Origin of the sequence: Actinacidiphila oryziradicis (assembly GCF_005047355.1) — a bacterium.
Classification (GTDB): Bacteria; Actinomycetota; Actinomycetes; order Streptomycetales; family Streptomycetaceae; genus Actinacidiphila; species Actinacidiphila oryziradicis.
Genome location: NZ_SUMC01000044.1, coordinates 1 through 56,054 on the forward strand (window position 1 = coordinate 1; position 56,054 = coordinate 56,054).

The window sequence follows — 56,054 nt, forward strand, 5'->3', positions numbered from 1 at the left end:
GTACTTCGACCAGACCTACCAAGCCATCGCCGGCCTGGTCTCCGACCGCGCGGCCATGCGGTAATCAACCACCAGCCAACCCGCCAGGCCAGCACAGCCCGACCTCAATCGAGCACCACGTCGTAAGCGCGAATCCGACAGTGTTCTTGCGTTTGCCACCGATGCGGTCGGCGCGGTTCATCCCCTCGCGGACATAGTGGGTGACGTCCTCGTAGAGGTCGTACTCGAGTGCCGTGAGTTCGTAGGGGACTGTCTCCGCAATGCGCTCGGGGAAGAGCTTCCTGCCCTCGAAGGTGAGCAGGTCTTCCTTGATCATGCGCCGCATGATCCCGCTGACGTCGGCGCTCCTCTTCTGCCTGCCCTCGAACCGGTCACGGTCCAGCAGGGTGAGGAAGAGCTGGAAGTCCTCCTCCTTTCCTGAGTGCGGGGTCGCTGTCATCAGGAGCAGGTGGCGAGTGATCTCGCCGAGCATCTCGCCAAGCTGGAACCGTTTCGTCTTCTCCACCTTGCCACCGAAGTAGTGGCCACCCATGCGGTGCGCCTCGTCAACGACGATCAGGTCCCACTCCGTCTCCTGGAGCTGCGCCTTCAGGTGCTCGTTACGAGAGAGCTGGTCCATGCGGGCGATCAGCAGCGGATAGGTCTCGAAGACGTTGAGATTGAACTGGGAGTCGATGAGCTGGTTCGTGAGCAGGTCGAAGCGGAGGCCGAACTTGAAGAAGAGCTCGTCCTGCCACTGATCGACCAGGCCTCCCGGAGCCACGATGAGGCACCTCTTGACGTCATCGCGCAGCAGGAGCTCTTTGACGTAGAGCCCAGCCATGATTGTCTTTCCTGCGCCCGGATCGTCGGCGAGCAGGAAGCGCAGCGGCGTACGGGGCATGAGCTCGCCGTACACGGCGCGGATCTGATGCGGGAGCGGCTGAACGTCACTGGTCGCCACCGCGAGCATCGGGTCGAATAGACCGGCCAGTGAGATCCGCTGAGCCTCGGCGACCAGCTTGAAGTCACTTGCGTTCGCGTCGAAGGCGCGGCTGCCGCTGCGGGCAACGCTCAGCTTGTCCTCGTCCTTTCGGAAGACGACCCGCTGGTCAAGGCCGCCCGCGGCGGTCTTGTAGGTCAGCTCGAGTGCGTTCGCACCGTGCCACTGAGCGGCGATGACCGTGACGACCTCCGCCGGCATGAGTCCGTCGATCCGCAGACCCGGCTTGAGCTCCTCGAGCAGCACGTACAGAACCTCCTGGTTGGCAGCCTGCGAACGCTACTCGGACGTTCCGGCGGATTTGTGGTCCAGTCGACTTCGTCAACCGGGGTCGCTAATCTTCGCAGAGGTAATTCGAGTCGGCGGGGGCAATGGAGCGAGAAGAACGTCAGCACCTTCGTGGTGTGGTGGAAGAAGTCAGCGGGTGGCGCAAGCTCGCGGCGAGGATCGTTGAGGAACGTGAACCCGTCGAGGCAGCGGCGGAAGACGCCGCCAGGCACCTCCTCGGCCGAGTGGCTTCCCTCGGGACTGGAGCCACCACCGCATGGCGCGTATTGCAGGTCTCGCCGTCCGATGTCGACCTGGTGGCCTCCCTGGCCCGCCGTCAGGCTCTTCCGGCGCTCACAGCTAATGCCCAGCAGGGCATCCACCAGTTGACCAACGACGTCGGCCAGGCGCTGACGGCCGTCCGGGCGCTGTTCGGCGCCCGCCGGATATTGTCGGGCAAGAGCCGCAAGGACGAAGCAGGGCAAGCTGCGGCATACCTGATATCCCTCCACGAGCGGGCTACGAGCACCCCACTCGTTACCGAGTTGGAAAGTCTGGCAGCCTGGGACAGGAAGGCCGTCCCCGCAATCGGGCTCTCGGCCATCCTCGATGACACGGTCGGCTTCGCCCACCTCCTCGGTGGCCGAGCCGAACTCGTCGGGCGGAATGAACTGGACGTCCCCAAGACCGCGATCAGCGCAATCGATCAGGCCCTGCAGCGCGAGTACGAGTTCAGAACGGCAGTCAATGCCGCCGGCAATGCAGTCCGACAGGACGAGGCTCGCAAGCTGGTCGCCGAAATGCCCGTCGAGCGGCTCAAGGACGCAACCAGCGGCCAACTACGCATCACGGCGCTGATCGATGCCGAGATCAGGAACGTGCAGCAGGTCCTCGACCAGAAATCACGGATTCGATCGCTCCCCGGAGTCGGTGAGACGACGGGCAACCGGATGGTCGGCGCCGCACGGACCATCTGGCAGACCACGCTGGACGAGATGCCGGTCCGGATCGACATCAAGAACCGATCCCGCGCCACCACGAAGCTCCTCACTACGATGCGCGCTTGGGACGCGGCACGCTCGATCCACAACGCGACAGCCGACCTCGCTGCCGCCGACGCGGTTCGGCCGCTCCTCCAAAGCCTTGATTCCAAGACCTCCCACGTGGTTCTCGTCCCCCAGGCTCGGACCGTCGCCGAGTTGCGTACCGCGCTGGCGGCCGTCGAGCGCCGCGGGGCGCTGCTCAACGGCGGGGACGACGCCGCAGGCGGTGATCCTTGGGAGGATTTCATCGCCCGCCCGGCCGACTACTACGCGATGCTCGCGGAGCTCGGATTCCTGGCCGACGACGCCGAGAAGAGCCACGGCGACCTACCGACCGAAATCGTCGAGGCGGTAAGGGAACTCAAGCTCGACACCAGCCATCTGAAGGCGTCCCTTCGTGGATACCAGTCATTCGGTGCCCGCTTCGCGATCGTGCAACGGAAGGTCATCATCGGCGACGAGATGGGTCTGGGAAAGACGGTCGAGTCACTCGCCGTACTCGCCCACTTGCGCGCCAAGGGCTCCTCCCACTTCTTGGTCGTGTGCCCAGCCGCTGTCGTGACCAACTGGGTGCGCGAAGTCCAGGCCAAGTCCGATCTGCGCGCGTATCGCCTGCACGGGCCCGGTCGCGACGACGCGCTGAAGTCCTGGATCCGCAACGGTGGAGTCGCGGTCACCACCTACGACATCCTCGGTTGGCTGGAAGGCCGGATCCCCGAACGCGCCGAACTTGCGTGTCTGGTGTTCGACGAAGCGCACTACATCAAGAATCCGGAGGCCCAGCGAACCCGGCGCTCCACGGCCCTGATCAAGAGCTCGGAGCGAGCGATCCTACTGACCGGCACCCCGCTGGAGAACCGGATCGAGGAATTCCGCAATCTCGTCGGCTACCTCCGGCCAGACCTGTCGATCAGTGCCTCGGAAATCGCTCCTCGCCAGTTCCGGAAGCAGGTGGCACCGGCATACCTGCGGCGCAATCAGGAAGACGTCCTCACCGAGCTCCCGGAGCGGTTCGAAGTCGACGAGTGGATGCCGATGTCCAGCGCCGACGAGCAGCACTACCGAGCAGCTGTCATCGAAGGCAACTTCATGGCCATGCGCCAGGCCGCGCTACGCGCCGGCGCCAAGTCCGAGAAGATGCAGCGCCTCATCGACATCGTCCAGGAGGCAGAGGACAACGAGCGCAAGGTGCTGGTCTTCTCGTACTTCCGTGACGTCCTCGATGAAGTGGCGTCCGTCCTTCCGGGGAAGGTGTTCGGGCCCCTTACCGGCTCCGTTCCCGCCGCGAAGCGACAGAGCATGGTTGATGAGTTCTCCCAAGCCCGCCACGGGGCAGTCCTCGTCGCGCAGATCGTGGCAGGCGGCGTCGGCCTGAACATTCAGTCGGCATCGGTCGTCGTGATCTGCGAGCCCCAGCTTAAGCCGACGACCGAATGGCAAGCCATCGGTCGCTCCCACAGGATGGGGCAGCTGGAGTCGGTACAAGTACATCGCCTGCTCTCCGAAGAAGGCGTCGACCAGCGCATCATTGAGATCCTGGCGCGCAAGAACCAACTCTTCGCGGAGTTTGCCCGCGTCTCCGAAACCGCCGACAGCGCCCCGGAAGCGCTCGATATCACGGACGCTGAGCTGGCACGGGAGATCGTGGCGGCCGAGCGCGAGCGCCTACTCCTGGGCGGCTGACGGACGCGAGACACGTAGCCGACCGCAGTCGGCCGATCCAGGCGCCCCCATCTCTCTGACCGCCGCCAGAGCCACACTCCTCAACTCCTACTCGGAAGGGCGCCATGAGCTGGGACGTGCTCCTCTTCCGCCTGCCCGACGGCGTCGCCTCGGGGCACGAGATCCCCGCCGACCAAACCCCGGACCCGCTCGGCCGGCGACACGACATACTCGCGGCTGTCACCCAGGCCGTTCCCGAAGCTTCCGTAAGCGTCATGTCCGACAGGCGGATATCGGGGTAGTCGGCGGTCAGCAGGCTCACGAGCTCGCCGCGAGGCTGTACCACCGGCGTGGGAGTCGGGCGACGGGTGATTTTCTGGGCACGGGAGGAGTCGATCAACTCCCGGAGCTCAGTCGCGAGCCGGGTGCGGCTCTGGCGTGCAGACTTCGCTGCAAGCTGGAGGGCGATGCTGTAAAAGCGGTCGTTGTCACCCTCGGCATGGGCGCTGAGTAGAGCTATTAGATGGTCGGCGCTCGCCGTCATCGTCCACGCCTCCCTCAGCGACTCGTCCCGCCAACCTAGCAAGGGCCTAGGACAAGCACGCTCCCAGGACTTCCCCCGCTTCCCGGAGACGTGCATCATCGTAGTTCTTCCCCGTCGGCCGAGGTTCTCTCTTCGGTGCGAAGAGGTGACGGATTCCCCGCCGGATTGGCGAGGAGGTCAGAGAGCTACTCCGTCCCGCACAGCAGTGAGCGGAAGGTCTCGTCCGCTCCACTGTTTGAGGGCCTCGGCGAGCTGGGTGATCTCGTCGGTCCAGTCGGCGCAGGCTACGTACTCGGGGGCTGGGCCGTGCAGCAGGGAGTGGTAGCCGTCGAGGGTGTCGGTGCCGTCGTCGAGGTCGTCATAGGCGGCCCCGCGGACGACCTTGGCAGCCTGGTCGAGGATCTCCTGGGTGGTGCGGTAACTGAGCGTCAGCTTCGAGGCGCGGCCGCGGATGTGGACGCCGACGGTGGAGAGGGTGACCTGCCGGTCGTAGATCCGCTGGTGGGTGTCGCTGGCGATGAACAGGTCGTCCGGGCCGGACGCGACCATGGCGCGCAGCATCTTCCAGTGGGCGGGGCTGAGGTCCTGGGCCTCGTCGACGACGATGTGGCGGTAGCGATGACGCAGGTAGCGCACCGCGGAGCTGTTGTCGTCGAGGTGGGTCAGGTCGCCGCCGCCGATGTCCGCCTTGTGCTCGGCCCGGGTCTGGATCTTGCGAGCGCGTTCCATCTCGTAGCGGGCCGCGCGTTCGGCGGCCTGGGCCCAGGTCTCACGGCCCATGCCGTTGAGGCGCAGGGTGAACTGGTCGAGCAGCTTCCAGATGGCGGCGCGTTCGGGCCGGTTGAGGGCGCGGCCCATGCCTGCGCGGCGGGCCTTGAAGTAGTCCTGGCGGGTGGCGAGGGACTGGCCGAGGACGATCTGTTCCCATTCGTCGAAGAGGAACTCGGCGTCCCAGCGCTGCTCGTCGTGTTCGAAGAGGACTTCGCGCAGCACGTCCAGGGCCCGGTCGTCGTTGATCAGGCTGCGCTGTGCTCCGGGCGCGGTGTTCTCGTTGAGGACGCTCTGGGCGAGCTGGTCGATGTGCTTGATGTCGACACGGCCCAGCAGCGCCGGGTCCATGAGCGAGGTGAGCCGGGAGCGCAGGTCCGCGGTGAGGTTCTTGGTGTACGTGGTCAGCAGGATCGGCTTGCCGTGGCCGGGCGGCAGAGCCGCGGCGAGGCGTGCGACGCGGTGCAGGGCGACGATGGTCTTGCCGGTGCCGGGGCCGCCGCTGACCCGAGCGGGGCCGCTGTAGTTCCGTTCGACGATCTTGCGCTGGGTGGGGTGCAGGTAGACCTTCCAGGCACGGAAGTCGCCCTCGGCCAGGACATTGCGGATGTCGTCGTCGACCGTGGTGACCGCGGTACGGGTGAGGGCCGCCGCCATGTCGTTCTCGAAGCCCGGTTCGAGTTCGGTGGAGGCGGGCTCGGTGATCTCACGCTCGACCTCGTCCACGGACATGCCGGAGCCGAGTCCGGTGAGGACCTCGGCGGTCAGGCGCGGTGCACCGGCGATGAGCTGGTCGAGTTCCTCGTCGGTCGTGACGGTGAGGGCGACATCGATGAGGGCGTCGGTGACACCGAGCCGACGCAGGTTCTCGGGAGTGCAGCCGGCCAGGAGCGGTTCGGCGGGGGCGGCCGGTCGCTCCGTCACGACGGGGGCGGGCGTGGGCTCGGCCGGTGCGTCGTGATCGTCCGGGGCCGGGGTGAGCTGGAGTCCCGCGCGCTGGAGGACACTCTGGCCGACGACGCCGAGATCGACGAACTCGATCTCGCCGGTGACCCGGTTGATGGCGACGCTCAGTTGGTGGTAGACGTCCTTGCGGTGGCGGACCGCGACGATCAGCCACTGCTGCACGCCGTCGGCGCCGACACCGGCCCGGGCAAGGAGCGCCCGGTACGAACGGTCGATCTTGGCGCGGAAAACCCGGCCGTCACCCTTGAGGGGCTTGAGGTCGAGGCTCGGGTGGTCGGGGTCGAGACGGAACTGGTGGCGCAACCGGGCCACCGAACTCGGAATGGCCATGAACACGCAGCCGAGTCTTTGGGTTCCCGACATGGCCGGGTAACCCTCGCGTCATGTCCCCGCCAGGAGGCGACGACACGGTGCGGGTGCTATATCCCTCCTTGAAGGAGTCTGACGCACATGCGTAAACCCGTGATGCTGGCGGCAGCCGCTGCGATGCTCACGCTGGGCACCGTGTCCCCCGCGATGGCCGAACCCGGCAACGGCCACGTTTTCACGCTGGCCGTCTACGGAGATGCCCCGTATGGGACGTCACCCACCGACACCGCTGAGTTCCAGGCGACACCCGCCTTCATCGATTCGATCAACAATGACCCACAGGTCAGCCTCGTCGCCCACGTCGGCGACATCCACTCGGGCAAGCAGTACTGCACGCAAGCCTATGACCAGTCGGTCTACAACCTCTGGACCAGATACCAGAAGCCTTTGGTCTACACCCCCGGCGACAACGAGTGGACGGACTGTCACAAGCCCGCTGAGGGCGGCGGCACTTACAGCCCATCGACGCAGCAGATCAACTTTTCCCTCGATCCGGTCACGCATCAGCCGGTCGATTACGCCAGCGGTAATCCCACCGCCAACCTCGACCTGGTCCGCTCGACCTTCTTCTCCAAGCCCGGCAGCACGCTCGGCAACGGGAAGCAACACGTGCTCTCCCAGGCGCAGGTCTATGACCGGGCGCACCCCACCGATTCGAAGTACGTCGAGAACGTGATGTGGCAGCAAAAGGGCATCCAGTTCGTGACGCTCAACATTCCGGGCGGCTCGAACAACGACGCCGATGTCTGGTACGGCGCTCCCTCGCAGAGCGCCGCACAGGCGAAGGAGGTCGCCCAGCGCACGGCCGCCGATCTGCGCTGGCTCGACCGGGCGTTCGCCCAGGCTCAGGAAGACCACAACACCAAGGGTGTGGTGATCCTGACGCAGGCTGACATGTGGGACTTGGACTCGAATACTGCGGCGCACCTGACTGGGTACAACCCGTTCGTGGCGAGCATCGCGTCCCACACGACTCAGTTCGGGAAGCCGGTCTTGTTGTTCAACGGCGACTCGCACAAGTACAAGTCCGACAATCCGCTGTCTCCGTCGGCCCCGTGTGTTGGCGAGGTCGCCGGTGGTGGCGAAGGCGCGTGCGCCTCGGTCGCGTCCGCACATCCTGGATACGACGTGCCGAACTTCCACCGGGTGGTAGTGCACGGCAGCACCTTCCCGCTCGAGTGGCTGAAGCTGACCATCGACACGAACGCGAATGCTCCGGCGAGTGCCAACGCATTCGGCCCGTTCAGCTGGCAGCGGATGACCCAGTCCTGACTCCGCGTTGTGACGTACCCGGGGAGTCGCCTTCTGGCGATCCTGTCAGCGGCCCACGGCCGGTGGGATGTGCACTTCCTGCGCGCCGCAGACCGTCCGTTAGGACCGGCTAAGAAGTCAAGGAAACGCACCTTTGAACCGCTGAACCGCCACTGTCGCTGACCTGGTCACAGACGCTCGCATCTGCAAGTCGCGCCCTGCCCCAAGACGATCACCACGAGACGCAACCGTGCCCCTCGGCCGCTCCGGCCGAGGGGCACGACAAGCAGCCTCACGGTTACGCCCTCCAGGCGCATAACCTCAGGTCAACGCACCCGTCCCCGCGGTTTCAAGGGCACCGGCGGGAGTTCGGGGGCGGGCAGTCGGCCTCCGTCGTACCCCTTCACTTCACCGAAGCGGGACCCCTCCATCCAGTCCCTCCTGGCCTCTTCGATGTCCTGTTGGGAACGCCCGACAAAGTTCCACCACATCTCAAACAGTTTGAGCGTTTCCGCAGGTCAGACCCCTAAGTACCCCTTGGGGGTCAGCAAACGGTCAGCATCGGAATCGGATGGTCCCCTCGGAACCTTCGCGTCGCAGCACGCTTCTGCGCGTGCGGCACGGGTGGCGGTGGTGCGGCGGGATCCGGTGAGGCAGGCGCGGCCGGCGTCAGTGAGGGTGACGGGCTGTCCGGCGTACAGCGGATGGGACTCGTCGCGGGTGACCAGGGACCGTTCCGCCAGGCGCTGGTGGGCGGGCCAGGGCACCCGGGTGCCGGAGGTGGTCACGACCGAGACGCGGTGGGTGAGCAGGTTCTCGCGCAGCACGGCGCCCTGGGCGATGGCGACCAAGGCCGCGAAGTCGGGGGCCGGCAGGTCCGGCGCCCGGGCCGGATCGCGCATCCGGACTGCTTCCTCCAGCGGTTCCAGGACCGCCAGGACCGCGCCCTCGCGTGCGTGGCGCTTGCCGGCGGCTTCCCGCAGCTGGTCGACGGTGCGGTCGATGCGGTCGAAGAGCGCGTCGTCGACCTCGTACTCGCCCGAGGAGAGCCGTTGAAGCAGAGTGCGGTAGAAGGTGACGGCGGTCTCCGCGTTGGCGAGCTTGCGGTGCGCATCGACGAGCCGGGCGGTCGGCTCGTCCAGGAGGTGCTGGTCCCGGTGTGGCCATAGGACATCGGTGCTGAGGCCGGTTGCTTCCTCGATGCGCAGATCGAGGGAGGTCAGGGTCTTGTTCACCGCGGTGGACGCGGCAGGTTGAGGCATGTGGGGGCCTCTTGGTCACGGTGGCAGCAAAGCAGGCGTCGCGAGGGCGAGAGCCGGTGAAGGGGGAGGCGGACGTCGAGGTGGCTGCCGTCCCGGCGCTCCCGGGTGGCACCGAGGCTGCGGAGCACCGCGAGCATGGCGGCGTTGGTTGCCTGGGTGTAAACGGCCAGGGTGTAAGCACCCGCGGCGCGGGCCTGGCAGGCAGCCCGGTGGGCCAGAGCGGTGCCAATCCCGGATCCGTGGTGTGCGTCGGCGACTTGCAGGCCGAGGTCGACGCATCCCGGCTCATGGCGGAGGGGGCCGAGGGAGGTCAGGGCGATCACCTCACCATTGCCGGCCGCGGTGGTGATCCAGCAGGTGGCGGCCGACCGCAGCCGGTCCCAGTCACGGCGGCCGATCACGGTGCGGCCCCAGCGGCGGTGGAGGTTCTCCGTTGAGCAGCGTTGGTGGAAGGCGTCAACGAGCGGCCAGTCACCAGGCCGTGCCTCTCGGGTGGCGAGGGCGGGTGCGGTCAACGGCGGTGCGCCCGCCGGGCGGCCGCCAGGGCGGTGCGCCGGTAGGCCTTGCGCCGGCGGCCGTCGGGCAGGGTCACGTCGCGGGAGTGCACCTGGTACGGAGCGAGCAGGCCCGCCAGCCGGCGCTGGGTGAGTTCGGCGAACTCTTCAGCGGTCCCCGGCCGGCCCGGGCAGCTGGCACAGAGCGTGAACAAGGTCTTCGGAGGACAGCGCGTCCGGGTCGTCGAAGCGCTGGAAGACGCGCACGCAGTCCTCCACAATTCCGCCCGGTACCGGGCGGGCACCGGTGCTGCCCGGTGCGAAAGTGCCGCAGCGCTGCGGCCGGTCGGCCTGGCAGCAGCAGGCGGTGCTGGGCAGGTCGGTGAGGGTCCGGGGCTCCGCGAGTCGCTCGGCGAGGAGGTCCAGCACCCGGCCGAGCCGGGCGAGCGGGCATTGCGCGGCGGGCAGCGGCGCCGTCGTTTCCGTCGTGCGAGTGTAGAACTTGGCGGCCGCGTTGGCCGAGCAGAACGACGTGTCGCCCGTCGCCTGCGCGGACAGGGACTTGGCGGTGCGCGGCGGCTTGACGGGGCCGATACAGATCTGGGTGTCGGCTGTCCCCTTCTGCGGGGCGCAGCTCTGTCCGGCCCTACGTGCCTCCTGCACAGTCGCGGCGGCCTTCACGGGTGCCTTGGCCGCGCCGAAGATGGAGCCCGAGAGGGTCTCGATCGGCTCCTGCGCGGCCGGTTCCCGTGCGTTGGCATCAGCGTCCGGCATGTGGATCTCGGGGATGAGGTCGTAGTCGCCGGGCACGAACGCCACCGCGTCGAACGCGATGTCCTCGTCACCGGTGCCGTCCGAGGCGATGGTGTTCAGGCGCACCTCGGCGGCGTTGTCGAAGCGGAACGCGCCGAGGGAGACCCACCGGTTGGCGCTGCCATCCTGGTCGACCGTGCGGAGTTCGGTTCCGTGCGGGGTGTCGATCTCGTAGGTGGCGTAGCTGGTCTGTGCGCGGTGGTCCGGGATGTGGACCATGACCTTGGCCTCGCCCTTGAGCGGGTCGTTCAGCCGCCAGGCACCCTCGATCTTCAGCCGCTCGCCCTTGTCGTCGGCGATACGGGTGTGTCCGAAGTAGAAGTGTCCGCCGAAACCTGCGCCGAGTTGGTGGAGGTCGACCTTGGCGGGATAGACGTCCTCGACTCCGTTGTTGCCGAAGGTGAAGGAGAAGGTGCCGGAGTTGGTCCAGGAGTTGGTACAGCCGGGCCGGACGACTGGGGTGCCGGCCGGTACGTCGTCGACGATGAGGGCGCCCGCGGGCAGTCCGCTGGTGGTGCAGTTGGGCGGATACGCGGATCCGTCAGCTTCCTCAGGGTAGGTGCTGTTGAAGCGGACGAGTTCGTTTCCGCAGGTCAGGCTGCACGCAGTCTTCCACGTAACCGGCTTGTGCCACCAGCATTGGAAGTCCGCGACGCCGCACGGGCCGCTGGTGGTGGTGTCGTTAGAGGCGCCGTCGCTGATCCTGCTCGGGTCGCAGCCGTTGGAGGCGTCACAGAACAGGTTCTCGTCGGGCTTGAGGTGCGCGCGGTTGTACAGTGCGCTGCCTGCTACTGCGACCCCGCTGGTGGTGCCGTTCCAGCTCGCGGGGCGGAAGGCTGGCACCAGCGTGCCTGGTGACTCCAGGAAGGCGGGCGGGTGGGCGGCGAAGCCGAGGACCTTCTCCTCGTAGGGCCAGTTCTGCGGGCGGGCGGCCGCGCTGGCGTCCTCACCGCCGGCGGCGTTTTCCATGAAGGGCAGGCGCCCGGCGTCCCATTCGGGGTTGGCGGGGTTGTTGGCCCAGCCCACTCCCCAGGGGGATCCGTCGCCGAGGTCGGGATGGAAGCCGGAGTTGTAGGCCCACAGGGCGTAGAACCAGTTTTCGGGCTTGAGGGGGTCGCCGTTGTTGGCGATCAGGCCGGCGGCGTGGGTCTCGTTCCACTTGGAGACCAGGATCTGCAGGCCGGCGGCGATGTTCGCGGTGTAGTCCAGGGCGGCGGCACGCTGGGTCTGGTAGTCCCAAGCGGTGCCGCCGTGTCCGTCCTCCCGGCCGGCCAGCCGCATGTGGTCGGTGACCTGGGTGATGCCGTAGCCGCAGTCCGCTTTGGCGAAGTTGACGTCCCAGTCGTTGGAGGTGTCGCCGTCGTACAGGTCGATGCCGTAGTAGTTGCCGATCAGCGGGCTGGCCGTGACGCCGGGCACGGCTTCGCGGCCGGCCTGCCACATGTTCGACTCCTGCGTAGCGACGCCGAGCATTACCTGCGCGGGGACCCGGCTGCCGCCGTCCAGCGGCGGGTTGAGGAAGAGGGTCTGCGGTGAGTACGCCGGCATGCCGAGGTTCTTCCAGTTCGCCGGGCGCGAGATGTAAGTGTTGAGGTAGCCGGTGATGGCCTGGTCCACGGCCCACTCCACCTGGCGGGGCTTGGGTTGCATCGCCTGGTTGCGAGGGTCGTTGCGCGGGACGGAGCAGGTGCGCTCGTCCTCGACCGGGTCGGTCGGGGAATTAGCGGCCGCCACGGTCGCGGTGCGGTCGGTCGCGGTGCTGCCGTTGTGCGAGGTGAGCCTGGGTGAGGGCGCCCGTCCCTGGGCGGCGTGCTTGCCCTGCCGGGCGGCGGGGTCGACGGTGAAGGTTGCCTTCTTGCCGGTAGCCGGCATGGTCAAGCCGAAGGTCACCGGCCGTGCGGTGGTCGCGTCCTGGGGCTGGAGGGTGGATCCCTTGCCGTCCGCCCAGGCCGTCCCTGCCAGTACTGCCTCGCCCCGGGTGGAGACGGTCGCGTCCTTGGGGGACTTGGCCAGCCGCTGTACGCGGCGAGCGACAAGCCGCATCACAGCGGAGGCATGTGGATGAAGTTCCACGTGATCGATCTTGCCGCCCATCACAGTCCGGACGTACTGGAACCCGTAGGACGGCTTCCCCTTCGGTGGTCCAGCGGCCCTTGTCTTGACGGTCGCGCTCCTGTTGCGGCGCTGAATCGCCCGCAGTTCCATCTGCGCGCCCCAGGCCTCCATGGTGAAGCGGTTCTCGTCGGTGGGGTCGTCCAAGTCCCATGGGCCGTCGTGACCGTATGTGACGAGCAGCTTCTTCTCGTCACGCATTGTAGCCGGTGTTCAGGCAGTCCACGACGTTGCGGCCCAAGCGGTCCACAGCGGCGGCGACGAGGCCGTCGTACGGACCCCGCTCGTCCCGGAGCCAGGGGCCGAGCTTGGGCCGGGTCATCGGGTCTGTGGCGCCCGACACCTCCCAGTCGTCAGCCCAGCCGATGATGTGGCCGCCGACGGATGCGGCGGCCGTCAGGACGTCTTCGCGCTGGCGCTCCGGGGAGCTTGTGGCTGCCTTCATACGCGACAGCCGCCGCACGCCGAGCAGGCACTTTCCGCATCCGTCGTAGGGTCGTTCGATCATGTCCAGGTCCGTACCGCGCAAGGCTTCTCCGTTTCGAGGACGCAGGGTACGGAGATCTGGCGGCCACACCTAGGACGATCTTGCTCAGCCCAGGAAGCTCAGTCGAACCTGACGGTTGACATTAGAGATGTTGGTGTCGACCAGCACGACCGACTGCCAGGTGCCGAGCGCCAGCTCGCCGTCGATGACCGGCAAGGTCGCGTGCGGCGGCACGATGGCGGGCAGGACGTGGTCGCGGCCGTGGCCGGGGCTGCCGTGGCGGTGACGCCAGCGGTTGTCGGCGGGCAGCAGGTCGTGGAGCGCGGTGAGCAGGTCGGCGTCGCTGCCCGCGCCGGTCTCGATGACCGCGACGCCGGCGGTCGCGTGCGGGACGAAGACGTTGAGCAGTCCGTCACGCCCGTCGGCGGTGTCGTCCAGGAAGGCGGCGATGTCGGTGGTGAGATCGTGGACCGTCTCGGCGGAGCCGGTCGTGATGTCGATGGTGCGGGTGGTGAATGAGTCGGCCATGGGTCAATGATCGCCCAGCCACCCGGGATTCCTCGTCCGGCAGACGAGACGGCGTTGACGCTGCACGGAATACACGGTTACTTTCATCGGTATGTTGCGTCCCGTTCTGCTCACCACGCGCGGTCACATCGACCTGCTGCGGGTGGCTTCCGCCGCGTGTCCTTGCGGCTGCTGACGCCTTCTCACCGCTCTCTGCTGTTTTCTCCGGCCTCCTAGCGCCGCGCGCTCACCGAGGCATTCCCCGCTCGCCGCCGCCCCCCGAGGTGGAGCCTCCGCATGACCTTAAGCAAAGCCCCACCGGACATATCCGGCATTACGGATCACTCCCCCGGCCCTGAGCTCGAACCTCTCATCTCCGTCACCGCTAGCCGGCGTACCGTCCCCCGCTGGCTGCGCCGGACAGCCGTGCCCGTCCTGCTGCTCGTGCTCTGGCAGGTGACGAGCGCCACCGGCGTGCTGTCGCCGGACACCCTCGCCTCCCCCGGCACCGTCGCCCGCGCCGCCTCCGACCTGATCTCCAGCGGAGAGCTCGGGACGGCGATGTCCGTGTCGCTGCGACGGGTAGCCTTCGGCCTGCTTGTCGGAGGGCTGGCCGGCACCGGTCTCGCGCTGGTCGCGGGGCTGTCCCGGCTAGGCGAGGACACGGTCGACGCGACGGTGCAGATGATGCGGACCGTCCCGTTCGTGGGACTGATCCCGCTGCTCATCATCTGGCTGGGTATTGGCGAGGCCCCAAAGATCACCCTGATCGCACTCGGCGTCACCTTTCCGCTGTATCTCAATGTCTACGCGGGCATCCGGGGCGTGGACGAGCGGCTGATCGAGGCCGGCTCGTCGCTCAGCCTTTCGCGCTGGGGGCTGATCCGGCATGTGATCCTGCCGGGCGCACTGCCCAACTTCATGACGGGCCTGCGCTTCTCCCTCGCCACCGCGTGGCTGGCGCTGATCTTCGGCGAGCAGGTCAACGCCGACGCCGGGCTCGGGTACCTGCTGAACCGGGCCCGGGACTACCTCCGTACCGACCAGATCATCGTCTGTCTGGTGGTGTACGCCCTCCTCGGCCTCGTCGTCGATGCCCTTGTCCGTACCCTCGAAAGGCTGCTGCTCCAATGGCGACCGACCTTCACGGGCAGTTGAGTCCCGCCGCGGTCCGGGTCGAGGCTCTGACCCGGGCCTTCAACGGCCGGCCGGTGATCGACAAGCTGGATCTGACCCTCCGGCCAGGGGAGTTCACCGCGCTGCTCGGCCGCAGCGGCTGCGGCAAGAGCACACTGCTGCGCGTGCTCGCCGGGCTGGACCGGGAGATCGAAGGCACTGTGCTGGTGCCGAAGAAACGTGCCGTCGCCTTCCAGTCTCCTCGGCTGATGCCCTGGAAGCGGGTATGGCGCAATGTCCTGCTCGGCCTGCCGGATAGTCCGGGACGGGCCGTGGCTGAGACCGCGTTGGAGGAGGTCGGCCTCGGCGACCGGTCCGATGCCTGGCCGAAGACCCTCTCAGGTGGTGAGGCACAGCGGGCGTCGCTGGCCCGGGCGCTGGTGCGCGAGCCCGATCTGCTGTTGCTGGACGAGCCGTTCGGGGCGCTGGACGCGCTGACCCGGATCAAGGCGCAGCAGCTGGTCGCCGAGCTGTGGCAGCGGCGTGGCTGCGCGGTGCTGCTGGTTACGCACGACGTGGAGGAGGCGCTGCTGCTCGCCGACCGGGCGCTCGTGATGCGTGACGGTGTCATCGCTTATGAGACCCCGGTGGATCTGCCGCGCCCGCGCGATGTCGGTGACCCGCCGTTCACCGCGCTGCGCACCCGGCTGCTGTCCGAACTCGGCGTCGATGTCCCCATGACCGCCAAGGCCGTCTGAACCGCCCGCACCGGAAGGACCCTTGATACGCCATGAGAACCGCACGAATCGTCCCCGCGCTCCTGCTCCCCTTCGCGCTGCTGATCGCGGCCTGCGGCGGTACGTCGTCGGCGGGCAGCTCCGCCGCGGGCAGTGGTACCGACGGAAAGGGCAGCGTCACGCTCAATGTCGGCGACCAGAAGGGCGGCTCGGAAGCTGTCCTGCGGGCGGCCGGCGAGCTGGACAACCTGACGTACAGGATCAAGTGGTCGACGTTCACCTCCGGGCCCCCACTGCTGGAGGCGGTCAACGCCAAGGCTGTGGACATCGGCGGAGTCGGGAACACCCCGCCGGTCTTCGCCGCGGGCTCCAAGTCGAAGATCACAGTGGTGGGCGCCCAGCACGGTTCGTCGGACGGCGAGGCGATCGTCGTACCGAAGGGCTCGAAGCTGACGAAGGCCGCCGACCTCAAGGGCCGGACCGTCGCCGTCGCACAGGGCAGTTCGGCCCACTTCCAGCTGGTCGCCTCGCTCCAGGCAGCCGGGCTGTCCATCTCGGATGTGAAGGTCAGCTATCTCCAGCCGGCCGACGCGCTGGCCGCGTTCAGCGCCGGCAAGGTGGACGCCTGGGCGATCTGGGACCCGTACACCTCGCAGGTGACGCAGACCCTCAAGGCTCGGAAGCTGACCACCGGCAGCGGGGTGGTAAACGGGCTGAGCTTCCAGGTCGCCTCACCCTCCGCGCTGGCCGACAAGGCGAAGTCAGCGGCGATAGCCGACTACCTCAAGCGGCTGAGCCGGGCGCAGAACTGGGTCTACAAGCACCCCGAGGCCTGGGCGAAGGTCTGGGCGAAGGAGACCGGTCTGCCGTACGAGGTGGCGCTGGCCTCGGTGAAGCAGAGCAACGGCACCCGGGTGCCGGTGGCTGTCGACGACGCGGCCATCGCCTCGGAGCAGAAGATCGCCGACACCTTCGAGAAGCTGAAGCTGATTCCGGGCCATGTCGACTTCAAAAGCTACGCGGACAAACGCTTCGACGGCGGCCTGCCGCCGTCGACCACCACGCCCAGAAAGTACTGAGAGGGCCAAGCCATGACCGTACACCTGCACTGGTTCCTGCCCACGGGCGGTGACGGCCGCACCCTCGTCGACCGGCACGCCTACACCGACGGCGGGATCAAGCGATCGCGCATCACCCCGGTCTCCGGGGTACGACCGCCCGACATCGACTATCTGGCGCAGATCGCCAGGGCCGCGGACCAGCTCGGCTTCGAGGCCGTGCTGACGCCCACCGGGACCTGGTGCGAGGACGCCTGGCTCACCACGGTGGCGCTCTCGCAGCACACCCAGCGGCTGAAGTTCCTGGTCGCCTTCCGGCCGGGGTTCATCTCGCCGGTGCTGGCGGCGCAGATGGCGGCGACGTACCAGCGGATCACGCGGGGGCGGCTGTTGCTGAACGTGGTGACGGGCGGGGACCCGACGGAGCAGAAGCGTTTCGGCGATCATCTGGGCCACGATGAGCGCTACGCCCGCACCGATGAGTTCCTGTCGGTGGTGCGCGGGGTGTGGGGCGGCAAGCCGTTTGACTTCGCCGGCGCCCACTACCAGGTGGAGGGCGGGCTGGTCGCGTTGCCGCCGGACCCACAGCCGGAGATCTTCTTCGGCGGCTCGTCACCAGCCGCGGGGCCGGTCGCGGCCCGGAACGCGGATGTCTATCTGACCTGGGGCGAGCCGCCCGAGCAGGTCAAGCAGAAGATCGACTGGATCCGGGGGCTCGCCGAGGCGGAGGGCCGGACCGTACGGTTCGGCATCCGCCTCCACACCATCTCGCGGGACTCCTCGAAGGAGGCCTGGGCGACCGCGAACCGGCTGCTCGACGACCTGGACGAGGAGACGGTGGCCGGGGCGCAGCAGGCCCTGGGCCGCAGTGAGTCGGTGGGGCAGCAGCGGATGCTCGCGCTCCACGGTGGCTCGCGCGACAAGCTCCAGATCTACCCCGGGTTGTGGGCCGGGGTCGGCCTGGTGCGCGGCGGCGCGGGCACGGCACTGGTCGGCAGCCACGCCGAGGTCGCCGACCTGGTCGAGGAGTACCACTCGCTCGGCATCGAGCACTTCGTGCTGTCCGGCTATCCCCACCTGGAGGAGGCGTACTGGTTCGGCGAGGGCGTCATGCCCGAGCTGGCGGCGCGCGGCCTCCTTCCTCCTGACAGCCGTGCGGCGTCCGTGCCGGCCGGCGCACCGCTGCTGCTCTCCAGGGGGCGGTGAGCAGCGGCGGTGATACGTGGGGCCGTCCGTCCGCCTGGTCCGGCGGGCGGACGGACGGACATGTTCTTCCAGCTCGCCGGGAAGACCCGCGGACCGTCCTCGGTTGGTAGAAGCGTGAACTACTTGAGCGGTACGGCCGAGACCGGCATCGTCGTGATCGGCGCCGGCCAGGCCGGGCTCTCCGGGGCCTACTTCCTGCGGCGCGCCGGGCTGGCGCCGGACGAGGACTTCGTGGTCCTCGACCACTCCCCCGGCCCTGGCGGCGCCTGGCAGTACCGCTGGCCGTCCCTCACCTACGGCAGGGCGCACCGCGTGCACGACCTGCCGGGGCTGCCGCTGGCGGACGCCGACCCGGACCGGCCGTCGGCCGAAGTGGTCGCCGAGTACTTCGAACGCTACGAGCGTGTCTTCGGCCTGCGCGTCCACCGGCCGGTCGATGTGTCGGCGGTGCGCGAAGCACCCGGCGGCCGGCTGCTCGTCGAGACCGACAGGGGAGCCTGGTCGACGCGGGCGCTGATCAACGCCACCGGCACCTGGGACCGGCCCTTCGTGCCGCACTACCCCGGGCAGGAATCGTTCCGCGGAAGGCAGCTGCACACCGCCGAATACCGTGGCCGGGAGGAGTTCGCGGGACAGCATGTGATCGTGGTCGGCGGCGGCACCTCGGCGGTGCAGCTTCTGATGGAAATCGCGGAGGTCGCCGACACGACCTGGGTGACGCGCCGCCCGCCGCTCTTCCACGCCGGGCCGTTCGGCGAGGAGCAGGGGCGGGCCGCCGTGGCACTCGTCGAGGAGAGGGTACGCAGCGGTCTGCCGCCGCAGAGCGTGGTGAGCGTCACCGGGCTGGCGGCGACGGAGGCGGTCCAGGACGCGCGGGCCCGGGGGCTCCTGGTGCGGCTCCCGATGTTCGACCGCGTCACGCCGGACGGGGTGGCTTGGGACGACGGCCGCGTTGTCCGCGCCGACGCCATCCTCTGGGCGACGGGTTTCCGTGCCGCGCTCGACCATCTCGCCCCGCTGCGGCTGCGGGAGCCCGGCGGCGGGATCCGGCTCGACGGGCTGACCCGGGTCGCGAAGGATCCCCGGATCCATCTCGTCGGGTACGGGCCTTCGGCCAGCACGATTGGGGCGAACCGTGCGGGTCGCAGTGCGGTTCGGGAGGTCCGTGAGCTGCTGCGGGCGCCGGTGGTTGCGGTCGGCTGACCGTGCGGGCCGGTGGTCGGTGTTGTCCCCACCCTCCCCCAGCTACGCTGGGAGGCGCCCCCATCTCGCTTCGCTCGCCCTGCGGAACGCCTGCCCAAAACCTCTAGCGGACCCGGCGGGTTGAGCCGCGTACCACCAGTTCCGGCTGAAGGACGATCCGCTGGTGCTCGTGCGCATCCGCGTTGTCGCCGGTCTCCTCGATGAGCAGATCGGCGGCGGCCCGGCCCAACCGGTACGCGGGCTGGCGCACCGATGTCAGGGGCACCGCCGCGGCCGCCGCGAACTCGATGTCGTCATAGCCGACCAGCGCCACCTCCTCGGGCACCCGCACCCCGGCGGCGTAGAGCGCCTGGAGCACCCCGAGCGCCAGCAGATCGTTCGCGCAGAAGACGGCTGTCGGCCGGTCCGTCATGCCCAGCAGCCGGGCCCCCGCGTCCCGGCCGGAGGCGACGTCGAGCCGTTCGGTCTCGATGTGGGACAGGGCCTCGGGCGGCAGCCCGGCGGCGGTGAGGGCGTCGAGGGCTCCGGTGCGGCGGTCCTGGCACTGGGTGAGGTGCATGGGACCGCTGACGTAGACGATGTGCTCGTGGCCCTGCTCGATGAGGTGGTCGGCGGCGAGCCTGCCGCCCGCGATGTCGTCCACGGACACCGAGCAGGCCTGGGAGCTGGGCACATCGCGGTCGGCGAAGACATAGGGGATGCCATGCCGGCTGAAGGACTCCAGATTGCGGCCGGTGGTGTCCGCCGGGGTGACCAGTACGCCACGGACCCGCTGTTCGGCGAAGAGGCCCAGGTAGTCCGCCTCTTCGGCGGGGCTCTCCGCGCTGTTGCAGAGCATCACGCCGAGCCCGGCCTCGCGGGCGGCGCGCTCGGCGCCGGAGGCGACCTCGACGAAGAAGGGGTTGGCCATGTCGAGAACGAGCAGCGCGATGATCCGGCTGCGGCCGGCCCTCAGTTGGCGCGCTGATTCGCTGCGTACGTAACCGAGCCGCTCGATCACCTCGAGCACACGGGTGCGTGTGTCCTCGGAGACCATGTCCGGCCGGTTGATCACGTTGGACACTGTGCCGACCGAGACCCCTGCCTGCCGTGCGACATCCTTGATGCCCGTCATGCGCGCCACGAGATGTGATCCACCGCCTTACGCGGCTCGTTGCGGCCGCTGCATCATGCTACGCATACACAGGGTGAACAGCCCCACTCGCGTCAGCCTCGGTGACCTGGGAGCGAGGACGCCCGTACGACCAGTTCCGGCTGGAACACGATCTTCTGGTGGACGTGGGCGGCAGCCCCCTCGCCGGCACCGTCGTCCGTCTCCTCGATGAGCAGCTCCGCCGCTGTCCGCCCGATCCGGTACGCGGGTTGGCGGACGGAGCTGAGCGGCACCGCGGCCGCGGCGGCGAAGTCGATGTCGTCGTAGCCGACCAGCGCCACCTCCTCGGGCACCCGCACCCCGGCGGCGTAGAGCGCCTGGAGCACCCCGAGCGCCAGCAGATCGTTCGCGCAGAAAACGGCCGTCGGCCGGTCCGTCATGCCCAGCAGCCGGGCCCCCGCGTCCCGGCCTGCGGCGACGTCGAAACGGCCGGCTTCGAGGACGGTCAGCCGGCCCGGGGGGAGCCCGGCCTCGGTGAGGGCGGCGAGCGCTCCGGCGTGCCGGTCCCGGGACTGGGTGAGGTGGGGGGGACCGCTGACGTACACCACCCGGGGGTGACCGGCGGCGAGCAGGTGACGGACCGCCATTCGGCCGCCGGCGATGTCATCGACGGAGACGGAGCAGGCCTGGGTGCTGGGCAGCTCACGGTCGGCGAAGACGAACGGTATGCCGCGGCGGCGGATCGCGTGGAGATTGCTCGCCGTGCTGTCGGTCGGAGTGACCAGCACGCCGCGGACCTGCTGCTCGGCGAACATGACGAAGTAGTCGGCCTCCTCCTCCGGGTTCTCGGCGCTGTTGCAGACCATCACCGCGAGGCCCGCCGCGCGGGCCGCGCGCTGTGCGCCGCGCGCCATCTCGACGAAGAAGGGGTTGGCGATGTCGAGGACGAGCAGCGCGATGATCCGGCTGTGGCCGGCCCGCAGCTGTCGGGCCGACTCGCTGCGTACGTAGCCGAGCCGCTCGATCACCGCGAGCACCCGCAGCCGGGTGCGCTCGGAGACCGAGTCGGGCCGGTTGAGCACGTTCGACACGGTGCCGAGCGAAACGCCCGCCTGCTCGGCGACGTCCTTGATGCCGATCGCGCCCCGTTTGGGGTTGTTCCCGCTCAGTTGCCGACCTCGACGAGTTCCAGGCCCGTGAGCTCCGCCACCGCGCGGAGTTCGGGGATGATGTGGCCGGTGCCGAGCGCCCAGTGGTGGGCGACGCCGCTGCCGCTCCAGGCGTCGGTCCACTCGCCCGGGTCGATGCCGAAATTCACCCGGGAGGTGGTGTTGCCGATCTTCAGGAGCGGTCCGCCGACGACCTCGCCCTGCGAGGCGATCAGCTTGTAACGGCCGTCCCGGGTCTGCCCGAGCCCGATCACCGTGACCGGCCCGTGCCTGACGTCGAATTCGACGGAGACGCCCCAGCCGCGCTTGCCGTGGTAGACGCCGAGGCCGCGCAGCAGCGGGCGGCGCTCGCTGATGCCGAGGTGAGCGGGGCCGTCATGGCCCATCTCGACCACGCCGTCACGGAAGTTGAGCGCCTGTAGCTCGGTGAAGGAGCCGCCGGCGCCGAGCCGGTCGGTGATGAGCATCGCGAGCGAGGTCCGCAGTTCGTACTCACCCACTGCCGGGATGCCGCGGGCGGTGAGCAGCGAGGCGCCCAGGATCATGCCGGCGCCGAGCCGCTCGTGGGTCTCGCCGTCGAGGCCGCGGTGGTAGTAGGCGAGCGAGTCGAGGTCGAAGTCGGTGGCGAGCCGGTCGAGGCCGACCGAGACCTTCGCCGCCCACTCCAGGTCGCCCTGGACGACGGAGTCGTCGAGTTCGAAGGTCTTCCTGGTGTCGGCGAGCTTCTGGGCGACCTCGTCGTCGGTGACCTTCTCCACCCTTACCCGCAGGTCGTCGAATTCCAGCACTTCGACATGGCCGCCGAGGTTGCCGGTCACCATGGTGAGGTCGGTGGAGACGTCGTACATGCCCGGGTAGAGGTGGCCCATCAGGCCGTGCCTGCCGTTGCGGAGCACGGACCGCACCCCGGCGGCGCGGATCCAGCGGCCGATACGGGTCCAGGCCCGCTCGTCCTCCAGGTAGCCGGAGACGGAACGGAAGGGGATGCCGCTGCGCTCGAAGGTGTTGGCCATCTCGGGCAGCGGGCAGGCACCGCAGTAGGCGAGCCACTGGCCGGTGTCGAAACTGGCGTGGTCCATCGCCTCGGTGGGCTGCAGATTGATCAGCAGCACGGGCGCGCCGGAGCGCTGGGCGATCGGAACCAGCATGGTGGCGGTCATATACGTGGTGAGGAAGCCGACGATGAGGTCGCAGTCGGCCGCGCGCAGCTTCTCGGCGGCGGCGGCGCCTTCCTGCGCGTCGGAGATGAAACCGACGTCCACGACTTCGGCGTCGAACTCCCGCATCCGCGCCGTGACGCGGGCCGCCGAGCGCTGGAGCTGCGGCAGGAGCTCGGGGAACTGGGGCCAGTAGGCCCCGAGTCCCCCCGCCACAAGGCCGATCTTCGGCTTGCGTGCGGTGGCGGGGGTACGGGTCATTGCGGGGTCCTCCACTCAGACGGGAAGTTGGAAGTCGATGACGTGCAGGGGGGAAGGCGTGGTCGTCCCGGAGGAGGTCTCCTGGTACATGAAGGAGAGCACACCGTCGATGGAGACGCGGCTGTGGTCGACGACGACCTCGCCGAACGCGTTCAGGGTGCTGGTGCCGTCGTAGAGCACGGTCCAGTCGGTCCAGGACGAGCTTGCGGAGGCCGCGACGATCCGGCCGTACGGCATGACGACGTAGGCGTTGTCGTAGGCGTCGAGGACCAGTTGGGAGCGCTGGCTGGAGTTCATGGCGACCGGGACCTCGGTCTTGTGCCAGGTGCCGGCGGAGTCCTTCCAGACGTGGAAGGGGCGGGCATACGCGGTGCGGCCCGCGACGTAGTCGGTGACGCACTGGGTGAAGCGGCCGGGGACGTAGGAGATCAGGGCGTGCGGCAGGTTGCCGGAGTCGACCGCCTGGCTCTCCTGGTTCATCAGGGCGTGGTCGGGGTTGAGCGAGTCGACGACCAGGCCGGTGGAGGTGACCGAGACCAGAGTGGAGCCGGTGGTGCCGACGGAGGTGCCTGCGGAGTTCTTCCAGGTGCGGCCGTAGTCGGTGCTGTGGACGTAGACGGTGTCATGGTTGGTGAGGCCGCCGCTGTTGCACATCACCGCGCCGGCGTTCTCCCGCCAGGTGCCGAAGATGTGCAGCGTGCCGTCGCTGCCGTAGTCCAGGCCGTGGAGGTAGAGGTTGCGGGCGGCGCTGGAGCCGTGGGTGTCGGTGTAGGTGCCGGTGGCGCTGGTCCAGTTGCCGAGGTTGGCCCAGGAGCTGCCGTCGTACTCGGCGAGGGCGGCCTGGCCGTTGCCGGAGACGCCGGTGCGGTAGCTGAGCTGGAGTCTGCCCGCCGGGGAGACGATGAACTGGGGGTAGGTGAAGGTCGAGGTGAGCGCGACACCGTCGAGGCTGGTCTGTACGGAGCCGAACTGGGCGGCGGTCCAGGAGTGCGAGGCGGGGTTGCTGACGAGTCCGGCGACGGACTTGACGTAGAAGTAGCCGCTGCTGTGCGAGTCCATCACCAGGTGGAGCCGGCCGTCACTGGGCGATATGCCCGCCGATATCACGTTGTGCGAGTCGTCGGTGCTGAGGGTGTGGCCGACGGTGACCTTCGACCAGGTGGTGCCGCCCAGGGCGCGGCGGGCGACAGTGGCGTTACGGTCGGCGGCGTACCAGACGGCGTACTGGTAGCCGCCAGTGGTGACCAGGCCGTTCTGGAAGGCGTTGTTGTTGACCAGGCCGTTGTACGAGACGAAGTACAGGGCCGTGGAGTCCAGCACGGTGGTGGAGATCTGGGTGGCGGACGGGCCGGTGGCAGCGGTGGCCCGTCCTGCGGCGGCTCCTCCGACGGCGAAGGCGACGGCGCCGCCGATGGCGCCGCGCAGCAGGTTTCGGCGGTTCGGCGAGCCAGGTGAGTTCGGGGAGAGGGACATCGTCGGCTCCTCGGAGATCAGGCTAGGTGGAAGACCTCGGTCAGCGGCCGCATGGCCTCGTCGGGCTTGGCACCGTCCAACGCCTCGAAGAAGCCGGCCATCTCCGTCTGCCAGCGGGCGTTGACATCGGTGGCGGCCATGGCTGCCTGCGCGGCGGCGAAGTCGTGGGTCTCCAGGTAGCCGACCAGCAGCCCGTCCTCGCGCAGGAAGAGGGAGTAGTTGCGCCAGCCGGTCGCGGAGAGTGCTTCGAGCATCTCCGGCCAGACGGCGGCGTGGCGCTCTCGGTACTCCGCGAGCCGGTGCTGACGGACCTTCAGCAGGAAGCAGACACGCTGCATGGGGGGCGTCCTGGTCCTTCCCTCGGCCGGCCCGGGTCCTGCCGCACCGCGTGATGGGTGCCTGGTGCGGCGGGACCGGGCCGGGTGCGGTCAGAAGTTGAAACCGTCGATGTTGGACTTGTCGAAGACGGTGGGCTTGCCGAGGATGACCTCGCCGTTCGCGCCGATCTTGTAGGTGCCGAGCTTGCCGGCCTTGAAGGTCTCGCCCTCGGCGCCGGTGATCTGGCCGGAGGACAGTGCGGCGGCGGCGTACGCGGCCAGATAGCCGAGGTTCTTCGGGTTCCACAGCGAGAACTGCGCGACGGTCCCGTCCTTGACGTACTTGCGCATCTGGTTCGGCGTGCCGAGACCGTTCACCACCACCTTGCCCTTGTAGGACGAGGAGCTGATGTAACGGGCGGCGGCGGCGATGCCCACGGTGGTCGGCGAGATGATGCCCTTGAGGTCGGGGTAGGCCGCGAGCAGGCCCTGGGTCTGCTGGAAGGACTTCTGGTCGTCGTCGTCACCGTAGGCGACCTTGACCAGCGTCATGCCCTTGTACTTGGGCAGCGCCAGTTCCTGCTTCATGAAGCCGATCCAGGTGTTCTGGTTCGTGGCGTTCTGGGTCGCCGAGAGGATGGCGATCTTGCCCTTGTAGTTCAGCTGCTTGCCGAGGTTCTGCACCAGGCTGCGGCCGATCTGCTCGGAGCTGGCCTGGTTGATGAAGAGCTGGCGGCAGTCCTTCGCCGTGTCGGAGTCGTAGGCGACGACCTTGATGCCCTTCTTCATCGCCTCCTTGAGCGGGGCGCACACGGCGTTGGGGTCGTTGGCGGCGAGCAGGATCGCGTTCTGCTGCTGCTGGATGAGGGTGTTGATGTAGGAGACCTGGGAGGAGGCGCTGGAGTCGGAGGGACCGACCTCCTTGGCCGTGCCGCCGAACTCCTTGGCGCCGGCGATGCCGGAGTCGTCGACGATGGTCTCGTAAGGGTTGTTGATCGCCTTCGGGAGGAAGGCGATCTTCAGTCCCGTCTTCAGCGGCGCGTCCGGGTTGGCCGTGGCGGACGAGGTGACGGAGCTGCCGCTGCCGCTGCTGGAGGAGGAGGACTTCTTGGTGGTACCGCCGCAGGCGGTCGCGGTGACGGCGATCACGCAGACGGTGGCGACCGCGGCGAATCCGCGCACTCTGACGGTGGTGCTGATGGACATGGTTGGGCCCTTCTTCATTGAACGGGTTACCAAAAAGGTGGGGTTGCGTGGGGAGTGGTGCGCCGTCAGGCGGCCGCGCGGCGGTGGCGCCGTTCCAGAACCGCGGCGATCACGCGCGGGGTCGTGACGGAGGCCACGAGGAGCAGACCGGTGACAATCACCTGAATCTCGTTGGCCACATCGTTGAGAATGAGCAGGTTCTTCAGGAAGCCGATGAGGAGCAGCCCGGCGATCGCGCCGCCCAGCGTGCCCTTGCCGCCGTCGAAGTCGACACCGCCGAGGAGGACGGAGGCGATGACGAGCATCTCGAAGCCCAGGCCGTTGTCCGCCCGCGCGCTGCCGTAACGCAGGGTGAAGACGATTCCGGCGAACGCCGAGAACAGGCCGGTGAGGACGAAGAGCAGCAGCTTGATCCGCTTGACCCGGATGCCGGCGAACCAAGCGGCCTGCTCCTGCGCGCCGATGGCGAAGAGCGACCGGCCGAAGCCGGTGGCGTGCAGGACGACCGCGGTGATGACGGCGAGGACGGCGAACAGGGCGATCGGGTACGGGATGAAGCCGAGGACGGTGGTGGTGTCCGAGGTCCAGTTGGCGTACTTCTCGGGGAAGTCGGTGATCGCGTTGGAGCCCAGGGCCACCGAGGCGAGTCCTCGGTAGAGGGTGAGGGTGCCGATGGTGACAGCGAGGGAGGGCAGTCCGACCTTGGTCACCAGCCAGCCGTTGAGCAGGCCGCCCAGCACTCCGACGACCAGCACCACGGGGACGATGGTCTCGAACGCCCAGCCCGCGTCCCACAGCTTTCCGCTGAGGGCGCTGGACAAACCGAGCATCGAGGCGACCGACAGGTCGATCTCGCCGGCCACCACCAGGAGGGTCATGGGCAGCGCGATGATCGCGACCGGCGCGATGTCGTTGAGCGCGAAGGCCAGATTGCCGGTGGTGGCGAAGCCCTCGGTGCTGCCGGCCCCGGTTGCGAAGACCGCGACGAGCAGCACTCCGACGGCGACGTCCCAGCGCAAGAAGCGGCTCAGGTCAGGCCTTGGTGACATGGCGGGCACTCCTCTTCCGCAGTGCGCTGGTCATGCGCAGGTTCAGAATCCGGTCGACGCTGATGGCCGCGAGCAGAAGCGCACCGGTGATGGCGTTCTGCCAGAAGGAGTCGACCTTCAGCACCACCAGCGCGCTGCCGATGGTGGTGAGCAGCAACGCGCCCAGCGCCGCGCCCCAGACTGTGCCGACGCCGCCGGTGATGGCGACACCGCCGACCACCACCGCGCTGACCACGGTCAGCTCCCAGCCGTGCGCGTTGTCCGCCACCACGGTGCCGAAGCGGGCCAGCCACAGGGCGCCCGCGAAGCCCGCGACCGCGCCGGAGAAGACATACGCGCCGAGCACCCGGCGGCGGATCGGCACTCCGGCGAGGCGGGCCGCCTCCGGGCTGGAGCCGATGGCGTAGAGCTCCCGGCCGCTGCGGTAGGACCGCAGGTAGTAGGCGGCCCCGGCCAGCACCACCGCCGCGATCAGCGGCAGGTACGGGATGCCGAGCACGCTGCCGCTGCCCAGGGAGAGGACGGAGGACGGGACATCGGCGGCGTTGATCTGCTCGCCGTGCGCCCACCAGTAGTCGATGCCCTGGATGATGTAGAGCATGCCGAGCGTGACGACGAGCGCCGGCACTCGCCCGAAGCTCACCAGCGCTCCGCTGACCAGGCCGCACGCCGCGCCGAGCGCGAGCCCGAGCAGCAGGACGAGCACGACGTTGTGGCCGGAACCCGAGACGAACTTGCCGCAAGCGAACGCCGACAGGCCGACGACCGAGCCGACCGACAGATCGATGTTCCGGGTGAGGACGACGACCGACTGGCCGACTGCGAGCAGCGCCAGGATCGACGCGTTGAGCAGCAGGTCCTTGATGCCCTGGTCGGACAGGAACCGGTGGTTGGACAGCCAGGTGCCGAGGACGAGCAGCGCCAGACAGCCGGCGATACTGATCTCCCTGGCCCGGAAGACGGTTTCGGTCAGCGACCGCGCCGAGCGCTGCCCTTCCGACGCCGCCGGGGGGCTTTCGACGGAGGCCGTCATGCGGTGCTCCTTTCATCAGACCCGCCACGGTGACGGTTGCCGGGCGCCTCGGCGCCCGGCCTTACGGGGCCGGCCGCTTGCACGGCGGGGCCACGGCCGTGCCGCGCGGTGCCGAACGGGCCCGGGGCGGCGCCGGCGGTCCTTCCCCGCCCGTACCGCCCGCCCGGTGCGGGACGCCGCGCGGCAGCCGCGGGGTGTGTCCGGTGCGGCGCGCGCCCGGCGGCACGCGGTCCGGCGGCACGCGGTCCAGCGGCACGCGGTCCGGCGGCCGTGCGCCGGCGGCTCACGCCGCCTTCCCCGTGTCGCCGCGGCCGGTGGCGGCGGCCATCACCGACTCCTCGTCGGCTTCGCCGCGCGGTATCTCGGCGGCGATCCGGCCCTCGTGCATGACGAGCACGCGGTCCGCCATTCCCAGCACCTCCGGAAGGTCGGAGGAGACCATCAGCACCGCGAGGCCCTCGGCGGCGAGCGAGGAGAGCAGCCGGTGCACCTCGGCCTTGGTGCCGACGTCGATGCCGCGGGTCGGCTCGTCGACGATGAGCACGCTCGGATTGGTGGCCAGCCACTTGGCCAGGACGACCTTCTGCTGGTTGCCGCCGGACAGCACGCCCACGCTGTCGGAGAGCCGGTTGTACTTGAGTTGCAGCCGCACCGCCCAGTCGGTGGCACGGCCGCGCTCCAGGACCTTGCGTACCACACCGCCGCGGCCCAGTTCGGCAAGGCCGGTGAGGCCGATGTTGCGTTCGATGGACATCTCCATCACCAGGCCCTGCTGCCGCCGGTCCTCCGGGACCAGGGCGATCCCGGCGTCCATCGCGGCCGTCGGCGAGCCCGCCCGCAGGATCTTGCCGGCGACCTCCACCTCTCCCGCGTCGGGCCGGTCCACGCCGAAGACCGACTGCACGACCTCGCTGCGGCCGGCGCCGACGAGCCCGGCGAGCGCCACGATCTCGCCGCTGCGGACCTCGAAGGAGACATCGCTGAAGTGGCCCTCCCGGGTGAGCCGCCGAACCGAGAGGGCGGTGGGGCCGAGCTCGGCGGCCTGCTTGGGATAGAGCTCGCCGAGGTCGCGGCCGACCATCCGTCGCACGAGGTCGTCCTCGGTGAGTCCGTCGAGGAGTTCGCTCGCGATCCGACGGCCGTCGCGCAGGGTGGTGACGCGCTCGCAGAGCCCGAAGATCTCCTCCAGGCGGTGCGAGATGAAGAGCACCGCCGCGCCCTGCTCGCGCAGTGTCCGTACGACGCCGAAGAGCCGGGCCACCTCGGTGCCGGTGAGGGCCGCGGTCGGCTCGTCCATGATCAGGACGCGGGCGTCGAAGGAGAGTGCCTTGGCGATCTCGACGATCTGCTGGTCCGCGATGGACAGGCCGCGGGCCGGCTGCTCGGGATCGAGGTCGACGCCGAGCCGGCGGATGAGTCCCGCAGTGGCCTCGCGCACGGCCTTGTGGTCGACCCTGCCGAGCGAGCGGCGGGGCTGGCGCCCCATGAAGATGTTCTCGGCGACAGTCAGGTCGGGGAAGAGCGTCGGCTCCTGGTAGATCACGGCGATGCCGGCGTCACGGGCCTCGGACGGCCCGTGGAAGACGACGGGCTCGCCGTCGACCAGCACCCGGCCGGCGTCGGGCCGGTACACCCCCGCGAGCATCTTGATCAGTGTGGATTTCCCGGCACCGTTCTCCCCGGCGAGGGCATGTGCCTCGCCGGGAAAGAGCTCCAGGGACACGCCCTGCAGGGCTCGTACCGCGCCGAAGGACTTGCTTGCGTACTCCAGTGAGAGCACGGGCCGTCCCGCCGTCTCCGGCTGGTCCATGGTGGCCTCGCATGAAAGGTTTCAACTAAGTTTCACGGACGTTAGGCCGTGCCCATGCCATGCGTCAATGCCTTCGTTTCAACTTTTCCGTCCCGTGACCACCGAGCGATCAGTCGGTCATGGCCAGTGCTTGACACCCTGTGGAACGAGGCTTAGCTTCCCCTAAGTGAAACGATTCATGGCGGGAGCGATGACATGACGACCGACCTGTCCGCGGTGAAGGCTGCTCTGAAAGCCCAGGCCGTTGAGACGCCTTCCTGGGCGTACGGGAACTCCGGCACCCGGTTCAAGGTGTTCGCGCAGGCCGGCGTGCCGCGCACCCCGCAGGAGAAGCTCGACGACGCGGCCCGCGTCCATGAATTCACCGGTGTCGCGCCGACCGTGGCCCTGCACATTCCCTGGGACAGGGTCGAGGGCCCCACCGGCTATGCGGACCTTGCCTCGTACGCCGGCGAGCGCGGGCTGAAGCTCGGCGCCATCAACTCCAATGTCTTCCAGAACGACGACTACAAGCTCGGCTCGGTCGCCAACCCCGATCCCAGGATCCGCCGCAAGGCGACCGACCACCTGCTGGACTGTGTCGACATCATGGACGCCACCGGGTCCCAGGATCTGAAGCTGTGGTTTGCCGACGGCACCAACTATCCGGGCCAGGACGACATCGCCGACCGCCAGGCCCGGCTCGGCGAGGCCCTCGCGGAAGTGTACGAACGGCTCGGTGACAACCAGCGGATGCTGCTGGAGTACAAGTTCTTCGAGCCGGCCTTCTACGCCACCGATGTCCCGGACTGGGGCACCGCGTACGCCCACTGCCTCAAGCTCGGCCCCAAGGCCCAGGTCGTGGTGGACACCGGCCATCACGCGCCGGGTACCAACATCGAGTTCATCGTCGCGACGCTGCTGCGCGAGAACAAGCTGGGCGGCTTCGACTTCAACTCCCGCTTCTACGCCGACGACGACCTGATGGTCGGGGCCGCCGACCCGTTCCAGCTCTTCCGGATCATGTACGAGGTCGCACGTGGCGGCGGCCTCAAGGCGGAGACCGGTGTCGCCTTCATGCTCGACCAGTGCCACAACATCGAGGCGAAGATCCCGGCGATCATCCGCTCCGTGATGAACGTCCAGGAGGCCACCGCCAAGGCCCTGCTCGTCGACGCGGACACGCTGCGCGCGGCGCAGCAGTCGGGCGATGTGCTGGAGGCCAACGCGGCACTGATGGACGCGTACAACACCGACGTGCGGCCGCTGCTGGCGGAAGTCCGCGAGGAGCTCGGGCTCGACCCGGATCCGGTCGCCGCGTACAAGGCCTCCGGCTGGGCCGAGAAGATCATCGCCGAGCGCGTCGGCGGCGAACAGGCGGGCTGGGGCGCGTGAGGCCTCCGGCGGGGTCCGGCGGCGACGCGGGCGCCGCCGCGACGGCGCGGCTCGGGCCGCCTGCGAGGCGGGTACTGCCTGCCGCGCAGGCGGTATCACCGGCCACGACGTTGCGGATGCCTGCGGCAACGGACGGGCCGGCTGCTGACCGCGCCCAGCTGCGGGTCGCCGGGCCGCGCCGTCCCGCCTCTCGCCATCGCGACGGGAGAGAGATGTCCGGTGGCCGGTACGTCCTCCGCCCGTGGATTGCGGCCGGTTCAACGCCCCCGGACGCCGCGGTCCCCTTTCCCGCCGTCGCGGCGGGAAAGGCATGCGCGATGCGCGAAGCGTCGTCCGCCCTTGGATCGCGGCCGGTCCGGCACAGCCGGGCACGGCCGTCGTGGTTGCTCGCCGTCCCGGCGGAAAGAGGCAACCCGCGCGGCAGGGCGACGCCCACCGCACCCCGCATGATGCATTCTGGCGGCCCAGGGCCCCGCGCGTCGCTGCGTGCTTCCAGTCCCACCGCGACGGCGGCCAACCACGACAGCGTTTCCGGCCGTGCCCGAACCACCGCAGCCCCGGGGACGGCGCCGTCCCGCGCCGCCCGCCAACGACTCCGCACCGACTCACGAGGAATCTCACGATGACCGCAGAACCGCACCCGCAAGCAGCGGAGCTGCTGGAACGCAGCCACCGGCTCGGAGCTGATCCGCGCAACACCAATTACGCGGGCGGCAACACGTCCGCGAAGGGCACCGCCACCGATCCCGTGACCGGCCAGGACACGGAATTGATGTGGGTGAAGGGATCCGGGGGCGACCTCGGAACGCTCACCGGGGGCGGGCTGGCCGTGCTGCGGCTGGACCGGCTGCGGGCACTTGCCGTGGTGTATCCGGGCGTTGAGCGCGAGGACGAGATGGTCGCCGCCTTCGACTACTGCCTGCATGGCAAGGGCGGGGCGGCTCCGTCGATCGACACGGCGATGCACGGCCTGGTGGACGCCGCGCATGTGGATCACCTGCACCCCGATTCGGGCATCGCGCTGGCGACCGCCGCCGATGGCGAGGCGCTCACGAAGGAGGCCTTCGGGGACCTGGTGGTCTGGGTGCCGTGGCGCCGCCCCGGCTTCCAGCTCGGACTGGACATCGCGGCGATCAAGACGGCGAACCCGCAGGCCATCGGCTGCATCCTCGGGGGCCATGGCATCACCGCTTGGGGCGCGACCTCGGAGGAGTGCGAGCAGAACTCGCTGCGCCTGATCCGTACCGCCGAGACGTTCCTGCAACAGCGCGGCAAGGCCGAGCCCTTCGGCCCCCTGCTGCCCGGTTACGAGGCGCTGCCCACGCGGGAGCGCCGGACGCGGGCCGCCGCGCTGGCTCCGGTACTGCGCGCGATCGCCTCCGCGGACCGGCCGCAGGTCGGCCACTTCACCGACTCGGGAGCGGTGCTGGACTTCCTCGCCCGCGACGGGCATCCGCGGCTCGCGGCGCTGGGCACAAGCTGCCCGGACCACTTCCTGCGGACGAAGGTGCGCCCGCTGGTCCTCGACCTGCCGGCCGCAGCCCCGCTGGAGGAGGCGGTCGCCCGCCTCAAGGAGCTGCACGCCGAATACCGCGCCGAATACCGCGCGTACTACGACAGGCATGCCACCCCCGACTCCCCCGCGCTGCGCGGCGCGGATCCGGCGATCATCCTGATCCCGGGCGTCGGGATGTTCTCCTACGGCAAGGACAAGCAGACCGCGCGCGTGGCGGGCGAGTTCTATGTCAACGCCATCAATGTGATGCGCGGCGCCGAGTCGGTCTCCTCGTACAAGCCGATCGAGGAGTCCGAGAAGTTCCGGATCGAGTACTGGGAGCTGGAGGAGGCCAAGCTGCGGCGGATGCCGGCGCCCAAGCCGCTGGCCGGCCGGATCGCGCTGGTCACCGGCGCCGGCTCGGGGATCGGCAAGGCGATCGCGCACCGGCTCGTCGCCGGGGGCGCCGTCGTGGTCGTGGCCGATATGAACGCCGAGAACGCGGCAGCGGTCGCGGAGGAGCTGGGCGGCGCGGACAAGGCCGCCGCGGTGACGGTGGACGTCACCTCCGAGGAGCAGATCGCGGCGGCGTTCGACGAGACGCTGATGGCCTTCGGCGGGGTGGACCTGGTGGTCAACAACGCGGGTATCTCGATCTCCAAGCCGCTGCTGGAGACCACCGCCAGGGACTGGGACCTCCAGCACGACATCATGGCCCGCGGCTCGTTCCTGGTCTCGCGCGAGGCTGCCCGGATCATGATCGAGCAGTCTCTGGGCGGCGACATCATCTATATCGCGAGCAAGAACGCCGTGTTCGCGGGCCCGAACAACATCGCCTACAGCGCCACCAAGGCCGACCAGGCCCACCAGGTCCGGCTGCTCGCGGCCGAGCTGGGCGAGCACGGCATCCGGGTCAACGGCATCAACCCCGACGGGGTGGTGCGCGGCTCCGGGATCTTCGCGGCCGGCTGGGGCGCCAAGCGTGCCGCGGTCTACGGGGTGGAGGAGGAGAAGCTCGGCGAGTTCTACGCCCAGCGCACCCTGCTCAAGCGCGAGGTGCTGCCCGAGCACGTGGCGAACGCGGTCTTCGCCCTGACGGGCGGCGATCTGACGCACACGACCGGCCTGCATGTCCCGGTCGACGCCGGGGTCGCGGCGGCGTTCCTGCGGTGACGCCTGCCCGGGCGGTCTTCGCGGCAGCGGCGGCAGCGGTGCCGGACCGCCATGCCGCGCCTCCGTGGCTGCTCGCCGTCCCGGCGGCGGGCGATCCCGCCGCCGGGACGAACCGCCGGAAGGGCCGCGGTCGCAGATCGCGGCCCACGATGCCAGGGACGGTGCCCCGACGGCCCGGCGCCGGGCGCCTCCCAGCCGCCAGGCTGAGGGACGGCGTGGAATCCACCGCAACCCGCCGGAGCTCCGCCGGGCCGGCACCAGCTCCTGTCCGGCGGACCGGACTGCGGTCGCGCCATGGTCCGCCTGGCAGGGATCAATCGCAGGTGGCGGCCACACCGCACCAAGCACGGCGGCGTCCGGCCCCGGAGGCCGCCGTGCGGTCGCCACCGGTCGGCTCCGCCCATCGCTTCTGCCCGCATCGCTGCCCGCACCACCGAGGTACTCGACGTGACTTCCACCGCCCCGCGTTCCACCGCCGCCCCCACTCCCGCCTCCCCGGCCGCGTTCGCGGCAGTGGATCTGGGCGCGTCCAGCGGACGCGTCATAGTCGGCCGGCTCGCCGCCGGCGCTCTGGACCTCGAGGAGGTGCACCGCTTTCCCAACCGCCCGGTCCGGGTGGGCCGGACGCTGCACTGGGACATGCTCGGGCTGTACCGGGGCGTGCTGGACGGTCTGCGGGCCGCCGGACCGGTGACGTCGGTCGGTATTGACACCTGGGCGGTCGACTACGGACTGCTCGACGCGTCCGGCGCGCTGCTCGGCAACCCCGTGCACTACCGCGACGCCCGCACCGAGGGCGTGGCGGCCAAGGTCGCGGCGATCCTGCCGCCCGAGCGGTTGTACGCGGCGACCGGCCTGCAGTACCTGCCGTTCAACACGGTCTACCAACTGGCGGCAGCGCAGGGCACCCCGCAACTCACCGCGGCCCGGCGGCTGCTGCTCATCCCCGACCTGGTGTCGTACTGGCTGACCGGGGTGGCCGGGACAGAACTGACCAATGCCTCGACCACTCAGCTGATCGATCCGCGTACCGGCGACTGGTCGGTGACGGTCGCCGACGCGCTCGGCATCGACCTGTCGCTGTTCCCGCCGCTGCGCCGCCCGGGGGACCCCGCCGGAGAGCTGCTGCCCGAAGTCCTCGCCGAGACCGGGCTGACCGGACCCGTCCCGGTGACCGCCGTCGGATCGCACGACACCGCCTCGGCCGTTGCCGGGGTACCGGCGCGTACGGGCAGCCGGTTCGCGTACATCTGTACGGGCACCTGGTCGCTCGCCGGGATCGAGCTGGACACGCCCGTCCTCACCGAGGAGAGCAGACGCGCGAACTTCACCAATGAGCTGGGTGTCGACGGCACGGTCCGCTTTCTGCGGAACATCATGGGCCTGTGGATCCTCCAGGAATGCCTGCGCGACTGGGAGGCCGAGGGGCTCGGCCACGACCTGGACCGTCTGCTGAGGGGTGCCGCCGTGGCGGTACCCCTGCGGTCGGTGGTCGACGCGGGCGACTCCGCGTTCATCGCGCCGGGCGGAATGCCCGGCCGTATCGCCGAAGCCTGCCGCCGCACGGGCCAGCCGGTGCCGCGCGACGCGGCCGAGACCGTCCGCTGCGTCCTGGACTCGCTCGCGCTGGCCCACCGCAGTGCCGTCGAGGACGCGCAGCGGCTGTCGGGCCGGGAGGTGGATGTGGTGCACATCGTCGGCGGAGGCGCGCACAACGAGCTGCTGTGCCGGCTGACGGCGGACGCGTGCGGGCTGCCGGTGGTGGCCGGGCCGGCCGAGGCGGCGGCGCTGGGCAACGTACTCGTACAGGCGCGAGCGGCCGGCGCGGTGTCCGGTAGCCTCTCAGACATCCGATCTCTGCTTCACAGAACCCAGCCGCTGAGGCAGTATGAGCCGTCGGACGACCGCAACTCGTGGGACCTGGCAGCCGCCCGGATCGCGGGCGGAAAGGAGGCGACATGCGCGTAGCGCTCTTTGTTACGTGTGTGAACGACACGCTGTACCCCGATACGGGGCGGGCGGTCGTGACCCTGCTGGAGCGGCTGGGGGTGGAGGTCGACTTTCCGGCGGCGCAAACCTGCTGCGGGCAGGCACAGTTCAACACCGGCTACCGGCACGAGACGGAGCCGCTGGTACGGCGGTACGCCCGGGCTTTCGAGGGCTACGACTACATCGTTACGCCGTCCGGCTCGTGCGTGGCGATGGTGCGCGACAACTATCCGCGGATCGGAGCGAAGGCGGCGGCGGAAGGACGCGGCGGCTCGCTCACCGCGATCGCGGAGAGCGTGGTCCCCCGGACATATGAGCTGACCGAGTTCCTGGTGGACGTGCTGAAGGTGACGGATGTCGGGGCGTACTTCCCGCACACCGTCACCTATCATCCGACCTGTCACGGACTGCGGATGCTGGGTTTGGGGCGGCGGCCGTTGGAACTTCTCAGCCATGTGAAGGGCCTTGAGCTGGTCGAGCTGCCGGGCGCGGAGGAGTGCTGCGGCTTCGGTGGCACCTTCGCGGTCAAGAACGCCGCCGTATCCGCGGCCATGGGCGCGGACAAGGCCCGGCACATCGGCGAAACCGGCGCCGCCGCGGTGTGCACGGTCGACAACTCCTGTCTGATGCACATCGGCGGCACCCTCACCCGGCTCGGATCGGTGACCCAGCCACTCCATCTCGCCGAGATCCTGGCCGCCACCGAGGAGCACCCCTACCCGCTGGAAGGCGTCCGATGAGCGGCACCTATCTGGGCATGCCCGCCTTCCCCGAGGCGGCGAACAAATCCACGCAGAACACCCGAATGCGTGCCAATCTCACCCATGCCACCCACACCATCCGCGACAAGCGCGCCAAGGCCGTCGCCGAGCTGGAGGACTGGGCGCAGCTGCGGGCGGCCGGTGCCGCCATCAAGGACCGTGCGCTGCGCCACCTGGACCGCTACCTGGAACAGACGGAGGCTGCGGTCGTGGCCGCCGGCGGCCATGTGCACTGGGCGGCGGACGCGGAAGAGGCGAACGCGATCGTCACCGAACTCGTGCGGATGACGGGTGAGACGGAGGTCGTCAAGGTAAAGTCGATGGCCACGCAGGAGATCGGCCTCAACGACGCCCTGGCCGAGGCGGGGATCACCGCGTATGAGACCGACCTGGCCGAGCTGATCGTGCAGCTCGGCGACGACCTGCCCTCCCACATCCTGGTCCCGGCGATCCACCGCAACCGCTCGGAAATCCGGGACATCTTCAATGACGCCATGGGCAAGTGGGGCCGTCCCGCGCCCGAAGGACTGACGGACCGTCCGGCGGAGCTCGCGGATGCGGCGCGGCTGCATCTTCGGGAGAAGTTCCTGCGGGCGAAGGTGGGGATCTCCGGGGCGAACTTCATGGTCGCCGAGACCGGCACGCTGGTGGTCGTGGAATCCGAGGGCAATGGCCGGATGTGCCTGACCCTGCCCGAGACGCTGATCTCCGTCGTCGGCATCGAGAAGATCGTGCCCAGCTGGCAGGACCTGGAGGTGTTCCTGCAGTTGCTGCCCCGCTCGTCCACCGCCGAGCGGATGAACCCGTACACCTCGATGTGGACGGGCACCACGGATGCCGACGGCCCTCAGACCTTCCACCTGGTGCTCATCGACAACGGCCGCACGGACACCCTCGCCGACACCATCGGCCGTCAGGCGCTGCGCTGCATCCGCTGCTCGGCCTGCCTCAACGTCTGCCCGGTCTACGAGCGGGCCGGCGGCCACGCCTACGGCTCCGCCTACCCGGGCCCGATCGGCGCCATCCTCACCCCGCAACTGCGCGGCATCCAGAGCGAGCTGGACGCCTCGCTGCCCTATGCCTCGTCCTTGTGCGGCGCGTGCTACGAGGTGTGCCCGGTCGCGATCGACATCCCGGAAGTCCTGGTCCATCTGCGGGAGCGGGTCGTGGAGGGCGGTGAGGTGACGATCCACGGCAACAGGACGATCATCAAGCCCGCCAAGGGCCATGCCGCCGAACGCGCGGCGATGCGCGCCGCCCGCTGGGCGCTGGACCATCCGGCCGCGCTGCGCACCGGCCAGCGTCTGGCGTCCCGCACCCGCCGCCTGCACCCCAAGCGTCTTCCGGGGCCGGGAAGGGCCTGGTCGGAGACCCGCGACATCCCCACCGTGCCGGCCGAGTCCTTCCGTGACTGGTGGCAGCGCACCCGCGAGGAGAATCCCAAGTGAGCACCCGAGACCAGATCCTGGGCCGGATCCGCCGCGCGCTGGCAGATGTGCCCCGGGGCGAGACCCCCGGTGATGTCCCGGTCGAGCGCGACTATCTACGGGTCCATGGTGCGCGTACGCCTGAGGAGAGCGCCGACCTGCTCGCCGAGAACCTCGCCGACTACCGCGCCATCGTGCACCGCACCACCGCCGCGGAGCTGCCCGCCCGAATCGCCGCGGTGCTGGCCGACCGCAAGGCGCGCACCGTCGTCGTCCCGACCGGCCTGCCCGGGTCATGGCTGTCCGCCGCACCCGAGGTCGGACGGGTCGCGGACTCCCCCGCCCTGACGCCGTACGAGCTGGACGCCGTGGACAGCGTCGTCACCGGCTGCGCGGTCGCGATCGCCGAGACCGGCACCATCGTCCTGGACGCCGGGCCGGACCAGGGCCGCAGGCGGATCACTCTCGTGCCCGACCACCACATCTGCGTCGTCCGGGTGCCGGAGCAGGTGGTGGACTCGGTGCCGCAGTCCCTGGAGCGGCTGGACCCCGCCCGGCCGCTCACCTGGATCTCCGGCCCGTCGGCGACCAGCGACATCGAACTGGACCGGGTGGAGGGGGTACACGGCCCGCGCACCCTGGAGGTTGTCCTCGTCGTCCAAGATCTCTGATGGAGTATCCGGGCGCGCCAGGCTGTCCTGACGGCTGATAGGCATGGACCTGAAGGGGGGGCCCGTCGCATTCCGTCAAGGAGTCCCCCATGCGCATGTCCTGGCGCTTGTCGGCCGTCGCCGCCCTGGCCGCGCTCGTCCCCGCCGTCGCCCTGCCCACCGCCTCCGCGGAGCCGGGTGCTGCCGCGGCGGCGAAACGCACCAGTCCGGCGCCCCTGCGGCTGGCGACGGACGATGGCATCCCGGGCCAGTACCTGGTCACCCTTCAGTCCATTCCCGCTGGGGGCGTCTCGATCTTCGCCGGTAATTTCAAGATCAAGCCGCTGTACGTCTACGGCAGCGCGATGTTCGGCTTCGCCGCACAGCTCACCCAGTCGCAGGTCGCCCTGCTGCGGCAGAGCGCTCTCGTCTCCGAAGTCGAGCAGGACCGGCGCGTCCAGGTCTCCCCCGGCGAGCGGGCAGCGCCGCAGCCGGCGACAGCCGGCCGGGCCTCCGCCACCTCGTGGGGCCTGGAGCGGATCGCCGAGCGCCGGCTGAGCGGCCCCGTCACACAGGTCAAGGCGGACGGTCACTCAGTCACCTCTTACATCATCGACAGCGGCATCGAGTTCTCCCACCCGGAGTTCGGCGGGCGCGCGGTGCTCGGCTCCGACCAGATCCACGACGGACGCAACGGCGTGGACTGCAACGGCCACGGCACTCATGTGGCCGGCACCGTCGGCGGCGCCACCACCGGGGTGGCCAAGAAGACCAAGCTGGTCGCGGTCCGGGTCTTCGACTGCACCGGAGAGAGCGCCAACTCGACCATCATCGCCGGGATCGACTGGGTGACCGCCAACGCCAAGAAGCCGGCCGTCGCCAACCTGTCGCTGGGCGGCCCCTACTCCAACGCCGTGAACACCAGCCTCAACGCCCTGGCAGACAAGGGTGTGTTCCTGGCCGTCGCGGCCGGCAACAGCAATGCCAACTCCTGCCTCACCTCGCCGGCCAGCGCCCGCGGGGCGTTCACCGTGGCCGCCACCGACCAGTTGGACCGCAAGGCGTCCTTCAGCAACTGGGGCAGCTGTGTGGACATCAACGCCCCCGGTGTGGCCATCCACTCCGCCTATCTGGGCGGTGGGTACGCGGACCTGAGCGGCACCTCCATGGCGTCGCCGCACGTCGCGGGCATCGCGGCGCTCTACAAGGACACCTTCGGGGACAAGTCCACCCCGGCCGTGGCGAACTGGCTCCTCAACAACGCGACCCCGGGCATCCCCTCCGACGCGGCGTCCGGCACCCCGAAGGCTTTCGCCTACACCGGCGGGCTCTGATCTCACTTGGCCTCCGCATAGCACGCGACCGCATGGCTCTCCAGCGGGAACGGTACGGGGGTGGGGCCGAAGACCAGGCCGCGGGCTTCCTCCGCGGCCTGGGTCACTGCCTGTTCGACCGCCGGCACCGTCTCGGCGGGGGCGTGGACGACAACCTCGTCGTGCTGGAAGAAGACCAGCCGCGGCGCGCCGTCCAGCCCGGCGAGCCTGCGCCGCAGCGCGGCCAGCAGCGCCAGCGCCCAGTCCGCGGCGCTGGCCTGGATGACGAAGTTACGGGTGAACCTGCCACGGGCCCGGGCGTCCGAGGGATTCTCGCCCTCGGACGCCTCCCAGCCAGGGGATGTACGGCCCAGCCGGGAGCGGACGACTCCGCCTTGTTCGCCGGTGCGGGCGGCCGACTCGACCAGCCCCATCGCGTCCGGGAAACGGCGGCGCAGCACATTGAGCAGCGGGCCCACCTCCCCGCTCGTCTGCCCGTACATCGCGCCGAGCAGGCCGAGCTTGGCGCGCTGCCGGTCACCGTCGAAGGCGGTGCGGGCCATGCCCGCATACAGGTCACCCTCGGCTGCCGCCCTGACCAGGCCCGGGTCGCCGGACAGGGCGGCCAGCACACGGGGTTCCAGCTGTCCCGCGTCGGCGACGACCAGCCGGTGCCCGGGATCGGCGACCACGGCGGAGCGCAGCAGCCGGGGGATCTGCAACGCACCGCCGCCACGGGTCGCCCAGCGGCCGGAGACGACACCGCCGACCACATACTCCGGGCGGAATCTGCCGCCGCGTACCCACTGCTCGCGCCACGCCCAGCCATTGGCCGTGTGGATCCGGGACAGCTCCTTGTAGCGCAGCAGCAGTGCCGCCGCCGGGTGGTTCACCTCGCGCAGCACCCAGGAGCGGGTGGAGGCCAGCTGCACCCCGGCCTGGGCGAAGGCCTGCAGGACCTGGGCGGGCGAGTCGGGGTTGACCGGGCGGCCGAGCGCCTCCTGGACCTGCCTGGCCAGTTCGGCCAGCAGCTTCGGCCGGACGCCGCCGGCCGGGCGGGGTCCGAGCAGGCCGGTGAGCAGCTCGTCGTGGACGGCCGCGCTCCATGGCAGACCGTCGTAACCCATCTCGGCCGCCGCCAAGGAGCCCGCGGACTCCGCCGCGCACAGCAGGCGCATCCGTTCGGGATGGTCCACGAGCGCAATGCGGCGCTGCTGTTCGGCATGGACCGCGACCACCGCCTCCAGCGGATCCGTCTCGGGAGGCAGCCGCTGCCGGTCGGCTGCGAAGAGCACCGGCTGGTCGTCGGCTGAGCCCTCCGACGGGTCGGCGGGCACCGGCAGGCCATGGAGCCGTGCCCAGGCCGCACCGAGCGTCCGGGGCTGACCGTACTGCTCGTCGTGGGCCAGGAGCAGTGCCTCGGTGAGCTTGAGGTCGTGGCAGCGGGCGAGCCTGGCCGGGAGATGGTCGAGCAGCCGGGGGTACAGCTCGTCCGTGGCCGCCCAGACCCAGCGCGGCGGCTGCCGCTGCCCCAGCTCCCGCTCTGCGAGGGCAGCCGCGAGGTCGGCGGCATGCTCGGGCGGCCCTGCGGGACTGCCGTCCTCGGCGAGCGGTCGCAGTCGGCCGCCGGACCCTGCGGGGTCTGCGGCCACGGCAATCAGGGGGCTCGTCGGAACGGTCATGTTCCGACACTAGACGCGACCACTGACAGCCCCGGCGCCTGCTGGGGCGCCTGCGGCGCTCTCCCCTCCCCGCCCCTTCCCTTAGGGGCCGCGCGAATAGGTGGGGTGGAGGAAGGAGCGGGGCGAGGGGCAAGTCTGGCAAGGCGGAGGAGGGAGGCGACGCGGAGCGTCGTCGACCGACGACAACGCCGCCAGGCGCCGCCCATCGGCGCGCGACGCCGCCCCACCTATTCGCGCGGCCTCTTAACCGGGGGCTCCGCCCCCGGACCCGCCCCCTACGCCCTGCGGGCGGGGGGACCCCCCCGGGTCCTTCAAACGCCGGACGGGCTGAACTGTCATGGCGTTGTAGGCAGGCGTGCCGCAGGGCGATAGGGGCACCTCCCATGCCCTTGAGGCTATGGGGGAGGGCGGGCACAACGCCGACCACCGGCCCGCGCATGAACACCGGGGCCCGGGCGGAGCCCTGGTTTCGGGAAGGTGGGGGCACCTCCTGGGGGCACCTCCCGGCCGAAGGCTGGGGGAGGTAGCTGGGGGAAAGTCAGGGGAGAGGCCCGCCGCGGGCGACCCGCAGCCCCCACAGCACCAGCGGCACCTGGAGCGGGAGACGGGCGTACGCGACGGCCCTGAGCGGGGCCGGGCGGCTCCGCCAGTCCACCGCCATCCGGAAGTTCGCGGGAAGGACCGCGGTGAACAGGACCGCGGCAAGGGCGCCGCCCGCCCGGCGGGTGCGGGGCTGGGCGACAGCCGCGGCGACGACCAGCTCCGCCGCGCCGCTGAGGTATGTCCACGTACGCGGGGATCCTGGCAGGACCCGGGGGACGATGGCGTCGAACGGGCGCGGGGCCAGGAAGTGCGCGACCCCGGCGCCGGCGAGCAGACCCGCCAGGAGCCGGGCGGAGCGATCAGGTGCTGGCATGGGGTTCAGACTACGGGCGTGAGCTGGGCGTCGCGGCGTACGAGGGCGGTGTACCGGCCGTCCAGTGCCAGGAGTTCGTCGTGGGTGCCGCGTTCGGCGATCCGGCCGTGGTCGAGGACGACGATCTGGTCGGCGTCGCGGACGGTGGAGAGCCGGTGGGCGATGGTGATGGTCGTACGGCCGGCGGAGAGGGAGTCGATGGCTTCCTGGACGGCGAGTTCGGTGCGGGTGTCGAGGGCGCTGGTGGCTTCGTCGAGGATCAGGACGGGCGGGTCCCGCAGGATGGTGCGGGCGATCGCGAGGCGCTGCTTCTCACCGCCGGAGAAGCGGTAGCCGCGTTCGCCGACGAGCGTGTCGTAGCCGTCGGGGAGGCTGGTGATGTGGTCGTGGATCTGCGCGGCCCTGGCGGCGTCGGCCAGTTCGTCGTCGGTGGCGTCGGGTTTGGCGAAGCGGAGGTTCTCGGCGACGGAGGCGTGGAAGAGGTAGGTCTCCTGGGAGACGACGCCGATGGATTCGGCGAGGGTGTCGAAGGCCAGGTCACGTACGTCGATGCCGTCCAGAGTGACCCGGCCGCCGGTGACGTCGTACAGCCGCGGCACCAGGTAGCTGAGGGTGCTCTTGCCGGAACCGGTGGCGCCTACGACGGCGAGACTGCCGCCGGCCGGGACGGTCAGGTTGATGCTGTCGAGCGTAGGGGCTTTGGAGAGCGGGTCGTACGAGAAGCGCACGTCCTCGAAGCGGACGTCCCCGCGGGCGCGTTCCAGACGGACGGGGTCGGCGCGTTCGGTGATGTCGACGGGCAGGTCGAGGTATTCGAAGATGCGCTGGAAGAGTGCGAGGGAGCTCTGCACCTCCACACCGGTGGAGAGCAGTTGGACCGTGGGCCGGAGCAGGCCCTGCTGGAGCGATACGAAGGCGACGAGGGTGCCGGTGCTGACGGCGGGCCCGCCCGCGTCGAGGGAGATGCCCGCGGCCCAGTAGATGAGGGCGGGCATGGCGGCCATGACGATCCCGATGACGGACATCCGCCAGCGTCCGGCCATGTTGGAGCGGACCTCGAGGTCGACGAGCTGTTCGGACTCCTCGGCGAAGGACGCGGTGAGCGAGTCGGCGCGGCCCATGGTGCGGCCGAGGAGGATGCCGCTGACGGAGAGCGACTCGGTGACGATCGCGGACATCGCGGCCATCTGCTTCTGCCGCTTGGTGGTGATCCTCTTGCGTTCGGCACCGACCTTGCGGCTGATCCACACGAACAGCGGGAGCAGGAGCAGCGAGACGATCGTGAGCCGCCAGTCGAGGGCGAGCATGGCGACGACGGAGGCGATGACGCTGGTGAGGTTGGAGACCAGCGAGGTCGCGGTGGAGGTGACGGTGGCCTGCATGCCGCCGATGTCGTTGGCGATGCGGGACTGCACCTCGCCGGTGCGGGTGCGGGTGAAGAAGGCGAGCGACATCCGTTGCAGTTGGGCGTAGACGGAGGTCCGCAGGTCGTGCATGACGCGCTGGCCGACGGTGGTGGAGATCAGCGTCTGCAGGACGCCGAAGACGCTGTTGAGGACAGCGGTGGCGATCATGCCGAGGGCAAGCAGGCTGAGCAGTCCGGTGCGGCGCTCCGGAAGCGCGGTGTCGAGGATCGCGCGGAGCAGGAACGGCGAGGCGATGGTGACGAGTGAGGCTGCGGCGACCAGCAGTCCTACGAAGGCCAGCCGGCCCCGGTAGGGGCGGAAGAGGCGCAGGACGCGGCGTACGTCAGCGGGGTTGTCGGGGTCCTTGGGCGGTGGCGTCCACCGTGGTTCTCGGGGGTGCATGGGCTCCTTCGGGGGCCTTGAGGGTTGGAGCGACGTAGCAGAGCATAGTTCATTGTTACCTATACTCACAATGAGCTAGATCCTGATAAGGTCGCGGTATGGCCACCGACACCGCCGAGACCACTGGCCGACTCGCCGACCAGCTGCTACGCCTCACCAAACGGCTGCGCAAGGGCCATGTCCGGCGGCTCACGCCGCTTGGGATCACCCCGACGCAGGCGCGTGTGCTGCAGATCCTGGCCCATGCCGAGGCGCACGCCGAGCAGCCGCCCAGGATGGCGGATCTGGCCGAGCGCCTCGATGTGGTGCCGCGCTCGGTCACCACGCTGGTGGACGCCCTGGAGGTCGCGGGCCTGGCCCGCCGCAGTCAGGATCCGGCCAATCGGCGGGTGGTCCGAGTCACCCTCACAGAGGCAGGCCAGGAGGTGCTCGCGCGGCTGTGGCAGGCGCGGCGCGAGGCCGCGGAAGAGCTGCTGGCTCCCCTGTCAGGGGATCAGCGGGAGGCGTTGAGCGCACTCCTGGAGCAACTCGACGTGGCGCGCTGCGGGGTGGACAAGGGCCCGACCTGAGGAAAGCTCAGCCAGACATCATTGGTACCTCACAACCTTCTCACAAATTTCCCCGACGGTAGGTGTTACTGCCAACCGAGGGAGCACGTTGTGGGACACCGGGATATACGGAGAGGGGCGACACGCACGAGGGGGGTGACCGCCGCCGTGGCGGTGGCCGGAATCGTGGGTGTCTGGACCATGGTCGGCGCTCTTGAGAACGCCTCCGAGCCGACGCCCAGCAGCAGCACTGCGAATACCGGGACCAGCTCCAACCTGCAGGCCCCGGCCTCGGCCCCCACCGCCGCAGACTCGGGGTCCAGCGACTCGACCTCGGGGAGCTCCTGATGCGCGCTCTCGCCGCGGCCGACTTCCGCGCCCTCGGCTGCGACGCCCGGCTCGTCGTGACAGATCCCGACCACCTCGAAGCGTGCCGCTGGCTGCTGGAGAAGGACCTCGCGACGATCGACGCCACCTGCAGCCGATTCCGGTCCGACTCCGAACTGGCCTCGCTCGACACCGCCGGGGGCCGGACGACGCCGATCGGGGCGCTGCTCGGCGAGGCGCTGTCGGTCGCGCTGCGCGCCGCCGAGGCGACCGACGGCGATGTCGATCCGACGGTGGGCTCGGCGATGAACGAACTCGGTTACGACCGGGACTTCACGCTGGTGCACCGCGACGGCCGCCCGGTCCGGCTGACGGTGCGGCCGGTGCCCGGCTGGCGCCGGGTCCGGCTCGACCGCGCCGCCGGCACCGTCACCATGCCGCCCGGCACCCGCCTCGACCTCGGCGCGACCGCGAAGGCGTGGGCCGCCGACCGGGCCGCACAGATGCTGGCGGCGGCGTCCGGCTGCGGGGTACTGGTCAGTCTGGGCGGCGATACCGCCGTCGCCGGGAAACCGCCGGAGGGCGGCTGGCGGATCCGGGTGCAGGACATCACCGGACACCCCGACGAACCGGCCACCGGGCCGGACACCACGGTCGCCATCCGCGAGGGCGGGCTCGCCACCTCGGGCACCTCCGCCCGCCGCTGGCGGCGTGGCGGCCAGGAGATGCACCACATCGTCGACCCGCGCACCGGCCGGCCGGTGCGAACCCCCTGGCGCACCGTCACGGTCGCCGCCGCGACCTGCGCGGACGCCAATACCGCCAGCACGGCGGCACTGGTACGCGCAGCGGCCGCGTACAACTGGCTGGAGCGGCTGCGGCTGCCGGCCCGGCTGGTCGCCACGGACGGCTCGGTCGTTCGCACCACCGGCTGGCCGCAGGAGCGGAAAGACAAGGAAGAAGCGGCATGAACGACTCCCCCGTCCTGTGGTACCTCAACCGGGCCACCGGAGTCGTCTGTCTGGTGCTGTTCACCCTCGTCATGCTGCTCGGCATCGCGGTGCGGCTGCGCGGGCGGCTGCCGGGTCTGCCGCGCTTCGGCACGGTCTGGCTGCACCGCGATATCTCGCTGACGGCGGTGGCGTTCCTGGCGGCGCACATCGTGACCGCGGCCGCGGACTCGTACGTCTCGATCGGCCTCACCGATGCGCTGGTGCCCTTTGTCTCCGGCTACCAGCCGCTCTGGACCGGGCTCGGCACCGTGGCGTTCGACCTGATGCTCGCGGTGACGGTCACCAGCCTGGTCCGGGTCCGCCTGGGGCGCCGGATCTGGCGGGCGGTGCACTGGCTCGCGTACGCGTCCTGGCCGGTCGCCGTGGCGCACGGCATCGGGATCGGCACGGACGCCGGAGCCGGCTGGGCGCTCTGGCTGACGATGGGCTGTGTCGCGGCGGTCGCCGTGGCCGTCGGCGTACGTGTCATGAAGGGCGTACGCGACTCGCAGGAGCAGCAGCCCGCCACGATCCTGGCCGCCGCCACCGCCCGGGACCGCGTCCCCGCCGTTTCCGCGCCGGGCGGGTCCGCCCGTACGCCCCGAACAGGAGCCTGACCCCATGCCCGCCATCAGCACGACCCGCACGACGTCATCCCGGCCGGCCGACGCCGCCGCCCCGTTCCGCCTGCTCCCGCCGCCGGGCACCGGTCCCGTCGGCCTGTCGGCACACATTGCCCGGTACGGTGTCCCGCCGTACGGGTCCCCCCAGCACGTCGTCACGGAGGTGCGGGACGCGGGCCTGGCCGGTCACGGCGGTGCGGCCTTCCCCACCCACCGCAAGCTGATCTCGGTCGCCGAGGCCGGGCGGCGCACCGGCCGGACGCCGGTCGCCGTCGCCAACGGGGCCGAGGGCGAGCCCGCCAGCTTCAAGGACAAGACACTGCTGCGCGACGCCCCGCATCTGGTGCTGGACGGCCTGCAACTAGCCGCCGAGGCCGTCGGTGCGGGCGAGGCACATCTCGCCATCGAGGCCGGGACCGGGCTGCGCGCCCCGCTGACGGCGGCCATCGCCAAGCGCGCGGAACACGGTGCCGATCTGCTCCCCGTACGGCTGACCGAGGTCCCCCGGCGGTTCCTGTCCGGCCAGTCGTCGGCGCTCGCCGAGCACCTGTCCGGCCGCCCGGCACTCCCCCGCTACCAACGGCCGCCAGTGCGCGAGCGCGGCGTCGGCCGGGCACCGACCCTGGTGCAGAACGCCGAGACGCTGGCTCATCTGGCCCTGATCGCCCGTTACGGCGCTGCCTGGTTCCGCAGCGCCGGTACGGAGGACGAGCCGGGAAGCATGCTCTGCACCGTCCATGCGGCCGGTCACCGCCCCTGGGTGACCGAGGCGGCGTTCGGTACCCCGCTGCGGCAGTTGGTGCCGTTGGACAGCGGCGTCCAGGCGGTCCTGGTCGGCGGGTATCACGGCATCTGGATCCCCGCCGGGCAGGCTGCGGGGCTGCGGCTCTCGGCGGCCGACCTCGGTTCACCCGGCGCGGGTGTACTGGCCGCGCTCCCCGCCGACCGGTGCGGGCTTGTCGAGACGGCGCGGGTGCTGCGCTATCTGGCCCTGCAGTCCGCGGGACAGTGCGGGCCCTGCCTCAACGGGCTGCCGCGCATCGCGGCGGCCTTCTCCACCCTCGCCGAACGGGGACCCGGTGGCGATGCGGTCCGTGATGACATCGCCCGCTGGGCGGGACTGGTCGAGGGACGTGGGGCCTGCCACCACCCCGACGGCACCGTACGGCTGGTGCGCAGCGCGCTGACCGTCTTCGCCGGCGAGATCGACGAGCACGGCCGCGGCTACTGCCGGGGCGCCGGCGGCGCGCCGCTACTGCCCGTACCGGCAGAGGAGTACTGACGATGGACACGCGAGCCATGGCGACGCAGGCCGCCCCGCGGATCGACATCGACTGGACCGGATGCGTCGGGCACGGCCTCTGCGCCGAGCTGCTGCCGGAGCACATCACCCTCGACGAGTGGGGCTATCCGCTGGCCGACGGCAGACCGCTGCCGCCCCGCACGGTCAAGCGTGCGCGGAAGGCGGCAGCGGCCTGCCCCGTACTGGCGCTGAAGATCGGCTGACGGGCCGGCGCCTCGCGGTGCCCTAGCGGCGTGCTAGCTGCGCCATGTGTCGCTGACCGTCACCTTGCCGCTGGAGGGGACTGTGGCGGTGCGGTTGGACCCGGTTTCCCAGGTCACGTTTCCGCTGCCGTCCTTCTTGATGTACTTGTACTCGAACGCGGTACCGGCGCTCATCGGCACATCGAGTTTCCACACCGGGTAGGCGGCCGAGGAGAGCAGCAGAGCCTTACCGGTGTCCCAGTTGCCGAGGGTGTTGTTGTTGCCGGCGACATAGATGTTCTGGCCCAGGACGGTGGTGGCGTTCACCGCGAAGGACGCCCCCGACGCGGAGGTGCCGGAGCCGCTGCTGTTGCAGGTGGCCCCGGCGTAGAGTGCGACGGCGTCGTTGGAGCCGATGGTGGCGGTGAACTTGCTGTCGGAGCCGACGGTGTAGCTGGTGCCGCTGTGCTGCACATCGCAGTAGGTGCCGGCGGGCAGCGAAGTCGTGAACGTCTGGGTGAGCGAGCTGCTCTCGTGGTTGATCGCGACAAAGCCCTTGCTGCCGCGGCCGAACGCGATCGCGTTGTTGCCGTTGTCCCACCAGTTGGTCACCGAGGTGCCGGAGACGGCGTTGCGGAAGCCCACCATGCCGGCGATCTGCGGCCAGGCGTGCTGGCACTTCCAGCCGTCGCTGTAGCAGGCGTTGACGGTGCCGCCGTTCGGGGGGCCCGAGTCGTTGTCGGAGAACTCGTAGCCGGAGTAGACGTTCGGCGAGCCGTAGGGCCAGGCCAGCATGTAGACGTTGGCGAGGGTGTAGGTGGCGCCGTACTTGTAGTTGAGCGTCGAGCCGTTGCGCTCGGTGTCCCAGTTGTCGACGAAGGTGCGGGCGTTGGCGCTGGGCAGATAGCCCGCGCCCCATGAGGCACCCCAGTTGCTGAGGTACGACAGCTTCTCGCTGTTGAAGATGCGCTTGAGGTCGAACGCGCCCTGGAAGGCGTCCACATCGCCGGTGCCGGTGTACTCGGTGGGCTGGACGGCCTCACCGGAGCCGTAGATGACCTCCTGAGCCCAGAATATGGACGTATTGGTCAGCTTGGCCTTGATGGCGGCGAGGTCGCTCGCGGCGATGTGCTTGGCGGCGTCGATGCGGAAGCCGTCGGTACCGAGCGATATGAGGTTGTTGAGGTAGGCCGCGATGGTGGAGCGGACATAGTCGCTGCCGGTGTTCAGGTCCGCGAGCCCGACGAGTTCGCAGTTCTGGACGTTGTCGCGGTTGGTGTAGTCGGAGATGCTGGTGCGGCAGGAGTGGAAGTCCTGGTCCTGGTAGTACCCCGGGTAGTTGTACTTGGTGTACGAGGTGCCACCGGTCCCGGTGCCGGAGCCGGCTGTCATGTGGTTGATGACGGCGTCGGCGATGACCTTGACTCCGGCGGAGTGGCAGGTGTTCACCATGTTCTGGTAGGCGGTGCTGTCACCGAGCCGTCCGGCGATCTTGTAGCTGACCGGCTGGTACGAGGTCCACCACTGCGAGCCCTGGATGTGTTCCTGGGCCGGGGAGACCTCGACGTATCCGTAACCGGCGGGCCCCAGGGTGTCGGTGCAGGCCTTGGCGACGGAGTCGTATTTCCACTCGAAGAGGGTGGCCGTGACGTCCTTGCTACCGGGTGGCGTCGCCTGCGCCTGCTGCTGCGAGGCGGCCACGAGGCCGGTCGCGGCGAGCAGCGCGGCGAGCACCCCGCGCAGTACACGGGATCTCATGAAGCGGCTCCTTCTGTCGACGGGCACAAAGGTGCCCCGAGGACAGCCACGCGCCGGGCCATCATGGGGAGATGCGGAGTTCCCGCCCGTGGGAGCTCCGGGTAGGAGAGTGGCCCCGTGGGCGGGCACTGCGCAAGAGGCGCGGTGGAAGATATTTCAACGACTTGCGGAAACAGCTTGCTTCGCGGTTTCATTGTCCGGAACGTCAGCTTCCGCGTCCGGCTCCCCCGCCATCACCCGCTTCGCCAGCGGCACATCGAGCGCGCCCTCCAGCGTGATACGACGAAGACGGCCACGCGGTCGCCCAGCAGATTGGTGACGACCCGCATCGGGTCCATGCTCCGGTCGGCGCCCAGCAGCAGCGCGACCGCGCCGGCCGGGATGACACCGAGAGGCTGGACGCGGTGGCGGACAGCGCCAGGAACGCGGAGCCCGGGACACCGGCCATGCCCGCTTCCGCAGAGGCAGCATGCCCAGCCGTGCAACTGTCCCCCGTTGAGCTGCTGGATTGTGGAAGTCGAGGGAACCGCTCACTGGTCTCCCCCGGTATAGCTGAGGAGCCTGCGGCAGACGCGGGCGAGGCTCTGGACGTGATGGGTGGCCGACTGGAGCCCATTGCCAAGGTCGTTTTCTAGCAGCCTCTTGATGGCGTCAAGATCGGTGCGGCGCCGGCTCCACACGACGTCACCACGCCAGAGCGCGTCAACGGACCTTTCGGCCTGAGGCAGCAGCGCCTCGATGTGGGCGCGAAGTTCAGCGTTGAAACGCTCCAGGTCCTCAATGCGCTTTGGCGGTCCGCCGGCCATGGCCTCGTCGATGACCGCGCTGGTGAGGCGCGGGGTGGCCGTCTCGAACTTCGGAAGTGTGGTCATCGGCCGCCACCGTTCTGTCGCTGCGTGCCGGTGGCGGCGTGTGCGACGAGCGCGGCGCGCAGTTCCTCCGGGTTCGTGAGCCGACCGGTGCCGTCCGGCGGGATGGCCCAGTGCTGGCCCGGACCGGCCACGCGGGCAGGGCTGGGCAGCCCAACCCAGCAGTCGGAGCGGTCACGGTCACCGCTGTTCCCGAGACACTGGGTCCCGGGCAGGGACCAGCGGGCGGCGGTCCCGGCAGGTACGAGGACGTAGTAGATGCGCTGACGCGGGTCGTGTGCGACGGGTCCGCTGATGCCCAGCTCATGCAATGCGGCCTGTCCCGCGGTGCTGTCGGTGGTCGCGGGGAGCTCGACGGCGTCCCAGACGTGGCCGGCGGGGAACAGGACGGTCTGTCGCCTGTACCAGCCGGCGTGTGCCTCCGGTGGGTTGGGGTGGGTAGAGGCGAGCCACTCGACCGATCTGGTCGTCGTTGCCGTCATGACGCGCCCGCCAAGTCGCCTTGCCGCGTGCAGGTCAGGAAGGCACCCTGCTCGGCCAGCCAATGCTCCAGCTGCGGATACTCATACTCCGAGACAGCCATCGACCGATAGCGGGTCACAATGCCCGCCGCGCGGCGAACCGTCACCAGTTCCTGTGCCTCACGCCAACCGGGCCTATCGTCGAGAACGTCAGGCAGGTGAGTGTCGGCGAAAGCGGCGGCCACATCCCAGTGGCGGCACTCGGCGTACCGCCGGACCTCGCGGAGGAACGCCTCAACGTAGCTCCAGTGCGTGGTGCGCACGTACAGCACGACGGATACCCGGGCCACGGGGGCAAGTTTCGGTTTTTCCATGGAGACGATGCTGACCTGCATGAATCGCAAGGTGAAGGCGCGATCACAGGCGGTTCCAGAAGTCGATGTGCCCCGACTCCCACGCTGCATGGGAGTCGGGTGAGGTCACCCCCCTGCCGCTTCGCCTTCCAGTAGCCCTTTGATGCGGCCTGACCGCGCTTTGGTTTCCGCCGCGCCATCATCCGCTGATACCCGGCCAGCTTCCCGGCGGCCTTCTTGCCGTGCTGGGCATGGGGCAGGTCGTGGGTGTCGCTGGTGGTGGTCGCGGTCTCCTTCACACCCCAGTCGATCCCGATGCACCGCCCGGTCCCGGGCAGCGGCCAAGCTTCGGTCTTGACAACGAAGGAGGCGTACCAGTGGCCGAGGCTGTCGCGGTAGATCCGCACGCTCGTAGGGTCCGCGGGAAGCTCCCGCGACCACACCACCGTCATGACAATGCCCCCGGCCAGGCATAGACGGCCGTCCCTGAGGCGGAAGCCACGCCGCGTGTAGTTCAGCGTCGGGTTGCTCAGGTCCTTCTTCTTGAACCTCGGCATCCCCGCCCGCCGCCTGACCGGCAGCCGGGCCTTGATGTCTTTCACGGCCTTGGCGCGGGACTTGGCGAAATCCCGGATGATCTGCTGCTGCGGCACGCTGCCGCCCTGCCGCAGCCACTCGTGCTCGGCGCGCCAGCCGGTCAGCTTCTTGTCCAGCCGGGCCGGGCCGCATTCCTCCCCAGCCTTGTGCGCGGCACGGGACTCCGCGACGCACTGGTTCCACACCCAGCGACACCGGTCCCATTCCCCCAGCAGTGCCGCAAGCCCGGTGGACGACACGCGGAGCCGAAAGACATACCGGGCGTGCCCGGTGTCCCCGACTTCTTTCGATGTCGTCATGATGTCATCCTAGCGTCATGATTCGCTTCGCTCTCCGCCTTCCCGACGACCTGCACCAACAACTGACCGATCGCGCACGCACCGACCGGCGGTCCATCAACTCCGAGATCCTGCACTTGCTTGAGGTCGCCCTCAGCACTCCCGCGGCGAACGCCGAATCGCCCGCAGACGATTCGGCCACCTCTGCCCCGCTCCGCAGGAAGCCGGATTCCTCCCCGGCCTGAAGGCCGGGGCATCCTCCGGTCACCAGATGAAGCGTGCGGCGGCGTTGACCGCCAGAGTGCCCGGACGGTTACCGGAGGTTCCGGCTTCCAGATCCGTCCTGTCCCCCATGACGATCACCGGATGCAGGGCCGGCTCCAGGGTCCGCAGCAGGTACTCCATGTCGGCCCTGGACTGGCTGACGCAGGCCGAGGTACCGCTGCCGTGGTCCATGTGGAGCCAGATGCCGCCGCCCTTGGCCTCGCCCTCCGGGCGGGTGGGGTCGTTGGGTGCGGTGCCCCTGACGCGGTTGTAGTCGATGGCGATGACCAGGTCGAAGTCGTGCCAGTGGCTCCTGGCCCAGGAGCGCGGGGCGGTGAAGGAAGCGGACCGGTGGTAGGGGAGCTTGGATCCCGGGTCGGCCAGTACGCCGCCCGCGTCGGAGAGGGTGAAGACACCCACCGGGCTCTTCTTGTCGTCCTCGTGATGGTCGGTGGTCCAGCCGCGCTTGCCGTTGTGGGCCGCCCAGCCGCGCTCACGCCTCCAGGTCGAGCCGTGCTTGGTGTAGAGGACGACGACAGAGTCGGCGGAGGAAGCCCTCTTGCCGTAGACGGCCACAACTTGGCGTGAATTACTCGGTATCCGGCCAATCAGCGCGGCTCCGACGCCGGGGATCTCACGGCTCTCCGAGGCCGGGGAGGCGGAAGAGGCGGCTGCCCCCCGGCCCGTCCTGTCCTCCCCCTCGCCGGAACCGGCTCGGCCGTTCACCGTCGCGGAGCCGCACCCGGCCAGCAGCAGCCCTGCGGCTGTCGCCGCCGTTCGGAGAGTCCCAGTCGTCTTGACCATAACGGCCCCATCTTCGCATTCCCGCAGTACGCGCGAGCGGCCGGCGTTGGCGCGTTCCGTTCGGCAGCGGGAAAAACCGGTTGAATTCGGGGCCTGGCTGACGCGACTCTTGCACGTCGCCTTCCACCCGCCCCCAGCGCTCATTACGGGACGTCATGTCGCTTAGTGCTCTGCCTCACACCGACCCCGGCGTCCCCGATGCCCGGTCCGGTTTCCGTTTCCTGCTCTGGCTGGAGAAATGTCAGATACGCGGGCAGATCACGGCCGCCCTGTGGGGATCGCTCCACATGGCGGCCGTCGCTTCCTTCCCGGCGGCCGTCGGTCTGGCGGTGCAGGCCGTCGTCGACCACTCGGGCGACCGGCTGGCGGCGGCCGGGGGGCTGATGCTGACGCTGGGCGTCCTGACCGCGGTCGGTGACACGATGCTGCACCGCACCTCCGTCACCAACTGGATCACCGCGGCGGCCCGGGTGCAGCTGCTGCTCGCCCGCAAGACCGTCGAGCTGGGCTCGGTGCTGACCCGCCGGGTGGCGGCCGGCGAGGTGGTCGCGGTGAGCACGGGCGACGTCGAGAAGATCGGCTGGTTCGTGGAGTCGCTGGCGCGCTTCACCTCCGCCTCCGTCGCGACCATCGGCGTCGCGGTCGCGCTGGTCGTCTACCAGCCCGCGCTGGGGGTCCTGGTGGCGGTCGCCATCCCGGTGCTCGCGCTCGCCGTGCTGCCGCTGCTGCCGCACGCGACCCGGCGGGCGGACGAGCAGCGGCACAAGGCGGGCAAGGCCACCGAACTGGCCTGCGACACGGTGGCGGGGCTGCGCGTGCTGCGCGGAATCGGCGGCGAGGAGCTGTTCCTGGCCCGCTATCGGCGCGCCTCGCAGGAGGTCCGTACGGCGGCGGTGCGCAGTGCCCGGATGTGGGCGCTGATCAGCGCCGTACAGGTGGCGCTGCCGGGGCTGCTGCTTGTCGGGGTGGCCTGGTACGGGGCACGGCTGGCGCTCGACGGCCGGATCACGGTCGGCGAACTGGTGACGGTCTACGGGTCGGTGGGCTTCCTGATGTTCCCCTTGCGGAACTTCGAGGAGATCGCCATGGCCTATTCCTTCTCCCGGCCCTCGGCCAAGCGCGCGGCACGGGTCCTGTCGCTGGAGCGCGGCGCCGACTCCGTACAGGACAGCGACGACCGCCCGCTGCCGAGCGGGGACCTGTACGACCCGGCGACCGGGCTGCTGGCCCCCGCAGGGCTGCTGACGGCGGTGGTGTGCGGTGACCCGGACGCGGCGGGCCGGCTCGCCGACCGGCTGGGCGGCCACAGCCCCGGGCGGGCCGACGGCGATCCGTCGGTGCTGCTGGGCGGGGCGCCTCTGGACGGGCTGCCGCTGGACGTGGCGCGGACCGCCGTACTCGTACAGGACAAGGACCCGGTGCTGCTGTCCGGAACACTGCACGAGCTGTTGGATGTGTCCTCCTCCGGAAACGTCCCGCCGACGGCGGCGCTGGCCGCGGCCCAGTGCGGGGATGTCCTCGACGCGCTCGCGCAGGCGTCCGTCGATGATTCGGGAGACCCGATGAGGACCCGGATCACCGAGCGCGGGCGGTCGCTGTCCGGCGGGCAGCGGCAGCGGCTGGCGCTGGCCCGCTCGCTGGTCGCGGATCCGCAGGTGCTGGTCCTCGACGAGCCGACGAGCGCCGTGGACTCGCACACCGAGGCGCGGATCGCGCACGGGGTCAAGGCTCTGCGGGACGGCCGCACCACGGTGGTCTTCGCCTCCAGCCCGCTGATCCTGGACCGGGCCGACCGGGTGGTGTTCGTCGACGGCGGTTCGACGGCCGTCGCCGGCACGCACCAGGAACTGCTCCGCACCCACCTCGGCTACCGCGCCGTGGTGACCCGTGAGACCGGATACGAGCTCAAGCCAGTCGAGGAGTCCGCATGATCGGCGTGAAGCCGCCGCAATACGATCCGGCCGCGCCGCAGCAGAGCACCACCCTGCCGGTCGGCTCGCCGGCCACAGTACGTGCCTACATCGGCGAGCTCGCCCGGCGGCACCGCGGCGCGTTCGTGGTACTCGTCACCGTCAACTCGGTCGCGGTCATCGCCTCGATGGTCGGCCCGTATCTGCTGGGCCGGCTGGTGCAGGATCTGTCGGACGGCGTCCGGCAGATCCATCTGGGGCCGGTGGTGGGGCTGTTCCTCGCCGCGCTCGCCGTGCAGGCGGTCTTCACACGGCTGGTACGGCTGCGCGGCGCGATCCTCGGCGAGCGAATGCTGGCCGATCTGCGCGAGGACTTCCTCATACGGTCGGTCGGGCTGCCGCCGGGCGTGCTGGAACGCGCCGGGACCGGCGACCTGCTGTCCCGGATCACCACCGACATCGACCGGCTGGCGAACGCGATGCGCGAGGCGGTGCCGCAGCTGGCGATCGCGGTGGTGTGGGGCGGGCTGCTGCTCGGCGCGATCGCCGTGACCGCGCCGCCGCTGGCCCCCGCGGTGCTGGTGGCGGTGCCGCTACTGGTGGTCGTCTGCCGCTGGTACTTCCGGCGTGCCCCGCAGGCGTACCGCTCCGAGGCCGCCGGATACGCGGCGGTGGCGGCAGTGCTCGCCGAGTCGGTCGACGCCGGGCGCACCATCGAGGCACACCGGCTCGGCGGGCGCCGCGAGGAGCTGTCCCGGACCCGGATCCGCGAGTGGGTGGCG

General features: G+C 69.9%; 50 protein-coding genes and 3 pseudogenes (1 of these 53 running past the window's edge). 25 read left to right on the forward strand and 28 right to left on the reverse strand.

Features of this window, described 5'->3' with window-relative positions; translation table 11 throughout:
- Positions 1-64: 64 nt before the first annotated feature.
- Entirely contained in the window at positions 65-1,228 is a 1,164-nt protein-coding gene (locus FCI23_RS33505) for a DEAD/DEAH box helicase (protein WP_246144297.1), read from the reverse strand.
- Between the two features lie 158 nt (positions 1,229-1,386).
- On the opposite strand from FCI23_RS33505, the gene FCI23_RS33510 reads away from it, so the two are divergent.
- Together FCI23_RS33510 and FCI23_RS56920 are read left to right on the forward strand one after the other, a co-directional pair.
- A complete protein-coding gene (locus FCI23_RS33510; protein WP_136727839.1) occupies positions 1,387-3,975 on the forward strand; it encodes a DEAD/DEAH box helicase in 2,589 nt (862 codons plus the stop codon).
- A gap of 104 nt (positions 3,976-4,079) precedes the next feature.
- Entirely contained in the window at positions 4,080-4,256 is a 177-nt protein-coding gene (locus FCI23_RS56920) for a hypothetical protein (protein WP_169317051.1), read from the forward strand.
- 419 nt (positions 4,257-4,675) lie between these two features.
- On the opposite strand, the gene FCI23_RS33515 is transcribed toward FCI23_RS56920, so the two are convergent.
- Positions 4,676-6,562: a UvrD-helicase domain-containing protein gene (locus FCI23_RS33515; protein ID WP_246144298.1), complete on the reverse strand. Its 1,887-nt coding sequence runs from the start codon at positions 6,560-6,562 to the stop codon at positions 4,676-4,678.
- 120 nt (positions 6,563-6,682) lie between these two features.
- Between FCI23_RS33515 and FCI23_RS33520 the strand changes: the two genes are divergently transcribed.
- The gene (locus FCI23_RS33520; protein ID WP_136727841.1) at positions 6,683-7,873 is read left to right on the forward strand and encodes a hypothetical protein; all 1,191 of its coding nucleotides are present in this window, start codon (positions 6,683-6,685) and stop codon (positions 7,871-7,873) included.
- A gap of 305 nt (positions 7,874-8,178) precedes the next feature.
- Here FCI23_RS33520 and FCI23_RS33525 read toward each other — a convergent pair.
- The 7 genes and pseudogenes from FCI23_RS33525 to FCI23_RS33550 form a co-directional block, all read right to left on the reverse strand.
- Positions 8,179-8,343: pseudogene (locus FCI23_RS33525) on the reverse strand (pirin family protein); the annotation flags it as partial.
- Between the two features lie 27 nt (positions 8,344-8,370).
- Complete coding sequence (locus FCI23_RS33530) at positions 8,371-9,114, reverse strand: hypothetical protein (RefSeq protein WP_211265554.1); 744 nt, start codon at positions 9,112-9,114, stop codon at positions 8,371-8,373.
- Positions 9,084-9,629: a GNAT family N-acetyltransferase gene (locus tag FCI23_RS33535; RefSeq protein WP_136727842.1), complete on the reverse strand. Its 546-nt coding sequence runs from the start codon at positions 9,627-9,629 to the stop codon at positions 9,084-9,086. The genes FCI23_RS33530 and FCI23_RS33535 overlap by 31 nt, the downstream gene beginning before the upstream one ends.
- A complete protein-coding gene (locus tag FCI23_RS33540; protein WP_136727844.1) occupies positions 9,626-9,823 on the reverse strand; it encodes a DUF3631 domain-containing protein in 198 nt (65 codons plus the stop codon). Before FCI23_RS33540 ends, FCI23_RS33535 begins: the two co-directional genes overlap by 4 nt.
- Complete coding sequence (locus FCI23_RS58455) at positions 9,777-12,734, reverse strand: golvesin C-terminal-like domain-containing protein (protein WP_211265555.1); 2,958 nt, start codon at positions 12,732-12,734, stop codon at positions 9,777-9,779. The genes FCI23_RS33540 and FCI23_RS58455 overlap by 47 nt, the downstream gene beginning before the upstream one ends.
- A complete protein-coding gene (locus FCI23_RS58460; RefSeq protein ID WP_246144300.1) occupies positions 12,727-13,041 on the reverse strand; it encodes a recombinase family protein in 315 nt (104 codons plus the stop codon). Before FCI23_RS58460 ends, FCI23_RS58455 begins: the two co-directional genes overlap by 8 nt.
- A gap of 84 nt (positions 13,042-13,125) precedes the next feature.
- Positions 13,126-13,548 carry a secondary thiamine-phosphate synthase enzyme YjbQ gene (locus tag FCI23_RS33550; protein ID WP_136727845.1) on the reverse strand — a complete coding sequence of 141 codons (423 nt, stop codon included), beginning with the start codon at positions 13,546-13,548 and terminating at the stop codon, positions 13,126-13,128.
- A gap of 91 nt (positions 13,549-13,639) precedes the next feature.
- Here FCI23_RS33550 and FCI23_RS63200 point away from each other — a divergent pair, with 91 nt between their 5' ends.
- From FCI23_RS63200 to FCI23_RS33575, 6 genes are all read left to right on the forward strand, one after another.
- Complete coding sequence (locus FCI23_RS63200; protein ID WP_322973923.1) at positions 13,640-13,723, forward strand: putative leader peptide; 84 nt, start codon at positions 13,640-13,642, stop codon at positions 13,721-13,723.
- Between the two features lie 101 nt (positions 13,724-13,824).
- Positions 13,825-14,685 (forward strand): ABC transporter permease, encoded by an 861-nt coding sequence (locus tag FCI23_RS33555; RefSeq protein ID WP_136727847.1) that lies wholly within the window; start codon positions 13,825-13,827, stop codon positions 14,683-14,685.
- Positions 14,658-15,401 (forward strand): ABC transporter ATP-binding protein, encoded by a 744-nt coding sequence (locus FCI23_RS33560; protein WP_136727849.1) that lies wholly within the window; start codon positions 14,658-14,660, stop codon positions 15,399-15,401. Before FCI23_RS33555 ends, FCI23_RS33560 begins: the two co-directional genes overlap by 28 nt.
- A gap of 32 nt (positions 15,402-15,433) precedes the next feature.
- Complete coding sequence (locus FCI23_RS33565) at positions 15,434-16,459, forward strand: ABC transporter substrate-binding protein (protein ID WP_136727851.1); 1,026 nt, start codon at positions 15,434-15,436, stop codon at positions 16,457-16,459.
- A gap of 12 nt (positions 16,460-16,471) precedes the next feature.
- Positions 16,472-17,644 carry an LLM class flavin-dependent oxidoreductase gene (locus FCI23_RS33570; protein ID WP_136727852.1) on the forward strand — a complete coding sequence of 391 codons (1,173 nt, stop codon included), beginning with the start codon at positions 16,472-16,474 and terminating at the stop codon, positions 17,642-17,644.
- Positions 17,645-17,767: 123 nt separating this feature from the next.
- Positions 17,768-18,847, forward strand: a complete 1,080-nt coding sequence (locus FCI23_RS33575; RefSeq protein WP_246144310.1) for an NAD(P)-binding domain-containing protein — start codon at positions 17,768-17,770, stop codon at positions 18,845-18,847.
- A gap of 103 nt (positions 18,848-18,950) precedes the next feature.
- Here the strand turns inward: FCI23_RS33575 and FCI23_RS33580 are convergent, their stop codons facing one another.
- The 9 genes from FCI23_RS33580 to FCI23_RS33620 all read right to left on the reverse strand — a co-directional run bounded on the left by FCI23_RS33580 (position 18,951) and on the right by FCI23_RS33620 (position 29,415).
- The gene (locus FCI23_RS33580) at positions 18,951-19,961 is read right to left on the reverse strand and encodes a LacI family DNA-binding transcriptional regulator (protein WP_136727856.1); all 1,011 of its coding nucleotides are present in this window, start codon (positions 19,959-19,961) and stop codon (positions 18,951-18,953) included.
- A 92-nt stretch (positions 19,962-20,053) separates the two neighbouring features.
- Complete coding sequence (locus tag FCI23_RS33585; protein WP_136727917.1) at positions 20,054-21,109, reverse strand: LacI family DNA-binding transcriptional regulator; 1,056 nt, start codon at positions 21,107-21,109, stop codon at positions 20,054-20,056.
- Positions 21,106-22,527 (reverse strand): L-fucose/L-arabinose isomerase family protein, encoded by a 1,422-nt coding sequence (locus tag FCI23_RS33590; RefSeq protein WP_136727858.1) that lies wholly within the window; start codon positions 22,525-22,527, stop codon positions 21,106-21,108. The genes FCI23_RS33585 and FCI23_RS33590 overlap by 4 nt, the downstream gene beginning before the upstream one ends.
- 15 nt (positions 22,528-22,542) lie before the next feature.
- Positions 22,543-24,000, reverse strand: a complete 1,458-nt coding sequence (locus FCI23_RS33595) for a BNR repeat-containing protein (protein ID WP_136727860.1) — start codon at positions 23,998-24,000, stop codon at positions 22,543-22,545.
- Positions 24,001-24,017: 17 nt separating this feature from the next.
- Positions 24,018-24,338: an L-rhamnose mutarotase gene (locus FCI23_RS33600; protein WP_136727861.1), complete on the reverse strand. Its 321-nt coding sequence runs from the start codon at positions 24,336-24,338 to the stop codon at positions 24,018-24,020.
- Between the two features lie 90 nt (positions 24,339-24,428).
- Positions 24,429-25,523 carry a rhamnose ABC transporter substrate-binding protein gene (gene rhaS, locus FCI23_RS33605; protein WP_136727863.1) on the reverse strand — a complete coding sequence of 365 codons (1,095 nt, stop codon included), beginning with the start codon at positions 25,521-25,523 and terminating at the stop codon, positions 24,429-24,431.
- 65 nt (positions 25,524-25,588) lie between these two features.
- Positions 25,589-26,572, reverse strand: coding sequence for an ABC transporter permease (locus FCI23_RS33610; RefSeq protein WP_136727865.1), 984 nt, complete (start codon positions 26,570-26,572; stop codon positions 25,589-25,591).
- On the reverse strand, positions 26,556-27,605 hold the full coding sequence (locus tag FCI23_RS33615) for an ABC transporter permease (protein ID WP_136727867.1): 1,050 nt from the start codon (positions 27,603-27,605) through the stop codon (positions 26,556-26,558). Before FCI23_RS33615 ends, FCI23_RS33610 begins: the two co-directional genes overlap by 17 nt.
- Positions 27,606-27,888: 283 nt before the next feature.
- Positions 27,889-29,415, reverse strand: coding sequence for a sugar ABC transporter ATP-binding protein (locus FCI23_RS33620; protein WP_136727869.1), 1,527 nt, complete (start codon positions 29,413-29,415; stop codon positions 27,889-27,891).
- Between the two features lie 195 nt (positions 29,416-29,610).
- Between FCI23_RS33620 and rhaI the strand changes: the two genes are divergently transcribed.
- From rhaI to FCI23_RS33655, 7 genes are all read left to right on the forward strand, one after another.
- Positions 29,611-30,789, forward strand: coding sequence for an L-rhamnose isomerase (rhaI, locus tag FCI23_RS33625; RefSeq protein WP_136727870.1), 1,179 nt, complete (start codon positions 29,611-29,613; stop codon positions 30,787-30,789).
- A gap of 622 nt (positions 30,790-31,411) precedes the next feature.
- Complete coding sequence (locus tag FCI23_RS33630) at positions 31,412-33,457, forward strand: bifunctional aldolase/short-chain dehydrogenase (protein ID WP_136727872.1); 2,046 nt, start codon at positions 31,412-31,414, stop codon at positions 33,455-33,457.
- Between the two features lie 447 nt (positions 33,458-33,904).
- Positions 33,905-35,425 (forward strand): rhamnulokinase, encoded by a 1,521-nt coding sequence (locus FCI23_RS33635; protein ID WP_246144302.1) that lies wholly within the window; start codon positions 33,905-33,907, stop codon positions 35,423-35,425.
- Positions 35,416-36,186, forward strand: a complete 771-nt coding sequence (locus FCI23_RS33640; protein WP_136727876.1) for a (Fe-S)-binding protein — start codon at positions 35,416-35,418, stop codon at positions 36,184-36,186. The genes FCI23_RS33635 and FCI23_RS33640 overlap by 10 nt, the downstream gene beginning before the upstream one ends.
- Entirely contained in the window at positions 36,183-37,655 is a 1,473-nt protein-coding gene (locus FCI23_RS33645; RefSeq protein ID WP_136727878.1) for a lactate utilization protein B, read from the forward strand. Before FCI23_RS33640 ends, FCI23_RS33645 begins: the two co-directional genes overlap by 4 nt.
- Complete coding sequence (locus FCI23_RS33650; RefSeq protein WP_211265557.1) at positions 37,652-38,305, forward strand: LutC/YkgG family protein; 654 nt, start codon at positions 37,652-37,654, stop codon at positions 38,303-38,305. Before FCI23_RS33645 ends, FCI23_RS33650 begins: the two co-directional genes overlap by 4 nt.
- 89 nt (positions 38,306-38,394) lie before the next feature.
- Positions 38,395-39,618 carry a S8 family peptidase gene (locus tag FCI23_RS33655; protein WP_136727882.1) on the forward strand — a complete coding sequence of 408 codons (1,224 nt, stop codon included), beginning with the start codon at positions 38,395-38,397 and terminating at the stop codon, positions 39,616-39,618.
- Positions 39,619-39,620: 2 nt separating this feature from the next.
- Here the strand turns inward: FCI23_RS33655 and FCI23_RS33660 are convergent, their stop codons facing one another.
- The 3 genes from FCI23_RS33660 to FCI23_RS33670 form a co-directional block, all read right to left on the reverse strand.
- A complete protein-coding gene (locus FCI23_RS33660) occupies positions 39,621-41,279 on the reverse strand; it encodes a bifunctional 3'-5' exonuclease/DNA polymerase (RefSeq protein ID WP_136727883.1) in 1,659 nt (552 codons plus the stop codon).
- 538 nt (positions 41,280-41,817) lie between these two features.
- Positions 41,818-42,195 (reverse strand): DoxX family protein, encoded by a 378-nt coding sequence (locus FCI23_RS33665; protein WP_136727885.1) that lies wholly within the window; start codon positions 42,193-42,195, stop codon positions 41,818-41,820.
- A gap of 5 nt (positions 42,196-42,200) precedes the next feature.
- Positions 42,201-44,003 (reverse strand): ABC transporter ATP-binding protein, encoded by a 1,803-nt coding sequence (locus tag FCI23_RS33670; RefSeq protein ID WP_136727887.1) that lies wholly within the window; start codon positions 44,001-44,003, stop codon positions 42,201-42,203.
- Positions 44,004-44,101: 98 nt separating this feature from the next.
- Between FCI23_RS33670 and FCI23_RS33675 the strand changes: the two genes are divergently transcribed.
- The 6 genes from FCI23_RS33675 (at position 44,102) to FCI23_RS33700 (ending at position 47,999) form a co-directional block, all read left to right on the forward strand.
- A complete protein-coding gene (locus tag FCI23_RS33675; protein WP_136727889.1) occupies positions 44,102-44,572 on the forward strand; it encodes a MarR family winged helix-turn-helix transcriptional regulator in 471 nt (156 codons plus the stop codon).
- A 135-nt stretch (positions 44,573-44,707) separates the two neighbouring features.
- Positions 44,708-44,899, forward strand: coding sequence for a hypothetical protein (locus FCI23_RS33680; protein ID WP_136727891.1), 192 nt, complete (start codon positions 44,708-44,710; stop codon positions 44,897-44,899).
- Entirely contained in the window at positions 44,899-45,849 is a 951-nt protein-coding gene (locus tag FCI23_RS33685) for an FAD:protein FMN transferase (RefSeq protein WP_136727892.1), read from the forward strand. The genes FCI23_RS33680 and FCI23_RS33685 overlap by 1 nt, the downstream gene beginning before the upstream one ends.
- A complete protein-coding gene (locus FCI23_RS33690) occupies positions 45,846-46,487 on the forward strand; it encodes a ferric reductase-like transmembrane domain-containing protein (RefSeq protein WP_136727894.1) in 642 nt (213 codons plus the stop codon). The genes FCI23_RS33685 and FCI23_RS33690 overlap by 4 nt, the downstream gene beginning before the upstream one ends.
- A 4-nt stretch (positions 46,488-46,491) precedes the next feature.
- Complete coding sequence (locus tag FCI23_RS33695; protein WP_136727896.1) at positions 46,492-47,775, forward strand: NADH-ubiquinone oxidoreductase-F iron-sulfur binding region domain-containing protein; 1,284 nt, start codon at positions 46,492-46,494, stop codon at positions 47,773-47,775.
- Positions 47,776-47,777: 2 nt separating this feature from the next.
- Positions 47,778-47,999: a ferredoxin gene (locus FCI23_RS33700; RefSeq protein ID WP_246144304.1), complete on the forward strand. Its 222-nt coding sequence runs from the start codon at positions 47,778-47,780 to the stop codon at positions 47,997-47,999.
- Positions 48,000-48,032: 33 nt separating this feature from the next.
- Here the strand turns inward: FCI23_RS33700 and FCI23_RS33705 are convergent, their stop codons facing one another.
- The 6 genes and pseudogenes from FCI23_RS33705 to FCI23_RS60435 form a co-directional block, all read right to left on the reverse strand.
- Positions 48,033-49,736, reverse strand: a complete 1,704-nt coding sequence (locus tag FCI23_RS33705) for a carbohydrate-binding module family 20 domain-containing protein (protein ID WP_136727897.1) — start codon at positions 49,734-49,736, stop codon at positions 48,033-48,035.
- A 156-nt stretch (positions 49,737-49,892) separates the two neighbouring features.
- Positions 49,893-50,187 (reverse strand): annotated as a pseudogene (locus tag FCI23_RS60430) (cation:dicarboxylate symporter family transporter); the annotation flags it as partial.
- Positions 50,188-50,266: 79 nt separating this feature from the next.
- Positions 50,267-50,608 carry a DUF6415 family natural product biosynthesis protein gene (locus FCI23_RS33715; RefSeq protein ID WP_136727899.1) on the reverse strand — a complete coding sequence of 114 codons (342 nt, stop codon included), beginning with the start codon at positions 50,606-50,608 and terminating at the stop codon, positions 50,267-50,269.
- On the reverse strand, positions 50,605-51,087 hold the full coding sequence (locus tag FCI23_RS33720; protein WP_136727901.1) for a hypothetical protein: 483 nt from the start codon (positions 51,085-51,087) through the stop codon (positions 50,605-50,607). Before FCI23_RS33720 ends, FCI23_RS33715 begins: the two co-directional genes overlap by 4 nt.
- Positions 51,084-51,461 (reverse strand): hypothetical protein, encoded by a 378-nt coding sequence (locus tag FCI23_RS33725; protein ID WP_136727902.1) that lies wholly within the window; start codon positions 51,459-51,461, stop codon positions 51,084-51,086. Before FCI23_RS33725 ends, FCI23_RS33720 begins: the two co-directional genes overlap by 4 nt.
- 92 nt (positions 51,462-51,553) lie before the next feature.
- Positions 51,554-52,315, reverse strand: a pseudogene (locus FCI23_RS60435) (RNA-guided endonuclease InsQ/TnpB family protein); the annotation flags it as partial.
- A gap of 17 nt (positions 52,316-52,332) precedes the next feature.
- Here FCI23_RS60435 and FCI23_RS63205 point away from each other — a divergent pair.
- Positions 52,333-52,539, forward strand: a complete 207-nt coding sequence (locus FCI23_RS63205) for an Arc family DNA-binding protein (RefSeq protein WP_136727904.1) — start codon at positions 52,333-52,335, stop codon at positions 52,537-52,539.
- Positions 52,540-52,558: 19 nt separating this feature from the next.
- Here FCI23_RS63205 and FCI23_RS33740 read toward each other — a convergent pair whose 3' ends face one another.
- A complete protein-coding gene (locus FCI23_RS33740) occupies positions 52,559-53,362 on the reverse strand; it encodes a hypothetical protein (RefSeq protein WP_246144306.1) in 804 nt (267 codons plus the stop codon).
- A gap of 155 nt (positions 53,363-53,517) precedes the next feature.
- Between FCI23_RS33740 and FCI23_RS33745 the strand changes: the two genes are divergently transcribed.
- Together FCI23_RS33745 and FCI23_RS33750 are read left to right on the forward strand one after the other, a co-directional pair.
- Positions 53,518-55,293 (forward strand): ABC transporter transmembrane domain-containing protein, encoded by a 1,776-nt coding sequence (locus tag FCI23_RS33745; RefSeq protein WP_136727906.1) that lies wholly within the window; start codon positions 53,518-53,520, stop codon positions 55,291-55,293.
- On the forward strand, positions 55,290-56,054 hold the start of the coding sequence (locus FCI23_RS33750; protein ID WP_136727907.1) for an ABC transporter ATP-binding protein. 1,017 nt of this gene lie beyond the right edge of the window; the window shows 765 of its 1,782 coding nt (coding positions 1-765); its start codon is at positions 55,290-55,292; its stop codon lies off the right edge, out of view. Before FCI23_RS33745 ends, FCI23_RS33750 begins: the two co-directional genes overlap by 4 nt.

Excerpts from the sequence above, each read along its gene's own strand:
- FCI23_RS63205 (WP_136727904.1), top strand. The coding sequence starts at position 52,333 with ATGATTCGCTTCGCTCTCCGCCTTCCCGACGACCTGCACCAACAACTG.
- FCI23_RS33555 (WP_136727847.1), top strand. The coding sequence starts at position 13,825 with ATGACCTTAAGCAAAGCCCCACCGGACATATCCGGCATTACGGATCAC.
- FCI23_RS33615 (WP_136727867.1), bottom strand. The coding sequence starts at position 27,605 with ATGACGGCCTCCGTCGAAAGCCCCCCGGCGGCGTCGGAAGGGCAGCGC.
- FCI23_RS33695 (WP_136727896.1), top strand. The coding sequence starts at position 46,492 with ATGCCCGCCATCAGCACGACCCGCACGACGTCATCCCGGCCGGCCGAC.
- FCI23_RS56920 (WP_169317051.1), top strand. The coding sequence starts at position 4,080 with ATGAGCTGGGACGTGCTCCTCTTCCGCCTGCCCGACGGCGTCGCCTCG.
- FCI23_RS33515 (WP_246144298.1), bottom strand. The coding sequence starts at position 6,562 with ATGGCCATTCCGAGTTCGGTGGCCCGGTTGCGCCACCAGTTCCGTCTC.
- FCI23_RS33630 (WP_136727872.1), top strand. The coding sequence starts at position 31,412 with ATGACCGCAGAACCGCACCCGCAAGCAGCGGAGCTGCTGGAACGCAGC.
- FCI23_RS33665 (WP_136727885.1), bottom strand. The coding sequence starts at position 42,195 with ATGCCAGCACCTGATCGCTCCGCCCGGCTCCTGGCGGGTCTGCTCGCC.
- FCI23_RS33675 (WP_136727889.1), top strand. The coding sequence starts at position 44,102 with ATGGCCACCGACACCGCCGAGACCACTGGCCGACTCGCCGACCAGCTG.
- FCI23_RS33530 (WP_211265554.1), bottom strand. The coding sequence starts at position 9,114 with ATGCCTCAACCTGCCGCGTCCACCGCGGTGAACAAGACCCTGACCTCC.
- FCI23_RS33620 (WP_136727869.1), bottom strand. The coding sequence starts at position 29,415 with ATGGACCAGCCGGAGACGGCGGGACGGCCCGTGCTCTCACTGGAGTAC.
- FCI23_RS33660 (WP_136727883.1), bottom strand. The coding sequence starts at position 41,279 with ATGACCGTTCCGACGAGCCCCCTGATTGCCGTGGCCGCAGACCCCGCA.
- FCI23_RS33590 (WP_136727858.1), bottom strand. The coding sequence starts at position 22,527 with ATGACCCGTACCCCCGCCACCGCACGCAAGCCGAAGATCGGCCTTGTG.
- FCI23_RS33565 (WP_136727851.1), top strand. The coding sequence starts at position 15,434 with ATGAGAACCGCACGAATCGTCCCCGCGCTCCTGCTCCCCTTCGCGCTG.
- FCI23_RS58455 (WP_211265555.1), bottom strand. The coding sequence starts at position 12,734 with ATGCGTGACGAGAAGAAGCTGCTCGTCACATACGGTCACGACGGCCCA.
- FCI23_RS33670 (WP_136727887.1), bottom strand. The coding sequence starts at position 44,003 with ATGCACCCCCGAGAACCACGGTGGACGCCACCGCCCAAGGACCCCGAC.
- FCI23_RS33725 (WP_136727902.1), bottom strand. The coding sequence starts at position 51,461 with ATGCAGGTCAGCATCGTCTCCATGGAAAAACCGAAACTTGCCCCCGTG.
- FCI23_RS33560 (WP_136727849.1), top strand. The coding sequence starts at position 14,658 with ATGGCGACCGACCTTCACGGGCAGTTGAGTCCCGCCGCGGTCCGGGTC.
- FCI23_RS33570 (WP_136727852.1), top strand. The coding sequence starts at position 16,472 with ATGACCGTACACCTGCACTGGTTCCTGCCCACGGGCGGTGACGGCCGC.
- FCI23_RS33705 (WP_136727897.1), bottom strand. The coding sequence starts at position 49,736 with ATGAGATCCCGTGTACTGCGCGGGGTGCTCGCCGCGCTGCTCGCCGCG.
- FCI23_RS33645 (WP_136727878.1), top strand. The coding sequence starts at position 36,183 with ATGAGCGGCACCTATCTGGGCATGCCCGCCTTCCCCGAGGCGGCGAAC.
- FCI23_RS33745 (WP_136727906.1), top strand. The coding sequence starts at position 53,518 with ATGTCGCTTAGTGCTCTGCCTCACACCGACCCCGGCGTCCCCGATGCC.
- FCI23_RS33715 (WP_136727899.1), bottom strand. The coding sequence starts at position 50,608 with ATGACCACACTTCCGAAGTTCGAGACGGCCACCCCGCGCCTCACCAGC.
- FCI23_RS33520 (WP_136727841.1), top strand. The coding sequence starts at position 6,683 with ATGCGTAAACCCGTGATGCTGGCGGCAGCCGCTGCGATGCTCACGCTG.
- FCI23_RS58460 (WP_246144300.1), bottom strand. The coding sequence starts at position 13,041 with ATGATCGAACGACCCTACGACGGATGCGGAAAGTGCCTGCTCGGCGTG.
- rhaI (WP_136727870.1), top strand. The coding sequence starts at position 29,611 with ATGACGACCGACCTGTCCGCGGTGAAGGCTGCTCTGAAAGCCCAGGCC.
- FCI23_RS33655 (WP_136727882.1), top strand. The coding sequence starts at position 38,395 with ATGCGCATGTCCTGGCGCTTGTCGGCCGTCGCCGCCCTGGCCGCGCTC.
- FCI23_RS33580 (WP_136727856.1), bottom strand. The coding sequence starts at position 19,961 with ATGACGGGCATCAAGGATGTCGCACGGCAGGCAGGGGTCTCGGTCGGC.
- FCI23_RS63200 (WP_322973923.1), top strand. The coding sequence starts at position 13,640 with ATGTTGCGTCCCGTTCTGCTCACCACGCGCGGTCACATCGACCTGCTG.
- rhaS (WP_136727863.1), bottom strand. The coding sequence starts at position 25,523 with ATGTCCATCAGCACCACCGTCAGAGTGCGCGGATTCGCCGCGGTCGCC.
- FCI23_RS33685 (WP_136727892.1), top strand. The coding sequence starts at position 44,899 with ATGCGCGCTCTCGCCGCGGCCGACTTCCGCGCCCTCGGCTGCGACGCC.
- FCI23_RS33550 (WP_136727845.1), bottom strand. The coding sequence starts at position 13,548 with ATGGCCGACTCATTCACCACCCGCACCATCGACATCACGACCGGCTCC.
- FCI23_RS33595 (WP_136727860.1), bottom strand. The coding sequence starts at position 24,000 with ATGTCCCTCTCCCCGAACTCACCTGGCTCGCCGAACCGCCGAAACCTG.
- FCI23_RS33610 (WP_136727865.1), bottom strand. The coding sequence starts at position 26,572 with ATGTCACCAAGGCCTGACCTGAGCCGCTTCTTGCGCTGGGACGTCGCC.
- FCI23_RS33740 (WP_246144306.1), bottom strand. The coding sequence starts at position 53,362 with ATGGTCAAGACGACTGGGACTCTCCGAACGGCGGCGACAGCCGCAGGG.
- FCI23_RS33640 (WP_136727876.1), top strand. The coding sequence starts at position 35,416 with ATGCGCGTAGCGCTCTTTGTTACGTGTGTGAACGACACGCTGTACCCC.
- FCI23_RS33690 (WP_136727894.1), top strand. The coding sequence starts at position 45,846 with ATGAACGACTCCCCCGTCCTGTGGTACCTCAACCGGGCCACCGGAGTC.
- FCI23_RS33600 (WP_136727861.1), bottom strand. The coding sequence starts at position 24,338 with ATGCAGCGTGTCTGCTTCCTGCTGAAGGTCCGTCAGCACCGGCTCGCG.
- FCI23_RS33700 (WP_246144304.1), top strand. The coding sequence starts at position 47,778 with ATGGACACGCGAGCCATGGCGACGCAGGCCGCCCCGCGGATCGACATC.
- FCI23_RS33720 (WP_136727901.1), bottom strand. The coding sequence starts at position 51,087 with ATGACGGCAACGACGACCAGATCGGTCGAGTGGCTCGCCTCTACCCAC.